Source organism: Micromonospora okii (assembly GCF_020884795.1).
Classification (GTDB): Bacteria; Actinomycetota; Actinomycetes; order Mycobacteriales; family Micromonosporaceae; genus Micromonospora; species Micromonospora okii.
This window is the reverse complement of record NZ_BBZF01000013.1, coordinates 131,851-172,541: the sequence shown is the minus strand read 5'-3', so window position 1 is coordinate 172,541 and position 40,691 is coordinate 131,851. Positions and strand designations below refer to the sequence as shown.

Annotated in this window: 40 protein-coding genes and 1 pseudogene; 28 read left to right on the top strand and 13 right to left on the bottom strand. The window is 73.8% G+C overall.

Translation table 11 applies throughout. The features are described 5' to 3' along the window. Both LPU43_RS03805 and LPU43_RS03800 read left to right on the top strand, forming a co-directional pair. Positions 1-2,491: ATP-binding protein (locus LPU43_RS03805; protein WP_229398807.1), on the top strand; the 2,491-nt coding region annotated here is incomplete at its 5' end. Then, entirely contained in the window at positions 2,488-3,039 is a 552-nt protein-coding gene (locus tag LPU43_RS03800; RefSeq protein WP_229398806.1) for a response regulator, read from the top strand. The genes LPU43_RS03805 and LPU43_RS03800, both read left to right, overlap by 4 nt. Before the next feature lie 4 nt (positions 3,040-3,043). On the opposite strand, the gene LPU43_RS03795 is transcribed toward LPU43_RS03800, so the two are convergent. Then, complete coding sequence (locus LPU43_RS03795) at positions 3,044-3,550, bottom strand: GbsR/MarR family transcriptional regulator (protein ID WP_229398805.1); 507 nt, start codon at positions 3,548-3,550, stop codon at positions 3,044-3,046. A gap of 96 nt (positions 3,551-3,646) precedes the next feature. On the opposite strand from LPU43_RS03795, the gene LPU43_RS03790 reads away from it, so the two are divergent. Together LPU43_RS03790 and LPU43_RS03785 are read left to right on the top strand one after the other, a co-directional pair. Beyond that, the gene (locus tag LPU43_RS03790; RefSeq protein WP_229398804.1) at positions 3,647-4,555 is read left to right on the top strand and encodes an ABC transporter ATP-binding protein; all 909 of its coding nucleotides are present in this window, start codon (positions 3,647-3,649) and stop codon (positions 4,553-4,555) included. After that, entirely contained in the window at positions 4,552-6,180 is a 1,629-nt protein-coding gene (locus tag LPU43_RS03785) for an ABC transporter permease (RefSeq protein ID WP_229398803.1), read from the top strand. The genes LPU43_RS03790 and LPU43_RS03785 overlap by 4 nt, the downstream gene beginning before the upstream one ends. Before the next feature lie 128 nt (positions 6,181-6,308). Here the strand turns inward: LPU43_RS03785 and LPU43_RS03780 are convergent, their stop codons facing one another. Then, positions 6,309-6,644: an STAS domain-containing protein gene (locus LPU43_RS03780; protein ID WP_229398802.1), complete on the bottom strand. Its 336-nt coding sequence runs from the start codon at positions 6,642-6,644 to the stop codon at positions 6,309-6,311. Between the two features lie 289 nt (positions 6,645-6,933). Here LPU43_RS03780 and hemL point away from each other — a divergent pair, with 289 nt between their 5' ends. From hemL to ccsB, 6 genes are read left to right on the top strand one after another with little or no spacing between them, the layout of a single operon-like run. Further along, the gene (gene hemL, locus LPU43_RS03775) at positions 6,934-8,298 is read left to right on the top strand and encodes a glutamate-1-semialdehyde 2,1-aminomutase (protein ID WP_229398801.1); all 1,365 of its coding nucleotides are present in this window, start codon (positions 6,934-6,936) and stop codon (positions 8,296-8,298) included. A 2-nt stretch (positions 8,299-8,300) separates the two neighbouring features. Then, positions 8,301-8,948, top strand: coding sequence for a histidine phosphatase family protein (locus LPU43_RS03770; RefSeq protein ID WP_229398800.1), 648 nt, complete (start codon positions 8,301-8,303; stop codon positions 8,946-8,948). After that, entirely contained in the window at positions 8,948-9,523 is a 576-nt protein-coding gene (locus LPU43_RS03765; RefSeq protein ID WP_229398799.1) for a TlpA family protein disulfide reductase, read from the top strand. The genes LPU43_RS03770 and LPU43_RS03765 overlap by 1 nt, the downstream gene beginning before the upstream one ends. Continuing rightward, positions 9,523-10,425, top strand: coding sequence for a cytochrome c biogenesis CcdA family protein (locus LPU43_RS03760; RefSeq protein ID WP_229398798.1), 903 nt, complete (start codon positions 9,523-9,525; stop codon positions 10,423-10,425). The genes LPU43_RS03765 and LPU43_RS03760 overlap by 1 nt, the downstream gene beginning before the upstream one ends. Beyond that, positions 10,425-12,149 carry a cytochrome c biogenesis protein ResB gene (gene resB / locus LPU43_RS03755; protein WP_229398797.1) on the top strand — a complete coding sequence of 575 codons (1,725 nt, stop codon included), beginning with the start codon at positions 10,425-10,427 and terminating at the stop codon, positions 12,147-12,149. The genes LPU43_RS03760 and resB overlap by 1 nt, the downstream gene beginning before the upstream one ends. Next, a complete protein-coding gene (gene ccsB / locus LPU43_RS03750) occupies positions 12,149-13,123 on the top strand; it encodes a c-type cytochrome biogenesis protein CcsB (protein ID WP_229398796.1) in 975 nt (324 codons plus the stop codon). Before resB ends, ccsB begins: the two co-directional genes overlap by 1 nt. A gap of 15 nt (positions 13,124-13,138) precedes the next feature. On the opposite strand, the gene LPU43_RS03745 is transcribed toward ccsB, so the two are convergent. Together LPU43_RS03745 and LPU43_RS03740 are read right to left on the bottom strand one after the other, a co-directional pair. After that, positions 13,139-13,342 carry a hypothetical protein gene (locus LPU43_RS03745; RefSeq protein WP_229398795.1) on the bottom strand — a complete coding sequence of 68 codons (204 nt, stop codon included), beginning with the start codon at positions 13,340-13,342 and terminating at the stop codon, positions 13,139-13,141. Between the two features lie 125 nt (positions 13,343-13,467). Next, the gene (locus LPU43_RS03740; protein WP_229398794.1) at positions 13,468-13,944 is read right to left on the bottom strand and encodes a MarR family winged helix-turn-helix transcriptional regulator; all 477 of its coding nucleotides are present in this window, start codon (positions 13,942-13,944) and stop codon (positions 13,468-13,470) included. Positions 13,945-14,032: 88 nt separating this feature from the next. Between LPU43_RS03740 and LPU43_RS03735 the strand changes: the two genes are divergently transcribed. The 3 genes from LPU43_RS03735 to mqnP all read left to right on the top strand — a co-directional run bounded on the left by LPU43_RS03735 (position 14,033) and on the right by mqnP (position 17,140). Then, positions 14,033-14,578 carry a carboxymuconolactone decarboxylase family protein gene (locus LPU43_RS03735; RefSeq protein ID WP_229398793.1) on the top strand — a complete coding sequence of 182 codons (546 nt, stop codon included), beginning with the start codon at positions 14,033-14,035 and terminating at the stop codon, positions 14,576-14,578. Between the two features lie 187 nt (positions 14,579-14,765). Next, a complete protein-coding gene (locus LPU43_RS03730) occupies positions 14,766-16,226 on the top strand; it encodes a menaquinone biosynthesis decarboxylase (protein ID WP_229398792.1) in 1,461 nt (486 codons plus the stop codon). Then, positions 16,223-17,140: a menaquinone biosynthesis prenyltransferase MqnP gene (gene mqnP / locus LPU43_RS03725; protein WP_229398791.1), complete on the top strand. Its 918-nt coding sequence runs from the start codon at positions 16,223-16,225 to the stop codon at positions 17,138-17,140. Before LPU43_RS03730 ends, mqnP begins: the two co-directional genes overlap by 4 nt. 71 nt (positions 17,141-17,211) lie before the next feature. On the opposite strand, the gene LPU43_RS03720 is transcribed toward mqnP, so the two are convergent. After that, positions 17,212-18,213, bottom strand: coding sequence for a terpene synthase family protein (locus tag LPU43_RS03720; protein ID WP_229398790.1), 1,002 nt, complete (start codon positions 18,211-18,213; stop codon positions 17,212-17,214). A 239-nt stretch (positions 18,214-18,452) separates the two neighbouring features. Here LPU43_RS03720 and LPU43_RS03715 point away from each other — a divergent pair, with 239 nt between their 5' ends. Then, the gene (locus tag LPU43_RS03715) at positions 18,453-19,082 is read left to right on the top strand and encodes a UbiX family flavin prenyltransferase (RefSeq protein ID WP_229398789.1); all 630 of its coding nucleotides are present in this window, start codon (positions 18,453-18,455) and stop codon (positions 19,080-19,082) included. Between the two features lie 95 nt (positions 19,083-19,177). On the opposite strand, the gene LPU43_RS03710 is transcribed toward LPU43_RS03715, so the two are convergent. Next, positions 19,178-19,444 carry a BldC family transcriptional regulator gene (locus LPU43_RS03710; RefSeq protein WP_229398788.1) on the bottom strand — a complete coding sequence of 89 codons (267 nt, stop codon included), beginning with the start codon at positions 19,442-19,444 and terminating at the stop codon, positions 19,178-19,180. Positions 19,445-19,712: 268 nt separating this feature from the next. Here LPU43_RS03710 and LPU43_RS03705 point away from each other — a divergent pair, with 268 nt between their 5' ends. Next, the gene (locus LPU43_RS03705; protein ID WP_229398787.1) at positions 19,713-20,168 is read left to right on the top strand and encodes an Lrp/AsnC family transcriptional regulator; all 456 of its coding nucleotides are present in this window, start codon (positions 19,713-19,715) and stop codon (positions 20,166-20,168) included. Positions 20,169-20,189: 21 nt separating this feature from the next. Continuing rightward, positions 20,190-21,281: an L-cysteine desulfhydrase Cds1 gene (cds1, locus tag LPU43_RS03700; RefSeq protein ID WP_229398786.1), complete on the top strand. Its 1,092-nt coding sequence runs from the start codon at positions 20,190-20,192 to the stop codon at positions 21,279-21,281. A 111-nt stretch (positions 21,282-21,392) separates the two neighbouring features. Here cds1 and LPU43_RS03695 read toward each other — a convergent pair whose 3' ends face one another. The 3 genes from LPU43_RS03695 to LPU43_RS28640 form a co-directional block, all read right to left on the bottom strand. Then, complete coding sequence (locus LPU43_RS03695) at positions 21,393-22,013, bottom strand: putative glycolipid-binding domain-containing protein (RefSeq protein WP_229398785.1); 621 nt, start codon at positions 22,011-22,013, stop codon at positions 21,393-21,395. Positions 22,014-22,111: 98 nt separating this feature from the next. Next, the gene (locus LPU43_RS03690) at positions 22,112-24,193 is read right to left on the bottom strand and encodes a DEAD/DEAH box helicase (RefSeq protein WP_229398784.1); all 2,082 of its coding nucleotides are present in this window, start codon (positions 24,191-24,193) and stop codon (positions 22,112-22,114) included. 218 nt (positions 24,194-24,411) lie between these two features. Then, the gene (locus LPU43_RS28640; protein ID WP_305073312.1) at positions 24,412-25,023 is read right to left on the bottom strand and encodes a hypothetical protein; all 612 of its coding nucleotides are present in this window, start codon (positions 25,021-25,023) and stop codon (positions 24,412-24,414) included. A gap of 238 nt (positions 25,024-25,261) precedes the next feature. Between LPU43_RS28640 and LPU43_RS03680 the strand changes: the two genes are divergently transcribed. Continuing rightward, complete coding sequence (locus LPU43_RS03680) at positions 25,262-25,699, top strand: hypothetical protein (protein WP_229399349.1); 438 nt, start codon at positions 25,262-25,264, stop codon at positions 25,697-25,699. Between the two features lie 422 nt (positions 25,700-26,121). Here LPU43_RS03680 and LPU43_RS03675 read toward each other — a convergent pair whose 3' ends face one another. Next, positions 26,122-27,639, bottom strand: coding sequence for a C40 family peptidase (locus LPU43_RS03675; RefSeq protein ID WP_229398783.1), 1,518 nt, complete (start codon positions 27,637-27,639; stop codon positions 26,122-26,124). A 241-nt stretch (positions 27,640-27,880) separates the two neighbouring features. Here LPU43_RS03675 and mqnE point away from each other — a divergent pair, with 241 nt between their 5' ends. From mqnE to LPU43_RS03660, 3 genes are read left to right on the top strand one after another with little or no spacing between them, the layout of a single operon-like run. Beyond that, positions 27,881-29,050: an aminofutalosine synthase MqnE gene (gene mqnE / locus LPU43_RS03670; RefSeq protein ID WP_229398782.1), complete on the top strand. Its 1,170-nt coding sequence runs from the start codon at positions 27,881-27,883 to the stop codon at positions 29,048-29,050. A 23-nt stretch (positions 29,051-29,073) separates the two neighbouring features. Continuing rightward, the gene (locus LPU43_RS03665) at positions 29,074-29,508 is read left to right on the top strand and encodes a hypothetical protein (RefSeq protein ID WP_229398781.1); all 435 of its coding nucleotides are present in this window, start codon (positions 29,074-29,076) and stop codon (positions 29,506-29,508) included. A gap of 39 nt (positions 29,509-29,547) precedes the next feature. After that, positions 29,548-29,808 carry a DUF4229 domain-containing protein gene (locus LPU43_RS03660; RefSeq protein ID WP_229398780.1) on the top strand — a complete coding sequence of 87 codons (261 nt, stop codon included), beginning with the start codon at positions 29,548-29,550 and terminating at the stop codon, positions 29,806-29,808. 113 nt (positions 29,809-29,921) lie between these two features. Here the strand turns inward: LPU43_RS03660 and LPU43_RS03655 are convergent, their stop codons facing one another. Further along, positions 29,922-31,280 carry a C39 family peptidase gene (locus LPU43_RS03655; protein ID WP_229398779.1) on the bottom strand — a complete coding sequence of 453 codons (1,359 nt, stop codon included), beginning with the start codon at positions 31,278-31,280 and terminating at the stop codon, positions 29,922-29,924. A 220-nt stretch (positions 31,281-31,500) separates the two neighbouring features. On the opposite strand from LPU43_RS03655, the pseudogene LPU43_RS03650 reads away from it, so the two are divergent. From LPU43_RS03650 to LPU43_RS03635, 4 genes and pseudogenes are all read left to right on the top strand, one after another. Continuing rightward, positions 31,501-32,817, top strand: a pseudogene (locus LPU43_RS03650) (M14 family metallopeptidase); the annotation flags it as partial. A gap of 392 nt (positions 32,818-33,209) precedes the next feature. Then, on the top strand, positions 33,210-34,145 hold the full coding sequence (locus tag LPU43_RS03645) for an ABC transporter substrate-binding protein (protein WP_229398778.1): 936 nt from the start codon (positions 33,210-33,212) through the stop codon (positions 34,143-34,145). A 43-nt stretch (positions 34,146-34,188) separates the two neighbouring features. After that, the gene (locus LPU43_RS03640; RefSeq protein ID WP_229398777.1) at positions 34,189-35,271 is read left to right on the top strand and encodes a FecCD family ABC transporter permease; all 1,083 of its coding nucleotides are present in this window, start codon (positions 34,189-34,191) and stop codon (positions 35,269-35,271) included. After that, the gene (locus LPU43_RS03635) at positions 35,268-36,146 is read left to right on the top strand and encodes an ABC transporter ATP-binding protein (RefSeq protein WP_229398776.1); all 879 of its coding nucleotides are present in this window, start codon (positions 35,268-35,270) and stop codon (positions 36,144-36,146) included. The genes LPU43_RS03640 and LPU43_RS03635 overlap by 4 nt, the downstream gene beginning before the upstream one ends. 120 nt (positions 36,147-36,266) lie before the next feature. Here the strand turns inward: LPU43_RS03635 and LPU43_RS03630 are convergent, their stop codons facing one another. Next, a complete protein-coding gene (locus tag LPU43_RS03630; RefSeq protein WP_229398775.1) occupies positions 36,267-37,031 on the bottom strand; it encodes a VOC family protein in 765 nt (254 codons plus the stop codon). Positions 37,032-37,299: 268 nt separating this feature from the next. Here LPU43_RS03630 and LPU43_RS03625 point away from each other — a divergent pair, with 268 nt between their 5' ends. From LPU43_RS03625 to LPU43_RS03610, 4 genes are read left to right on the top strand one after another with little or no spacing between them, the layout of a single operon-like run. Beyond that, entirely contained in the window at positions 37,300-37,689 is a 390-nt protein-coding gene (locus LPU43_RS03625) for a type VII secretion target (protein WP_229398774.1), read from the top strand. 9 nt (positions 37,690-37,698) lie between these two features. After that, positions 37,699-38,625, top strand: coding sequence for a WXG100 family type VII secretion target (locus tag LPU43_RS03620; RefSeq protein ID WP_229398773.1), 927 nt, complete (start codon positions 37,699-37,701; stop codon positions 38,623-38,625). A gap of 9 nt (positions 38,626-38,634) precedes the next feature. Continuing rightward, complete coding sequence (locus LPU43_RS03615) at positions 38,635-39,018, top strand: YbaB/EbfC family nucleoid-associated protein (RefSeq protein ID WP_229398772.1); 384 nt, start codon at positions 38,635-38,637, stop codon at positions 39,016-39,018. Positions 39,019-39,022: 4 nt separating this feature from the next. Further along, a complete protein-coding gene (locus LPU43_RS03610; protein WP_229398771.1) occupies positions 39,023-39,616 on the top strand; it encodes a hypothetical protein in 594 nt (197 codons plus the stop codon). A gap of 20 nt (positions 39,617-39,636) precedes the next feature. Here LPU43_RS03610 and LPU43_RS03605 read toward each other — a convergent pair. After that, the coding region (locus LPU43_RS03605) for a serine hydrolase domain-containing protein (RefSeq protein WP_229398770.1) at positions 39,637-40,691 on the bottom strand (1,055 nt) is incomplete at its 5' end.

Here is a 40,691-nt window from a genome sequence, read left to right as displayed (position 1 = left end):
CCGGGTGGCCCGCGAGGTGGGCACGGAGGGCAAGCTGGGTGGCCAGGCGCAGGTCAAGGGCGTCTCGGGTACGTGGCGGGACCTGACGGACAACGTGAACTCGATGGCGTCGAACCTGACCTCGCAGGTGCGCAACATCGCCTCGGTCACCACGGCGGTGGCGAAGGGCGACCTGAGCCAGAAGATCACCGTTGACGCGCAGGGCGAGATCCTGGAGCTGAAGTCGACGGTCAACACGATGGTCGACCAGCTCAGCTCGTTCGCCGACGAGGTGACCCGGGTGGCCCGCGAGGTGGGGACCGAGGGCAAGCTCGGCGGCCAGGCGCAGGTCAAGGGCGTCTCGGGCACCTGGCGGGACCTCACGGAGAACGTCAACCAGCTCGCCTCGACGCTCACCACCCAGCTCCGGGCCATCGCGCAGGTGTCGACCTCGGTGACCCGGGGCGACCTGACCCAGCGGATCGCCGTCGACGCGCAGGGCGAGGTCGCCGAGCTGAAGGACAACATCAACCAGATGATCGTCACCCTGCGGGAGACGACCAAGACGAACGCCGAGCAGGGCTGGCTGGACTCGAACCTCGCCCGGATCGGCGGCCTCCTTCAGGGCCAGCGGGACCTCGGCGAGGTCTGCCGGATGATCATGATGGAGGTGACCCCGCTGGTCGACGCGCAGATCGGCGCGTTCTTCCTGACGGACACCTCCGACGGCAGCATGCGGCTGCGGCTGACCGCCTCGTACGGCTACGTGGCGCGGGGCCACGAGGTGACCTTCGGGCCCGGCGAGGGGCTGGTCGGGCAGGCGGCCCTGTCCCGCCGCACGATCCGGGTGAGCGCCTCCCCGGACGGCCGGCTCACGGTCCGCTCCGGGCTGGCGGCCACCCCGCCGGCCGACCTGGTGGTGCTCCCCATCGTGTTCGAGGGCGAGCTGCTCGGCGTGATCGAGTTCGCCGGCGTGGCCGCGTTCTCCACACTGCACCTGACGTTCCTGGACCGGCTGGTGCTGACCATCGGCGTGGCGGTCAACACCATCCAGGCCAACCGGCGCACGGAGGAGCTGCTGGCCCAGTCCCAGCGGCTGGCCCACGAGCTCCAGGAGCAGTCGGCCGAGTTGCAGCGCACCAACGCCGAGCTGGAGGACAAGGCCCAGTTGCTCTCCGAGCAGAAGGCCAACATCGAGACCCAGAACCGGGAGATCGAGCTGGCCCGGCTCGGCCTGGAGGACAAGGCGCAGCAGCTCACCCGGGCCTCGGCGTACAAGTCGGAGTTCCTCGCCAACATGAGCCACGAGCTGCGTACGCCGCTGAACTCGCTGCTGCTGCTCGCCCGGCTGCTCGTGGAGAACTCGGAGCAGAACCTCACCCCGAAGCAGATCGAGTTCGCCCGGACCATCCACGGCTCCGGCTCGGACCTGCTGCGCCTCATCGACGACATCCTCGACCTGTCGAAGATCGAGGCGGGCCGGATGGACGTCGAGCCGACCGAGGTCCAGTTCACCGACATCCGGTGCTTCGTCGAGCAGGCGTTCGCCCCGCAGGCCGAGGAGAAGGGCCTCGGCTTCGAGGTGCAGGTGGCCGAGGAGCTGCCCCCGTCGCTGGTCACCGACGCCCAGCGGTTGCAGCAGATCCTGCGCAACCTGCTCTCCAACGCGATGAAGTTCACCGACGCCGGCGCGGTGACGCTGCGGATCGCCCCGGCCCCCGAGAACGCGGTGTACGACGTGCCGGCGCTGACCAACGCCCGCCAGGTGATCGCCTTCACGGTGGTCGACACCGGCATCGGCATCTCGGACGACAAGCTGTCGCTGATCTTCGAGGCGTTCCAGCAGGCCGACGGCACGACCAGTCGGCGCTACGGCGGCACGGGGCTGGGGCTGTCGATCAGCCGGGACCTGGCCCGCCTGCTCGGCGGCTCGATCACGGTCAGCTCCACGTCGGGGGAGGGCTCGACCTTCACCCTCCACGTACCGGACGTGCTGGCGCCCGACGCGGTGGTCGCCCCGGCGCCGCCGTCGCCGGCCCGCGCGGGCCTGCCGTCGTCGCTGCTGATGCCCCCGCCGGCGCTGCCGGAGCGGCCCGAGACGCCGGTTACCCGGCGGCTGGAGGGCGTCACCGTGCTGATCATCGACGACGACGTGCGGAACGTCTTCGCTCTGACCAGCGCGTTGGAGCTGCACGGGATGACCGTGCTGTACTCGGACAACGGGGCGGACGGGGTCCGCCTGCTGGCCGAGCATCCGGAGGTGGACATCGTGCTGATGGATGCGATGATGCCCGACCAGGACGGATACGAGACGACCCGGCAGATCCGCCGCAACCACCGTTTCGCCGACCTCCCGATCGTCTTCCTGACCGCGAAGGCGATGCCGGGCGACCGCGAGTCCGCGCTCGCGGCGGGAGGCAGCGACTACATCACCAAACCGGTCGACCTGGACGAGCTCATCGAGCTGATGGCCTCCTGGGTGAGCGGCACCCGAGGCGAGGAGATTTCGTGACCCAGACGGCCAAGGCGCTGCTGGTCGACGACCGGCGGGAGAATCTGATGGCCCTGGAGGCGATCCTCCAGGGGCTGCCGGTGCAGTCGGTCGCGGTGGAGAGCGGCGAGGCGGCGCTCAAGCAGCTGCTGGTGGACGACTTCGCGGTTATCCTGCTGGACGCGCAGATGCCCGACATGGACGGCTTCGAGACGGCCAGCCACATCAAGCGGCGGGAGCGCACCCGCCACGTGCCGATCATCTTCCTCACCGCCGCCGACAAGGACGCCCAGCTCGCCCTGCGGGGCTACGCGGTCGGCGCGGTCGACTACCTCACCAAGCCCTTCGACCCGTGGGTGCTGCGGGCCAAGGTGTCGGTCTTCGTCGAGCTGTGGGTGAAGACCCGGCAGCTCGCCGCCCAGTCCGACGTGGTGCGCGAGCGCGAGGCGCAGTGGCGGGGGCTCACCGACGCGGTCGACGAGGCCACCGCGCTGCTGCGCACCGACGCGCCGGACGCCCGGGACCGGGCCGTGGAGCTTCTCGAGCAGGCCCGCTGGGGCAACCTGTAGGCCCTCAGGCGGGCGGGGGGTCGCCGTGGCCGTGGGCGGCGCGGCGGACCCGCCAGCGCTCGCCGAGCGAGGCGATCTCCTCCTGCACGAAGACGAAGAAGTCGCGCATCTCGGCGATCCGCTCGCCGGCCGGGCTGCTCCGGCCGGCGAGGGCGTCGACCCCGCCGTCCGCGATGTCGATGAAGTTCTTGTAGAGGCCGCTCTTCGTGAGCGCCCCCTCGTACCAGGGGTTCTCCGGCAGCCGGTAGCGGTCCCGGCGGGAGCCCTTCACCGGCTCGCGGACCAGCACCCCGAGCTGGATGAGGTAGCGGACCGCGCCGGAGACGGCCGCCGCGCTGACCCCGAGCCGCTCGCCGATCTCGGCGGCGGTCAGTGGGTCGTCGGCGCTCATGACGGCGAACAGCACCCGGGCGGCCATCCGGGGGAAGCCGACCTCGGCGAAGGCCATGGCCATCCGCTCGACGAAGAGGTGGACCCTCTCCTCGTCGCGGCCGGGCGGGTCGGCGGTCATTCGGGATTCTCCTCGGCGTGCTCTCGTCGCGTATCCGATCCTGCCTCAGCCTCTAGAGTCTTCACAACTTTGTGAAGCAACTGTAGCTTCTGATGTATGGATACTGCGATAGAGGTGACCGGCCTCGTCAAGACCTTCGGTCGGACCCGGGCGCTCGACGGGCTGGAGCTGACCGTCCGCGCCGGTGAGGTGCACGGCTTCCTGGGCCCCAACGGCGCCGGCAAGTCCACCGCCATCCGGGTGCTGCTCGGCCTGCTCCGGGCGGACGCGGGGGCCGCCCGGCTGCTCGGCGGCGACCCCTGGCGCGACGCCGTGGCCCTGCACCGTCGCCTGGCCTACGTCCCCGGCGACGTGACGCTCTGGCCCAACCTGACCGGGGGCGAGGTGATCGACCTGCTCGGCCGGCTGCGCGGCGGCATCGACCAGCGGCGGCGCGACGAGCTGCTGACGGCGTTCGAGCTGGACCCGCGCAAGAAGGGCCGGGCGTACTCGAAGGGCAACCGGCAGAAGGTCGGCCTCGTGGCCGCCCTGGCCGCCGACGTCGAGCTGCTGATCCTCGACGAGCCCACCTCCGGGCTCGACCCGCTGATGGAGGGGGTCTTCCAGCACTGGGTCGGCCGGGCCCGCGCCGAGGGCCGCACGGTGCTGCTCTCCAGCCACATCCTCGGCGAGGTCGAGGCGCTCTGCGACCGGGTGACGATCATCCGCAACGGCCGCGCCGTGGAGACCGGCACCCTCGCCGAGCTGCGCCACCTCCAGCGCACCTCCGTCGACGCGGAGCTGGCCGGGCCGCCGCACGGGCTGGCCGAGCTGCCCGGCGTGCACAACCTGCGGATCGACGGCGACCGGGTCCGCTTCGACGTGGACACCCCGGTCCTCGACGCCGCGCTGGGCCGGCTCACCGAGATCGGCGTACGGAGCCTGGTCAGCCGCCCGCCGACGCTGGAGGAGCTGTTCCGGCGGCACTACGAGTCGGCGGCGGCCCCCGCCGGGGCGACCCGATGACCGGGCCGGCCGGCGGGCCGAACCGCCGGGGCGGGCCGCTCACCGGCACCCTGCACCTGGCCCGGCTCGTCCTGCGCCGCGACCGCGTCCTGCTGCCGATCTGGGTCCTGCTGATCGCCGTCCTGCCCGCCTTCTACGCCGCCACGTACGCCGAGCTGTACCCGACCGCCGCCCAGCGTGCCGAGTACGCCCTCACCACCGCCGGCAACCCGTCGATCGTGGCGCTGCTCGGCCCCCTTCACGGCGACAGCGTCGGCGCGCTCACCGCCCAGCGGGCCGGGCTGCTGCACCTGATCGTCGGCCTGATCAGCCTGCTCGTCGTCGTCCGGCACACCCGCACCGAGGAGGAGGCGGGCCGGCGGGAGCTGCTCGGCGCCACGGTCCTCGGCCGGTACGCCGGGCTCGCCGCCGCGCTGCTGGTCACGTGCGCCGCAGACCTGCTGCTCGGGCTGCTGGTGACCGGCGGGCTGGTCGCCGCCGACCAGCCGGCGGCGGGCTCCCTGGCCTTCGGGCTGTCGGTCGCCCTCGCCGGGATCGTCTTCGCCGCGGTCGGCGCGCTCGCCGCGCAGCTCACCGAGAGCGCGGCCGGCGCGCGGGGCCTCGGCCTCAGCATGCTCGGCGCGGCGTACCTGCTCCGGCTCGCCGGGGACGCCGGCGACCGGGAATGGCTCAGCCGGCTCTCCCCGCTGGGCTGGGCCCAGCGCACCCACCCGTACGCCGGGGAGCGCTGGTGGCCGCTGGCGCTGCTGGCCGGGCTGGCGGCGCTGGTCGGCGCGGCGGCATTCCGGCTCTCGGTGCGCCGGGACCTCGGGGCCGGCGTGCTGCCGCAGCGGCTCGGCCCGCCCACCGCCGGCCCCGCCCTCGCCGGGCCGTGGGGGCTGGCCTGGCGGCTGCACCGGGGGTCGCTGCTCGGCTGGACCGTGTGCGCGGCGGCACTCGGCGCGGTGCTGGGGGGCGCCGCCGACGCGGCCGGGAACGCGGTGCACGGCAACGAGACCCTCGCGCGGGTGATCGAGCGCCTCGGCGGCTCGTCGGCGCTCGCCGAGGCGTACCTGGGGGCGGCCCTGAGCATCGTCGCGCTCGCCGCCGCCGGCTGCGGCATCCAGGCCGCGCTGCGGATGCGGGCCGAGGAGACCGCCCAGCGGGCCGAGCCCGTGCTCGCCACCGGGGTCGGCCGGTCCCGCTGGCTGCTCAGCCACCTGGTCTTCGCCCTGCTCGGCCCGGCGGTCATGCTCGCCGTGACCGGCGCGGCGACCGGGCTCTCGTACGGCCTCAGCGTCTCCGACGTCGCCGGTCGGGCGCCGCGGCTGACCGGGGCGGCGCTGGCCCACGTGCCGGCGGTCTGGGTGCTGGTCGGCCTGACGGTGCTGCTGTTCGGCCTGCTGCCCCGGCTCAGCGTGGGCGGGGCCTGGGCCGCGCTCGCCGCCTGCCTGCTTCTCGGTCAGCTCGGCTCGGTGCTGGAGCTGAGCCAGTGGCTGCTGGACCTCTCCCCGTTCACCCACACCCCGCAGCTCCTGGGCGCGACGGTCGACCCCCTCCCGCTGCTGGCCCTGACGGCGACCTCCGCCGCCCTCCTGGCCCTGGGCCTGGCCACCTTCCGCCGCCGCGACCTCCCCACCCCCTGACCCTTCCTCCATCGACCCTTCACCCGTTGATCATGGGGTTGGCCCCGACAATTCGGACGCAGATCGCCGCCAACCCCATGATCAGCGGGGCGGGCCCGGGCGGGCCGGACTGGGTGGGGGCGGGGTGGTCAGTCGGTGGGGGCCGTGTTGCGGATCATCAGGGCCGAGCGGAGGCCCGTGATGTCCAGGACGCGGAGCAGGAAGTCGCCCACGTTCGTGAGGACGAGCAGGCTCTGCGCGTGGCTGGCCTTGCGGCTGAGCACGACCAGGGTGCCGAGCCCCTGCGAGTCGCAGAAGGTCACGCCGCCCAGGTCGAGGACGACCCGGGGCGGGGGATCGGCGAGCACCTCGTTGACGACGGTCGAGAGCTGGGCTGCCGTGAGCATGTCGATCTCACCGACGAGGCGAAGCACGGCTTCGTCCCCCGTACGGTGTAGCGTGATGGACAGTTCGGCACGATCCACTCGGCCAGCCTAGCGCGATCCGGGCACCCCGGCCCGCTGAGGCGGGTTTGGCCTGCTCCGCCCGCTGAGGCGGCTCCGCCCGCTGAGGCGCGGGTATGGGCTGCCCGGCCCGTCGAGGCGGTGTGGCGAACATGGGCACCGGCCCGCCGAGGCGGGCCTCGCCGCCCGACCGACCGCGAGCGCCCAGCCCGTCGAGGGGCGGGCGCGGGCGGCCCCGCGCGTGAGCCCGGTAACCCGGAACCGGGGTGGCTGCCGCCTCTCCGTCCGGCGCTGACACAATAGCAACATCGTGACCGCTGACTTTTCCGCCGGAACCGGCCGTTACCCGGCCGACGCGCCGGCCTCCGAGGCCCTGTTCGCCCGCGCCCGCGCCCTCGTGCCGGGCGGGGTGAACTCACCCGTGCGCGCGTTCCGTGCCGTCGGCGGCACCCCGCGCTTCATGGTCCGGGGGGAGGGGCCCTGGCTCTACGACGCGGACGACCGGCGCTACGTCGATCTCGTCTCCTCCTGGGGCCCGCTGATCCTCGGGCACGCCCACCCGGAGGTGGTTGAGGCCGTCCGGTCCGCCGCCGGCCGGGGCACCAGCTTCGGCGCGCCGACGCCGGGCGAGGTGGAGCTGGCCGCCGAGATCGTCGACCGTACGCCGGTCGAGCAGGTCCGGCTGGTCAACTCCGGCACCGAGGCCACCATGTCGGCGATCCGGCTGGCCCGGGGGTTCACCGGCCGCACCAAGATCATTAAGTTCTCCGGCTGCTACCACGGGCACTCCGACGGGCTGCTCGCCGCCGCCGGCTCCGGCGTGGCCACCCTGGGCCTGCCCGACTCGCCGGGCGTGACCGGCGCGGCGGCCGGCGACACGATCGTGCTGCCGTACAACGACGTCGCCGCCGTGGAGGCCGCGTTCGCCGCCGAGGGGCCGCACGTCGCCGCGATCATCACCGAGGCGGCGGCCGGCAACATGGGCGTGGTGGCCCCCCGCGACGGCTTCAACCAGCAGCTCGCCCGGATCGCCCACGCGCACGGGGCGCTGCTGATCGTCGACGAGGTGATGACCGGGTTCCGGGTCTCCCGCTCCGGGTGGCACGGCCTCGACCCCTCCGACGCCGACCTGTGGACGTACGGGAAGGTCATGGGGGGTGGGCTGCCGGCGGCGGCCTTCGGCGGGCGCGCGGAGATCATGGAGCGGCTCGCCCCGGCCGGCCCGGTCTACCAGGCCGGCACGCTCTCCGGTAACCCCCTGGCCTGCGCCGCCGGCCTGGCCACCCTGCGCCTGGCCGACGACGCGCTGTACCGCACGCTCGACGCCACGGCCGCCACCGTGGGCAAGCTGGCCGCCGACGCGCTGGCCGCCGCCGGGGTCCCGCACCGGCTGTCGTACGCGGGCAACATGTTCTCGGTCTTCTTCACCGACGCCGACGTGGCCGACTACGACAGCGCGCGGACCCAGGACGTGCCGGCGTTCAAGGCGTTCTTCCACTCGATGCTCGCCGACGGGGTCTACCTGCCGCCGAGCGCGTTCGAGGCGTGGTTCGTCTCGACGGCGATCGACGACGCCGCGTTGGAGCGGATCGCCGGTGCCCTGCCTGCGGCGGCGAGCGCGGCGGCAGAGGCGAGCGCGGCGACAGCGGCGACAGCGGCGGGCCACGGGGGGTAGCGGTGAGCAAGACGGTGGTCCACGTGCTCCGGCACGGCGAGGTGTACAACCCCACCCAGATCCTCTACGGCCGCCTGCCCGGCTTCCGCCTCTCCGAGCTGGGCGTGCAGATGGCCAAGGCGGCGGCCCAGGGGCTCGCCGAGCGGGACGTGGTGCACGTGGTGGCCAGCCCCCTCGAACGCGCCCAGCAGACCGCCGAGCCGATCGCCGCGCAGTTCGGCCTGCCCGTCGGCGTGGACGAGCGGCTCATCGAGAGCGCCAACTGGTTCGAGGGCAAGAAGGTCTCCCCGGGCGACGGGTCCTTCCGCGACCCGCGTAACTGGTGGGTGCTGCGCGACCCGGTCACCCCGTCCTGGGGCGAGGCGTACGTGGCCATCGCCGAGCGGATGTTCGCCGCCCTGAACGCGGCCCGGGTCGCCGCCGAGGGGCGCGAGGCCGTGCTCGTCTCCCACCAGCTCCCGATCTGGACGCTGCGCCGGTACGTCGAGCGCAAGCGGCTCTGGCACGACCCGCGCCGGCGGCAGTGCGGCCTGGCCAGCCTCACCTCGTTCCACTTCGACGGCGCGAAGGTGGTCGGGATCGGCTACAGCGAGCCGGCCGCCCACCTGATCGCCACCTCACCGACAGCTCGGACGGCCAAGGGGGCCTGATGCCAGCCCGTAGGTGGATCGCGGGGCTCCTCGCGGCCGTGGTGACCACGGCCGCACTGACCGGCTGCTCCTCCGACAGCCAGGAACAGGTCTGCGCGACCACCGACGGCGTCATCGAGTGCGCCCCGGACCAGCGCTCCGCCGCCCCCAAGGTCTCCGGCGAGCTGCTCACCGGGGGCAGCTACGACGTCGCGAACGATCGCGGCAAGGTGGTCGTGGTCAACTTCTGGGGCTCCTGGTGCCCGCCCTGCCGGGCGGAGGCCGACGACCTGGAGGCCACCTACCAGGCCACGAAGGGCTCCGGGGTCACCTTCCTCGGCATCAACGTGCAGGACAACCGGGACAAGGCCATCGCCTTCGAAGAGGGGCGGGTCACCTACCCCAGCCTCTTCGACCCGCCGAGCCGGCTCGCCCTCGCCTTCGACATCTCGCCCACCACGATCCCGGCCACCGTCATCCTCGACCGCGACGGCCGGGTCGCCGTGGTGATCCGGTCGGCGGTCACCCAGGACCGGCTGCGGCCGATCGTCGAGCGGATCGCCGCCGAGCGACCCGCCCCCAACGGTTCCCGCTGATGGGCGACACCTTCCACGACCTCGCCCAGGGCGGGCCACTGCTGCTGGCCGTGGGCGCGGCGGCGCTCGCCGGGCTGGTCAGCTTCCTCTCCCCGTGCATCCTCCCGCTGGTCCCGGGCTACCTCTCGTACGTCACCGGCCTCGCCGGCACCGACCTCGAAAGGAAGGGCCCCCCGTCAACGCCTGCGGTAGAGCAGGGGCCCCCTCCTGACGCCCCGACGTCCGGCGCGCCCGGCGACGGCGGCGTGGCCGTGCGGCAACGGGCGGGCGTGCGGGAGCGGGCGGCGGGGCGTACCCGGGAGGGCGCCCGGACCGCGGCGGCGGTCCGGGGGCGGGTGCTCGCCGGGACGCTGCTCTTCATCGCCGGTTTCACCGCCGTCTTCACCGCCACCGCGATCCTCTTCGCCAGCGTGGGCCGGGTCTTCATCCAGTACGAGCGGGAGCTGGAGATCGGCGCCGGGGCGCTGATCGTGGTGCTCGGGCTGGCCTACGTCGGGGTGATCCCCGGCCTGCAACGGGAGTTCCGCATCCAGCGGCTGCCCGCCGCCGGCCTGCTCGGGGCCCCCGTCTTCGGCGCGGTCTTCGCCCTGAGCTGGATGCCCTGCACCGGCCCCACCCTCGCGGCGGTGCTCGGCATGGCCACCCCCGGCGGGCAGCTCGACCGGGCGGTGGTGCTCGCCGTGGCGTACTGCCTCGGGTTGGGCGTACCGTTCGTCGTCTTCGGGCTGGCCTTCCACCGGATGCTCGGGGTGTTCCGCGCCGTGCGGCGCAACAGCCGCTGGGTGACCCGGGTGGGCGGCGTCCTGCTGGTCCTGATCGGCCTGGCGCTGGTCACCGGCGGATGGACCGACTTCGTGATCTGGTTGCAGACGACGTTCGGCGTGGGCGAGGTGAGCATCTGATGACTACCGTGACGGACCGACCAGGCCGGGCCGCTCCCGAGGCGCCCCGCCGGCGGCCGAACCGGCTGCTGGCGCTGCTGCGCAACTCGTGGCGGCAGCTCACCAGCATGCGCACGGCGCTGATCCTGCTCTTCCTGCTCGCCGTCGCGGCGATCCCCGGCTCGGTGCTCCCGCAGCGCGGGGTCAGCCCGGAGAAGGTCAACGAGTACTTCGTCGAGCACCCCGACCTGGCCCCGCGCCTGGACCGGATCGGCGCGTTCGAGGTGTTCGGCTCCGTCTGGTTCTCGGCCATCTACCTGCTGCTCTTCACCTCGCTGATCGGCTGCATCGTGCCCCGGCTGCGCGACCACGTCCGCGCGCTGCGCACGAAGCCGCCGGCCGCGCCGAAGCGCCTGGACCGGCTGCCCCAGCACGCCGTGCTGACCGGCGTCGCCGTCGCGGGCCCCGGGGCCACCGATACCGAGGCCGTCGCCGCCGAGCTGCGCCGGCGGCGGTGGCGGGTGGTGGTCCGCGGCAACGAGGTCTCCGCCGAGAAGGGGTACCTCAAGGAGACCGGCAACCTGGTCTTCCACATCTCGCTGATCGCCGTGCTGCTCGGGGTGGCCCTCGGCTCCTGGTACGGCTGGCAGGGCAACCGCCTCCTGGTGGCCGGCGCGGAGAACGCGTTCTGCAACACCCGCCAGCAGTACAGCGAGGCCCAGGTCGGCGCCCGGGTGGACAACGCCGACCTGCCGCCGTTCTGCCTGACCCTGAGCAGGTTCGACGCACGCTTCCTGGACTCGGGGCAGCCGGAGCTGTACCGCGCCACGGTCGACGTGGAGCAGGCCGGCCGGCCGGCCCGCACCGAGTCGTTCTCGGTCAACTCGCCGCTGCGCCTCGGCGACGCCAACGTCTACCTGCTCGGCCACGGGTACGCGCCGATCCTGCGCTACACCGACCGGTACGGCAAGACGCAGACCAGCAACTTCCCCTTCCTGACCAGTGGGGACGCCACCCTCACCAGCGAGGGGGTGGCCGCGTTCCCCGACGTGAACGTCGACCCGGCCACCGGTAAGCGCGACGCGAACCTCCAGGTCGCCTTCGAGGGGCTCTACCTGCCGACCGCGCCGCAGCAGCCCCCCTTCACCCGGTCGGAGTTCCCGACCGAGCGCAACCCGGCCGTGGTGCTGGTGGCGTACCGGGGGAACCTCGGCATGGACGCGGGCATCCCCGGCTCGGTGTACCAGCTCGACCAGCGCCAGGTCAGCAACGGCAAGCTCCAGCAGATCGGCGACAAGAAGCTGGCCGTGGGCGAGAAGTGGACGCTGGACGACGGCAGCGTGCTGGAGTTCGTGGGCACGAAGCCGTACATCACCCTTTCCGTGCGGCACGACCCCTCCTCGACCCTGATGCTGGTCAGCTCGGGGGCGCTGCTGATCGGCCTGATGGGCGCGCTGTTCGGCCGGCGTCGCCGGGTCTGGTTCCGGATCACGCCGGCCGGCGACCCCGCCGGTGGAACTCCGACGGCCGGTAGTAGTTTGGTGGAGGCCGGTGGGCTGCCGCGCACCGACTATCCGGGTTTCGCCGACGAGTTCGCACAGCTCGTCGCCGCGATCGGCGGCGGGGTGCCGGGTGACGCGGGGCCGGCCGACGGGGCTTCGGCCGCCGGGAAGCTGACCGGGCGGGCCGGCGAGGGCCGCGCGGAGGAGACCGGCCCGGCCGGGACGCGAGAAGGAGCCGAGTGATGTCCGCACTCTCCGACCAACTGGTGACGTTCGCGATCCTGGCGTACCTGGTCGCGATGATCTGCCACGCGGTCGAGTACGCCCTGGGCAACGCCCGGGCCGTCGTCCCGGCCGCGCCCGCCCGCGAGCTGGTCGGGGCGGGGGTCGGCGGCTCCGGCGGCCCGGTCGACGCGCCCGCCACCCCGGCCGCGCCGGCCCGGGTGAGCCGCTCCGGAGACCGGGCCCGGCTCGCGGGCCGCGTCGCGGTCGGCTTCACCGCCCTCGCCGCCGCCCTGCACCTCGCGGCCACGGTCACCCGCGGCGTCGCCGCCGACCGGATGCCCTGGGGCAACATGTACGAGTTCGTGCTGACGATCTCGCTCATCTGCACGGTGGCGTGGCTCGCCGTGCTCTGGAAGCGCCCCTCGCTGCGCCGCCTCGGGCTCTTCCTCACCCTGGTCATGGTGCTGCTGCTGGCGTTCGCCGAGCTGAAGCTGTACGTCGAGATCGTGCCGCTCATGCCGGCGCTCAAGTCGGCCTGGTTCATCGTGCACGTGTCGACGATCGGCTTCTCGTCCGCGATCTTCCTGCTCGGGGCGGTGCCGGCCATCGCGTTCCTCATCCGCAACGGGTACGAGCAGGGCAAGCGCAGCTTCCCGTACACCCTGGCGCAGCGGCTGCCGGGGGCGGCCAGCCTGGAGCGGCTGACCTTCGTGCTGCACGCCTTCTCGTTCCCGATCTTCACCTTCGCGGTGATCGCCGGCGCGATCTGGGCGGAGTCGGCGTGGGGTCGGCCCTGGGGCTGGGACCCGAAGGAAACCTGGGCGTTCATCTCCTGGGTGGTGTACGCGGGCTACCTGCACGCCCGCGCCACCCCGAGCGTGAAGCGGAACGTGGCGACCTGGATCGCCATCGTCGGCTGCCTCACCATGCTGATGAACCTGTTCGGCGTGAACTTCTTCTTCACCGGCCTGCACTCGTACGCCGGGATGTAGCGACCGGCGCGGCGGTCAGCGCCGGGCGACCTTCGTCGCGGTGAGGATCCGGTCCACCTGCCGGGTGACCTGGTAGGCCACCTCCGGCACGTCGGACAGCTCGATCCGGTCGGCGCGCATCGCCAACTGGGCGTGCAGTTCCAGGGCCACCGCGTCGCGGATGCGGGCGAGCAGGGGCGAGAGGCCGTCCGAGTCTCCGGAGACGTACGCGTCACTCATGCCTTCATCGTCCCTCCGGGGGCGGTTCTTCGGCTGCCCCTCTCCCGCCCGAGACGAATAACTACATTTTTTGGAACTGTGGTTATAGGACCGCCCGCCTGTACTCCGACTGAGCCGGGAGCGGGTCAGCCGCCGAACCAGCCCGGGACGTCGAGGCGGAAGATGTCCGTGGCGGCAACGGCAAGGAGGTCGTCCTCCATCGCCGTGACCCGCTCCGCGCCGAGCGTGGTCGCCCACCGGTTGCGCAGCGCGTCGAGGACGACCGCCGAGCGGGCCAGCCCGTCGCGGCCCCGTGCGGTCGCCCGGACCAGCTTGCGGCGGGCGTCGTGCGGGTCGTCGCCGCGTTCCAGGTAGCCGAGGGCGACCAGCCGGTCGACCGTCTTGCCGGCGGCCTGCTTGGAGACGCCGAGCCGCTGCCCCAGCTCGGTGGCGGTGGTGCCGTCGGGGCCGACGGCCTGGAGGACGAAGCCGTGCAGCGGGCGCAGCTCGGGGTGCCCCTGCCGGGCCAGCTCCGCGTGCAGGTCGTCGATGAGGGTGCGGAAGCCGGCCAGCAGCAGCAGGGGCAGCGCGAAGCCGGGCCGGGCGGGATCAGCGCTTGCCACGTTCGACAACCACCTTTACGATTTGGACAACCACGTTGACTATCTTACGTCACGGCGGTTCCCCTGTCCCCTCCGAGAGCAGGTCACCGTGTCCCAGCGCGTCTTCACCGCCCACACCCCCGACACCGCGCCCGCCGCCGCCCGCCCGACCATCGAGGGGGTACGGCGGAAGTTCGGCTACCTTCCGACGCCGGTCGCCCTGATGGCCGAGTCGCCCCACCTGCTGAAGGGCTTCCTCACCGTCAACGGGATCTTCGAGCAGAGCAGCCTCGACCCGCTGGAACGGGAGGTGGTCGTGCTGACCGTCGCCACCCGCAACGAGTGCCACGTCTGCGTGGCGATGCACACCGCCACGCTGACCGGGCAGGGCGTCGACCCGGCGCTCGTCGCCGCGCTGCGCACCGGCGCGCCGCTGCCCGAGGCGCGGCTGGAGGCGCTGCGGTCGTTCACCCTGGCCGTCCTCGATCACCGGGGTGCCGTGCCGGACGCCGACCTGCGCGCCTTCCTCGACGCCGGTTACGAGCCCCGACAGGCCCTCGACGTGGTCCTCGGTGTCGGCACGTACACCATCTCCACCTTCGCCAACCGCCTCACCGACGCCCCGCTCGACCCCCGGCTCGCCGCCGCCGCGTGACCCTGCCCCGCCCCACACAGCGAGTGATCAAGGAGTTTCCGTCACGGTCCCGGGTGATCCCTGACGCAAACTCCTTGATCACGGGGACGGACGGACGGGCGGGCGGGCGGCGGTCGCCGCCGAGCGGTGCGCAGGTGGTGGGGGCCGGGTGGGGCGGCACTCAGCTTGGTGGGGGAGACTGGCTGTCATGGCTCGTGGCTTCCCGTACACCGACCTGAAGGACTTCCTCGCGGCGCTGGAGCGCGCGGGGGAGCTGCGCCGGGTCAGCGTCCCGGTCGACCCCACGCTGGAGATCAGCGAGATCGTGACCCGCACCGTACGGGCCGGCGGGCCGGCGCTGCTGTTCGAGCGGCCCACCCGGGGCGAGATGCCGGTGGCGGTCAACCTCTTCGGCACCGAGAAGCGGATGGCGATGGCGCTCGGGGTGGAGCACCTCGACGAGATCGGCAACCGGATCGGCGAGCTGCTCAAGCCGGAGCTGCCGATGGGCTTCTCGGGCATGATGGGCGGCCTCGGCAAGGTGATGCAGCTCAAGTCGATGCCGCCGAAGAAGGTCAGGACGGCCCCCTGCCAGCAGGTGGTCTACCGGGGTGACGACGTCGACCTGAACCGGCTGCCCGGCCTCCAGGTGTGGCCCGGCGACGGCGGGATCTTCCACAACTTCGGGCTGACCCACACCAAGCACCCGGAGACCGGCAAGCGCAACCTGGGGCTCTACCGGCTCCAGCAGCACAGCCACAACACCCTCGGCATGCACTGGCAGATCCACAAGAACTCCACGGCCCACCACGCCGTCGCCGAGCGGCTCGGGCAGCGGCTCCCGGTCGCCATCGCCATCGGCGCCGATCCGGTGGTCGCCTACTCGGCCAGCGCGCCGCTCCCCGCCGACATCGACGAGTACCTCTTCGCCGGCTTCCTGAGCGGCGAGCGGGTCGAGATGGTCGACTGCCTGACCGTGCCGTTGCAGGTGCCGGCGCACGCCCAGGTGGTGCTGGAGGGCTACCTGGAGCCCGGCGAGCGGCTGCCGGAGGGCCCGTTCGGCGACCACACCGGCTTCTACACCCCGGTCGAGCCGTTCCCGGTGCTGCACGTCGAGGCCATGACCATGCAGCGCGACCCGGTCTACCACTCGATCGTCACGTCCCAGCCGCCGCAGGAGGACCACGGCCTCGGCAAGGCCACCGAGCGGATCTTCGCGCCGCTGCTGCGCTTCCTCATCCCGGACATCGTCGACTACGACCTGCCCGCCGCCGGGGTCTTCCACAACTGCGCGATCGTGTCGATCCGCAAGCGCTACCCCAAGCACGCCCAGAAGGTGATGAACGCGATCTGGGGCGCGCACATGATGTCGCTGACCAAGCTCATCGTGATCGTCGACGAGGACTGCGACGTGCACGACTACAACGAGGTCGCCTTCCGGGCCTTCGGCAACGTCGACTACGCCCGGGACCTGCTGCTCACCGAGGGGCCCGTGGACCACCTCGACCACGCCTCGTACCAGCAGTTCTGGGGCGGCAAGGCCGGCGTCGACGCCACCCGCAAGCTGCCCGAGGAGGGCTACGGCCGGGGCTGGCCGGAGGAGATGACCATGTCGCCCGAGGTCGTCTCCCTGGTCGACAAGCGCTGGAAGGAGTACGGCATCCGATGACCACCGCCGCCGTCACCGAGCCCGTCGAACGCCCCGGGCGGGTCAAGTCCTTCCTCAAGCTGGTCGCGATCGAGCACTCCGTCTTCGCGCTGCCGTTCGCGTACCTGTCGGCGCTGACCGCGATGCAGGTCGACGGCGGGCGGGTGCGCTGGGTGGACCTGCTGCTGATCACCGTGGCGATGGTCGGGGCGCGGACGTTCGCCATGGCCGCCAACCGCATCCTCGACCGGCGGGTCGACGCCCGGAACCCGCGTACCGCGAACCGGGAACTGGTCACCGGGGCCGTGAGCGTGCGCACGGCCTGGACCGGCGCGGCCGTCGCCCTGGCGGTGTTCCTCGCCGCCGCCGCCCTGCTCAACCCGCTCTGCCTGGTGCTCGCGCCGCTCGCCGTGGTGCCGCTGGTCGTCTACCCGTACGGCAAGCGGTTCACCAACTGGCCGCACGCGATCCTGGCCGTGGCCCAGGCGGTCGGCCCGGTCGGCGCGTGGCTGGCGGTCACCGGCACCTTCGCCGGCTCCTGGCCGGCGTGGCTGCTCGGCGCGGCCGTCGGCCTGTGGATCGGCGGCTTCGACCTGATCTACGCCTGCCAGGACGCCGACGTCGACCGGAGGATCGGCGTGCACAGCGTGCCCGCCCGGTACGGGCTGCGGTTCGCCCTGCACGCCTCCACCGTCGCGCACGTGGTGACCTTCGCGGCGTTCATCTGGTTCGGGGCGCTGGTCGGGTTCGGCTGGCTGTGGTGGATCGGGCTGGCGCTCACCGCCGTCGCGTTCGGCTACCAGCACGTCGTGGTCAGCCCGACCGACCTGAGCAAGGTCAACCGGGCGTTCTTCACCGCGAACGGGTTCGTCGGCATCGCGCTGTTCGTCTTCGCCCTGCTCGACCTGGTGATCCGGCTCGGCCTGCGTCCCTGAGCCGGTCGGGCGGCGCTGAACCGGTCGGCCGGCGCTGGTCCGGTCGGGCGCGCTGCGCCCGGGGCCGGTTGTTAGGAGGGGGCCCCTGCTCTACCGGAAGCGTTGACAAGGGCACCTTCCTTACCGCCGTAGCGGGCGCTCTCCAGCGTCCACTCGATGGTGCCGCCGACGGCGGCGGCGATGCCGTCGAGGTGGTCGGCTACCGCCTCGTCCAGCGCCGGGCCGAACGACGGCACGCTCGCGCGCAGCTCCACGAAGCGGCGCAGCGCCGCCCGCCACCGCTGCGCGGCCAGGTCGACGGCGGCGGCCACCGGCACGCCCCGCTCGGCGGCCAGGGCCAGCACCAGGTTGTGCCCGCCGGAGGTGACCCGGTCCCGCTCCAGCGAGGCGATGTCGTTGTACCAGGAGAGCAGGTCGTTGCCGAGGTCGGCGATCTCGTGCAGCAGCGGGTGGTGGTACACCGCGTCCGGCAGCGGCCGGCCGGTGACGAACTCGATCAGCACGTACGACACGTACGCCGCCGAGGTGGCCCGGCGCAGCTCGACGTACCGGCGCACGCCCGGCGGGCGGCCCGCCGTCTTGCCGGCCGCCTCCTGCCGGACCCCGTCGAGGTGGTGCCCCACCGCGTCGGCGAACCGCTCCCGCCAGCGGCCCGGCATCCGGCGGCGCGGCTCCCGCCAGGCGCGCGCCAGCAGCCGGCGCAGCGGGCCCGTGAGCCCCGGTTGGTGCCCCTGGGGGCCCTCGCCCAGCAGCCGCAGCGTCCCGTCGCGCAGCGCCCGGATCTGGTCGGGGGTCAGCCGGTCGGGCCCGTCGCAGGCGTCGTCGACCAGGAAGAACCAGGTGAACAGCTCGGCGACGACGCGCAGGTCGGGCTCGGTGGCCCCGGGGTAGAGCCGGCCCGCGTACCGGGCGAAGCCGGCGCGGGACAGCCGCTCCAGGGCCGGGCCGTCCAGCGGCGGGCCGAGGCCGGGCAGCCGGTCGTCCAGCCACCGCTGCACCCGGTCGGCGTACGGCGACAGCCGAGGCGGAATGGGGCAGTCGGAGCGGAGCGACCAGAGGACGTCGCCGGTCATCACCGATTTCCTCCCGTCGGCGTCGGATGCCCACCGCAGCATCGCAGGTCCGCCCAGCCCCGGGTACGGCGGCCCGGCCGGCGTGCCGGACCGGCCCGGCCGGGTTCTCGGCTGGTCGGGCCGGGGTGGCGGACCGGCCCGGGCGGGTCGGTGACCGGTCGGGCCGGCGGACGGACCGGCCCGGCCGGCTCCAGGGGCCGGCCGGCGGCCCTCCAGGACGACCAGGCAGGCTGGACGGTATGCGCGAACCATGGGTGGTGGGGGTCTCGGGGGCGTCCGGCACGCCGTACGCGGCGGCGGTGGTCCGGGCGCTGCTCGACGCCGGGGAGCCGGTGGACCTGGTGGTGTCCCGGGCCGCCCGGCTGACCATCCTCGACGAGACCGGGCTGGCCTTCCGCGACGCGCACTGGGCCGAGGACCTCGCGGCCTGGATCGGGCGCGACCTGGGCGGCGACGACCTGCGGTACTGGCCCGCCGGTGACCTCGCCGCCGGCCCCAGCAGCGGCTCCTACCGGGTACGTGGGATGGCGGTGGTGCCGGCCAGTACGGCGGCCTGCGCCGGCATCGCCATCGGGCTGTCGAAGGATCTTCTCCAGCGGGCCGCCGAGGTCAACCTCAAGGAGCGGCGGCCGGTGGTGGTGGTGCCCCGCGAGACGCCGGTGACCCGCAGCCACCTGGAGCACCTGATCGCCCTGCACGACGCCGGGGCGGTCGTGCTGCCGGCGAGCCCCGGCTTCTACGGCGCCGGGGCGGCGGCCTCCGCGCAGCAGCTCGTCGACTTCGTGGCCGGAAAGGTGCTCGACGCGCTGGGCGTGCCGCACACCCTGTTCCGCCGCTGGTCGGGCGAACTGGGCACCGGCCGCTCCTGACCGCCCCGGCCGCTCCTGACCGCGCCCCGGTCGCTCCCGGCCGCCCCGAGAGGCGGGCCGGCGCTGGTACGTCCCGGCGCTGGTACGTCCCGGCGCTAGTACATCCCGGCGCCGGCCGGGCCGGGGCCGGTCGACGCGGCGGGGCCGACGTCACGGGCCTTCCCCATGTCGTCCGCCTCCTCCAACATGCCCTCCCCCTCCAGCAGGGCCCGCACCTCGGATTCCCGAAACCGGCGATGCCCGCCTGGAGTCCGGATGCTGCCGATCCGGCCGGCTGCCGCCCATCTCGTCACAGTCTTCGGGTCAACCCGAAACAGCGCGGCGACCTCACCCGGTGTCAGCAGGCGATCTCCAGTGTCCACAGCCCCCTCCTCGCGTCGACGAAGCCCCCGGCTGAACACACTGCCCCCGGCCGGTGCGAGCCCAGAGCCGTCATGAGGGACGTATGGCAATTACAGCACCAGCGACCTGGCCTGTCCGCCAAACGCGAAAAACGCACTGAGTGGGAAGTTAGTAAATGCTGTCGGCGCCGAACTCCCTTGACCGAGGGTCCGTGGACACTCACCTGCTGTCATGTGCAACGTGTGCCGGACGCCGGACGTTACGCGCCAACCACTAGGGTCACAGTCCGTGGACGCTATCGACCTCAGCCTCGTCGAGCTGCTGCAAGGCAACGCCCGACTGTCGTACGCCGAGCTGGCCCGCCAGGTCGGCCTCTCCGCTCCCGCCGTGCACGAACGGGTCGGCAAGCTGGAATCGAGCGGGGTGATCCGGGCCTACCGGGCGGAGGTGGAGCCCGAGTCCATCGGGCTCGGGGTGACCGCCGTGATCGGCCTCGTCGAGGACTCCGGCGCGGACACCGACGACGTGCTGGAGGCGGTCCGGCGGATGCCCGAGATCGACTCCTGCTACTTCATGGCCGGGGTCGAGTCGTTCCTGCTCAAGGCGCGGGTCGGCACGATCGCCGAGCTGGAGCAGCTCATCGTCCGGCTGAACCGCACCCCGGGCGTCGCCTCCACCCGGACCGGGGTCGCCCTGTCCACCAAGTGGGAGAACCGCCCGCAGCCGCTCGGGCCGGCCTCCTGACCCGCTTGCTACGTTGCCGGCATGACTCATCTCGACCGGGGCGACGAGGCCAGCCGGACGTGGGTGACCGAGGCGATCGCCGCGGTCGAGGCCGACGCCAACCGCTCCGCCGACACCCACCTGCTGCCGTTCCCGCTGCCCCGCGAATGGGGGATCGACCTCTACCTCAAGGACGAGTCGGTGCACCCCACCGGCTCGCTCAAGCACCGCCTCGCCCGCTCCCTCTTCCTGTACGGGCTCTGCAACGGCTGGATCGGCCCGAGGACGACCGTCATCGAGGCGTCCTCCGGCTCTACGGCGGTCTCCGAGGCGTACTTCGCCAGGATGCTGGGCCTGCCGTTCATCGCGGTGATGCCGGCGTCCACCTCGCCCGAGAAGATCGCCCAGATCGAGTTCCAGGGCGGGCGCTGCCACCTGGTCGACGACCCGGCCCGGGTGGTGATCGAGGCCCGCTGGCTCGCCGAGGACGGCGACGGCCACTTCATGGACCAGTTCACCTACGCCGAGCGGGCCACCGACTGGCGGGGCAACAACAACATCGCCGAGTCGATCTACGCGCAGCTCGCGCTGGAGCGGCACCCCGTACCGGACTGGATCGTCGTCGGCGCGGGGACCGGCGGCACCAGCGCCACCATCGGCCGGTACCTCCGGTACCGCCGGCTGCCCACCAAGCTCTGCGTGGTCGACCCGGAGAACTCGGCGTTCTACCCGGCCTGGCAGGCCGGTGACTGGTCGGTGCGCACCGGCCGGGGCTCCCGCATCGAGGGGATCGGCCGGCCGGGCGTCGAGGCGTCGTTCCTGCCCGCCGTGGTGGACCGGATGGTGCAGGTGCCCGACGCCGCCTCCCTGGCCGCCATGCGGGCCGGCTCCGCCCTGCTCGGCCGGCAGGTCGGCGGCTCCACCGGCACCAACCTGTGGGGCGTGTTCGGCCTGGTCGCCGGGATGCTCGCGCAGGGGCGTACCGGCTCGGTCGTCACTCTCATCTGCGACCCCGGCGACCGCTACGCCGACACGTACTACTCCGACGAGTGGGTCGCCGAGCAGGGTCTCGACCTGGCCCCGCACCTGGCGGCGATCGACCGCTTCCTCACCACGGGCACCTGGCCGGGCTGAAAGGAGGGGCACCTTGTTAACGCCTACGGTAGAGAAGGGCACCCCTTTCACGCCTCCCGGCGCGGGCGCGGCTCAGCACGGGCGCGCGGCTCAGCGGCACGGGCGCGCGGCTCAGCGCGGGGCGACGCGTTCCACCAGGCCGGGGTAGCGGAGCACCCAGCCGTCGCCGTCCACGTCCAGCTCGGCGGCGAACGTCCCGCTCGCGAAGCCGACGCGCCCCGGCCCGAGCGCCGTGTAGACCTGCTCGGCGGGCACCACCGTCAGGCTCGGCACCAGCACCCACGCCACGGTGATCCGGTGCGCCGTCCCCGCCGCCGCCGAGGCGAGCCCCAGCCGCCGTACCGGAAGGGTGTTGAACAGCGGCGAACCGCCCAGGTCCACGTCCACCGCGTCGGCCAGCCGGCCCGGGTCGTCGGTGCCCGGCAGGCCCGCCGGCGGCCGCCCGGCCGCCCGCAGCGCGGCGTCCAGGTCGCCCTCCTCCGAGGTCGTCACCCGCCACCGGTCACCGGCCGGCTCCAGCCGCACGCTGCGCTGCCAGCCCGCGCCCTCCGCGTCGACCTCCAGCCGGCTGACCGCCCAGTCCGGCCCCGTCGTCAGCCGGTAGCGGCAGGTGTAGGGGATCGGGTCGACGGCGAGCGCGACCCCCCGCGCGGTGAGGCCGCCCGCGTCGTCGCACACGGCGTGCTCGGCGCCGGTGGTGTCCGTCCGGTTCCAGAACAGCGAAATCGGCATGGACCGCACGTTACGCCACCCGCCCGGCAGGGGCAGGACATGCGGAAACGCCGCCGCGGAGCGTGGGCTCCGTGGCGGCGTTCCGGTCGTCGTCAGACTCAGTGGCTACGCACCGGCGGGCGCCCGCCGAAGCCGCGCCGGTCGTCGCGCGGCCGGTCGTCCCGCCCGCGCACCTCGGGGCGGAAGCCGCCCCGCCGGTCGCCGGTACGCGGCTCCCCGCCGCGCTCACCACGCTCCGGGAAACGGCGCTCGCCCCGAACGTCCCGGTCGCCGTAGCGCCGCTCGCCCCGCTCCTCGAACCGACGGGGACCGGCCGGGCGGTCGTCGAACCGCCGCACGTCGCGGTCGCCGTGGCGGCGTTCGCCCCGCGCGTCGCGGTCGCCGAACTGCCGGTCGCCCCGATCGTCGAAGCGCCGGTCGCCCCGGTCGCCGAACTGCCGGTCACCCCGGTCGTCGAAGCGGCGTTCGCCCCGCGCGTCCCGGTCCTCGAAGCGACGGGGGCCGGTCGGGCGGTCGTCGAACCGCCGCGCGTCGCGGTCGCCGTGGCGGCGTTCGCCCCGCGCGTCGCGGTCGCCGAACTGCCGGTCGCCCCGGTCGCCGAACTGCCGGTCGCCCCGTGCGTCGCGGTCGGCGTAGCGGCGCTCGCCCTGCGGCCGGTCGGCGAACCGGCGGTCGCCCTGGGGCCGGTCCCCGTAGCGGCGCTCGCCCCGGTCGTCGAAGCGGCGCTCACCCGCCGGGCGGTCGCCGAAGCGGCGCTCCCCGCCGAAGCGCGGCTCCCGGTCGCCGTACCGGCGCTCGCCCCGGCCGTCGCGGTCGCCGAAGCGGCGCGGGCCGGACGCGCGGTCGCCGTGCCGGCGGGCGGCCGGGGGCTCGTCGCGCACCGGTACGCCGCTGGGCTCGCGCGCGCCGGTCAGCTCGGCCAGCGCCGGGTCGCCGGCCCGGACCCGGTTCTCCGTCGGCGCGACGCCGGCCTTCTCCAGCATGGCCAGCGTGGTGCGGCGCTGCTTGGGCAGCACCAGGGTGGCGACCGCGCCGGACTCGCCGGCCCGCGCGGTACGCCCCGCGCGGTGCAGGTAGTCCTTCGGCTCCTTCGGCGGGTCCACGTGCAGCACGAGGGAGACGCCGTCGACGTGGATGCCCCGGGCCGCCACGTCGGTGGCGACCAGCACGTTCATTCGGCCCTCGCGGAACTCGGCGAGCGTGCGGGTCCGCATGTGCTGCGTCTTGCCCCCGTGCAGCCCGCCGGCCCGTACGCCGACGGCGGCGAGCTGCTCGACCAGCCGGTCCACGCCGAGCTGGGTGCGGGCGAAGAGCATGGTCCGGCCGGAGCGGGCCGCGATCGACGCCGCCACGGCGAACTTGTCGTGCGGCGGGATCAGCAGGATGTGGTGGTCCATCGTGGACACAGCGGCGGTGGGCGGCGCGGTGGAGTGGGTCACCGGGTCGGTCATGAACCGCTTGACCAGCGAGTCCACGTCGCCGTCCAGGGTGGCCGAGAACAGCAGCCGCTGGGCGTGGGCGGGCGTCTTCGCCAGCAGCTCGGTGACGTCGGGCAGGAAGCCCATGTCGGCCATCTGGTCGGCTTCGTCGAGCACGGTCACCTCGACGTCGTCGAGGAGGCAGGCCCCCCGGTTGATCAGGTCGCCCAGCCTCCCGGGGGTGGCCACGACGATCTCCACGCCCCGGCGGAGCGCGTCGATCTGCCGGTCGTACGGCACGCCGCCGACGGCGGTCTTGAGGAAGATGCCGACGGCCTTGCCCAGCGGCACCAGCGCGTCGTTGACCTGCATCGCCAGCTCCCGGGTGGGGACCAGGACGAGGGCGCGCGGGTGCAGCGGCCGGGCCCGGTTGCGCTCGGCGAGCCGGGCGATCAGCGGCAGGCCGAAGGCGAGGGTCTTGCCGGAGCCGGTCTGACCACGGCCGAGGACGTCCCGGCCGGCGAGGGCGTCCGGGACGGTGGCCCGCTGGATCGGGAACGGGGTGGTGATGCCGAGCCGGTCCAGCGCCCGGACCAGCGACTGGGGCAGCCCGAGCGCGGCGAAGTCGACGTCGGCGTCGTCATCGAGGGCGTCGGTGCTGTCGGCGTCGGCGTCCACGGGGGCGTCGACCGGAGCCGCCTCGGTGGGGGTGTCGGCCGGGGCGGGGATGTCGACCGGGGCGTCGAGGACGGACGGGAACATGCCGGGTTCAGCAAAGGTGGTCAAGAAATGCCTTTCGAGCGGGGCGCATCTTCGCGATGGCCTGCCGCAGCTCAATGCCGCCGAATCGCCCGCAAGATCGCCCATGGGCGCGCCTCAGCGCGCCGGGTCGGTGTGATTACGACAAGTGTACGGCGGGACGCCAAACCCGCCACCGCGCCGCGAGGCGGTAGTGGGCGGACTCACCATCCCTCGATGCCTCAGATGTCGATGAGGCCGCCGACCAGCCCGTCCACCGTGTCGCCCGCCAGCAGCACGACCAGCACGCTGATCGCGACGAGCAGCCCGAGCGACGCCGCCAGGACGATCACCACCTTGGTGGTGCTGGACCGGTGCGTCGGGCTGTCCGCCCAGCCCTGGGCGAGGATGTGCCCGGTCAGCGAGCCGGAGTTGTCCAGCGGGTTGCCGGCCGGCAGCGCGACCGTGGCGAAGCCCGGCCCCTCGGTGCCGTACGCGATGCTGGCCAGGTCGGCCGTCCCCGGGTCCCGACGGGCGGCGGTGGCCCGCGTCGTCGGGCGGCCCGGGGGCCCGGCGGTGGCCCGCCCTCCGGTGGCCCGGTCGGTGGGCGCGCCGCTCGTGGGCGTGACCTGCCAGGCGGTGGTCGGGGCGGTGCCGTAGAGGCCGGGAGCCGGCCGGTCGGCGGCGGGCGCACCCGACGCCGGTGCGCCGGAGACGGGCGCGGCACCGCCCCACCCCATCGGGTCGGTGGGCGGCGGCCAGCTCGGCAGGGCGGGCGCCGGCACGACCACGGGCGACCCGGCCGGGGCGGTCGTCGAGGTCAGCGGGGGCGGCGGGAACGGCGGCGCCGGCATCGGGCCGGGCGGCGGGGGCGGCGGTGGCACCGGGGGGCCGGGCGGCGGGGCGGGCGGGCCCGGCGCGGGTGGCACGGGACCGGGCGGCACGGGACCGGGGCCGGGCGGCCCGGGGACCGGGCCCGGCGGGTACGGCCCCGGGGCCGGCGGCGTCGGCTCCGGCGGGGTGGGACCGGGCAGGGGCGACGGGGGTGCCGGCGGGTTCGGCCCCGGCACGGGCGGTGCCGGTGTCGGTGGGGTGGGCCCGGGCACGGGCGACGGGGGTGCCGGCGGGTTCGGCCCCGGCACGGGCGACGGAGGTGCCGGCGGGTTCGGACCCGGCACCGGCGACGGGGGCGCGGGCGGGTTCGGACCCGGCGCGGGCGGAACGGGCGCGGGAGGGGGCTCCGGGGCGGGTGGCGCCGGCGGCTCGGCCGGCTCCGGGGGCCGCGCCGGCTCGGGCGGCTCCGGGTTCGCCGGGGCCGAGCGGTACACCTTCGTGCCGCCGGTCTGGGCCCACGGGGCGCCGGCTCCCCCGAGGGCACCGGCGGCCTCGCTGGCGGAGACCCGGTTCAGCCCCGGCACCGACGCGCTGGCCCGGGCGTGGGTGGACGCGGTGCCCCCGCCGCGCGGGCCGGGCACCGAAGCGCCGCCGAGGCTCGTCGGCGCGGATACCGCGCCGCTTCCGGCGTCCTGACCGTCCCGGTCGTTCCCGGGCCCCGCATCCCCGCCGTCGGCGGTCGGGTTCGGGGCGGACGCGGGGCCGATTTTGGCCCCCGCGCGGTACGTGGTCCCGCCGCCCCCGGCCGCCCGCGCCGCGCCCGTCTCGGGCGGGACGCTGGCGGTGGCCACGCCCACCCGGGCCCGTGCCGCGACGGCGGGCACGGTCGCCCGCCCGCTCGGCCCGGCCGGGGGCGCGTCAGCCGGGCCCTCCGCCGTGCGGCCGGCGGTGCCGGACGGGTTTCCGGGGTCGGCCGTCCCCGCCGGGACCTCTTGCTCGCCCATGGTCGCCCTCCGTGCCCGCGCTCGCCTCCGCGCCCGTGACGTCGGACCGGAAGTGTCTGGGTGTCACGGTGCCATATTCCCGCCCGGCAGCACAGCCGGAGTGAGTGGACGCGCTCAGCCGGCCGTGCTGGCCGATGCCTTCGGCGAGGCGCTGTCGATCGGCGTCGGGCTGCTGGCCTGACTGGTCGGGGCCGGCGTCGGCGACGGGGCGTCCGTCGGCGTCGGCGTCGGGCTCGGCGACGGGGTCGTCGGCGTCGGCTTCGGGGTCGGGGTCGTCGGGGTGGGCTTCGGCGTCGGCTTGGTGGGCTTCGGCGTGGGCTTGGTGGGCTTGGTGGGCTTCGGGGTCGGCTTGGGGGTCGGTTTCGGGGCCGTCGGGGGCTTCGACGGGGCGGGCGCCGGGGCCGGGACCCCCGGGGCGGGCACCGCGCCGACCACTCGGGTGGCGGCGTAGAGCCGGGACCATCCGACCGGGGAGATCTTCACCGTCTGGCCCGTGGTCGGGGCCTGGACCATCTTCCCGTTGCCGATGTACATGGCGACGTGGTGGATGGTCGTCCAACTGCTGCCGGAGGCGAAGAAGAGCAGGTCGCCGGGGAGCAGGGCCGAGCGGCTCACCGCCCGGCCACGGGTCGCGTAGTACTGGTCGCGGGACACCCGGGGCAGGTCGTAGTAGCCCGCCGACCGGTAGGCGGCCCACATCAGGCCGGAGCAGTCGAAGGCGTCCGGCCCCTCCTCCGACCAGACGTACGGGTCGCCGAGCTGGGCCAGGGCGTAGCGCACGGCGGCGACCGCGGTCGGGCTGGCGGCGAGGCCGTTGGCGCTCTGCCCGTCCACGTAGGAGGCGCCGGTCCGCTGGTCGAGCGCCTCCTGCTGGCGCTCCAGCTCGATGATCTGGTCGGCGTTGTCCCTGCGCAGCTTGAGCAGCTTCGACTCCTGCTCGCGCAGCGACTTCTCCACCGCGGTGTACTGCTCCCGCACGCCGCGTACCCGGGTGTCGGCGGCGGCCCACGCCTGCTGGGCGACCTGCTCGGCGGCGCGGGCCCGGATCACCTCGCCGGCGGCGGCGGTGGTCGCCCCGTCGGCCTGCTCGCCCCGGATGCTCCGCTGGAGCACGTTGAGGCCGTGCAGGTCCTCGGCGAACGCGGCCGGCGGCAGGGCGGCGGCGGCCTTGAGCGCGCCGGCCGCGGCGGCGTCCGCGCCCTGCTCGGCGAGGGTCAGGGCCGCACGGGCGGCCTTCAGGTCCCGGTCGGCGGTGGCGAGCTGGGTCTCCGCGTCGGTGCGGGTCTGTTGCAGCGCGAGCAGTTGGTTGCCGAGGAGCCCGACCTGGGCCTCGGCGGCGGCGATCGCGGCGGCGAGCGGACCGTTGCCCAGCGGCGACCCGGGCACGCCGGGGGCCCCCGGGAGCACGGGGCCGTTGGCCGCGCCGGGGAGCAGGACCCCGCCGGCGGCGACCGGGCGGGCCCCGCTGTCGGGGACGACGTTGGGCAGCGGCGGTTCCGCGTACGCGGGGGTGGCGAGGGCGGCCGTCGCGACCGCGCTGAGCAGCGCGGACCAGAGCATCGGCCGGAGCACCGGGGAGAAGAGGGGGGCCCTTCGTCGTTGCCGTCGTGGCCTTCGCGTGGTCCGCACCATTCCGCTCCCCGTCCGGCTTCGCTGGCCAGCGCCCAGAGAGGCGCGGCGACGACGGCGCGCCCGTCGTGTGGCGCGCCCCACCCTGTCTTACCGTACCGACGCAACGATGTCGATGGCTGCGGAGGTAACGAGCGGCTGAGAGTTCGGTGAGGTACGTCGCTGGGCTCGACCGGGCCGACGTCGTGTCGGCGACCCGACGTACGCTCGACGGGACCGTAGGTGGGAAGGGACGTGGCTTTCGATGGACGCCGGACTCAAGCGTGAGCTCGAAGCGAAGGTGTACGCGGGCGAGCGGCTGACCCGTGAGGACGGGATCGCCCTCTACGACAGCGACGACCTGACCTGGCTGGGCCGGCTGGCCCACCACCGGCGCACCGAGCTCAACGGCGACCGGGTGATGTTCAACGTCAACCGGCACCTCAACCTGACCAACGTCTGCAGTGCGAGCTGCGCGTACTGCTCGTTCCAGCGCAAGCCGGGCGAGAAGGACGCGTACACGATGCGCATCGACGAGGCCGTCCGCAAGGCCAAGGAGATGGAGGACGAGCAGCTCACCGAGCTGCACATCGTCAACGGCCTGCACCCGACGCTGCCCTGGCGCTACTACCCGAAGGTGCTGCGCGAGCTGAAGGCGGCGCTGCCGAACGTCAACCTGAAGGCGTTCACCGCGACCGAGGTGCAGTGGTTCGAGAAGATCAGCGGGCTGAGCGCCGACGAGATCCTCGACGAGCTGATGGACGCCGGCCTGGAGTCGCTGACCGGCGGCGGCGCCGAGATCTTCGACTGGGAGGTCCGCCAGCACATCGTCGACCACGCCTGCCACTGGGAGGACTGGTCGCGCATCCACGCGCTGGCCCACTCGAAGGGCATGAAGACCCCGGCGACGATGCTCTACGGGCACATCGAGGAGCCCCGGCACCGGGTCGACCACGTGCTGCGGCTGCGCGAGTTGCAGGACTCCACCGGCGGTTTCCAGGTCTTCATCCCGCTGCGCTACCAGCACGACTTCGTGGACTCGGCGGATGGCAAGATCCGCAACCGGATCCAGGCCCGCACCACGATGGCCTCCCCGGCCGAGTCGCTGAAGACCTTCGCCGTCTCCCGGCTGCTGTTCGACAACATCCCGCACGTGAAGAACTTCTGGGTGATGCACGGCCTGTCGGTGGCCCAGCTCTCGCTGAACTTCGGCGTCGACGACCTGGACGGCTCGGTCGTGGAATACAAGATCACCCACGACGCCGACTCGTACGGCACCCCGAACACCATGCACCGGGACGACCTGCTGCACCTGATCTGGGACGCCGGCTTCCGCCCGGTGGAGCGCAACACCCGCTACGAGGTCGTGCGCGAGTACGACGCCGCCCCGTCGCTCGCCGAGCGCCGGTCCGAGCCGCAGCAGGTGTGGGCCTGACCGGCCCGTACCCTCGTGACGTTATGAGCGGACAGAGTCAGCAGGCCCAGGGCGGGTTCCCCCGGCGGGACGACGAGGGGCGGGTCGTCGCTCTCGGCGACCTGCTCGGCGTGGCCCTCGGCGGCCTGGTGATCGGCCTGCTCGCCCTGCTGCTGCTGGACTGGGGCTTCGCCACCGCCGGCGCGGGCGACTTCGGCCGGGCCAACGGCTGGCTGGCGGTCATCCTGCCCGCCTGGCTGTACTGGGAGGACTTCCGGGCCTGGGGGTTCGGCGCGGCCCGCGTGGTGGCCGCGCTGGCGGCGGTGGCGCTCGCCGTGGTCGGCGGCCTGCTGGCGGCCGGCCTGGCCGACGGGCTGCCGCCGATGGTCTCCGGCGGGTTCGCGGCGGCGGCGTTCACCGTCGTCTACGCGGTGGTGTGGTTTCCCGGCGTCCACTGGCTGGCCCGCCGGACGGGCTGAACCTCCCGCCCGGGGCCGGGCGGAGAACGGAGTGCGAAGGTGAGCGCGGCGGTCAAGTACACGCTGGGCCGGATCGGGCTGTTCGTGGTGATCTTCGCGGCGCTCCTGCCGGTCAGCATGAACATCTTCCTGAAGCTGATGCTGGCGTTGGCGTTCTCCGCCGCGCTGTCGTTCTTCCTGCTGAAGGGCTGGCGGGACGAGATGGCCGGGGAGATGGCCGAGGCGACCGAGCGGCGCCGGGCGGAGAAGGAGCGGCTGCGCTCGGCCCTGGCAGGCGAGGACGAGCAGCCGAAGCCCTGAGCGGCCCGGCACCGGGCGCGGGCTCCGGGACTCCGAGCGTCAGCCTGCGGCGCGGGCCCGTCGGGTGACCGGGGAGCCGGCGTCGTCGGCGGCTCCCCGGTCGGCTCCGGTGACTACCAGTTGGTCGAGCCCGGCACCGTCGGCCACGGCCGGTTGGCGGGCTTGACCAGGTACGCGACCCCGCCCGAGCCGGAGGCCACCTTGCCGTCGGCCCGGTGGCGCTTGGTGCGCAGCCAGATCTGCTCGAACTGCTCGCGCTTGTAGACGTTGCGCACCTCGGCGTTCGACGACGACGCCGGGTCGTTGACGATCACGTCACCGTCGGCGGTGAAGCCGACGACCACGAAGAGGTGGCCGGAGGTGCCGTAGTTCGACCCGTCCAGCTCCTCCGCGAGGAAGGACTGCGAGGTGATCACGGGGATGCCCGCCTTGATGAACCGTTCGACCTCGTCGAGCGAGTGCAGCCGGGTCACCCGCGCGTCGATGTCGGGGAAGCTCGCCGCGTAGGCGGTGTTGAAGGGCCAGTTGCCCGCGCCCTCGTACTCGTAGTCCCAGGTCATCCGGGCGGCGTGGGCGACCTGCGGGTCGGTGTAGCCGGGGGTGACCCAGGCCAGGTCCTGCGCCGACGGGCCCCGGCCGTAGTACTCCAGCACCATCGTGGTCGACGTCGGGCTGCACCAGACCTGCCCGCCGCCGCCCCACTCGGGGTAGTTGCCCCGGTGGATCATCTGGGAGCGGGCCGGGACGGGCAGCTCCTTGCCCCAGGCGATCCCGCCCCGGCTCGGGGTCACGGTGAACCGGTCCGGCACGTTCGAGCTCATCGCGCCGAGCATCCGCACCCGGGGCGAGGCCGCCTGGCCGGGCTTGCGGTAGAGGTTGAGCCGGAGCTGGTACGACCGCAGCAGCACCCCGGCGTCGGCGTCGTCGATGGAGAACGTGTCGGTCCAGACGCTGGAGAAGGGGTCGCCCTGGCCGTCCAGGGTGGCCCGCTTGATGTCGGCGTCACCGGAGGCCCAGCGCCCCATGACGTACCAGGGGGTCCGGCCGCCGGTGTTGTACGTGCCCTGGAGCTCGACCTGGAGCCAGGTGCCCGCCGGGGTGTCGGCGTTCCACGAGGTGATCAGCTCGGTGGCGTCGAAGCCGATCCGGGTGGCCGGCGACGTCCAGGTGGCGTACTCCCAGGTGGCGGTGGTGCCGCTGTGCTCGTCGGTGAACTCGGTGGTGCCGGCGGGCCGGTCGATGGTGATTCCGGTGCGGTTGCCGGGGACGGCCCGGGTGCCCCGGTGCTCGCCGGAGCGCCAGTCGGGGTGGCGGGACCATTCCTGGAAGGTGATCTGCTCGTCGTGGGCCCCGGCGGGACGACCGGGCGCGCCGGCGGGGCGGGTGTCGGCGTGGGCCGGGACGGCCGTGCCGACGAGGGCGAGCGTGGAGACGCCGACGAGGGCGACCGCGCGCAGGGCTCTGCTGACCATGGGTTCTCCGCGAGGTGAGGCGGGTCAGGACGTGCTTTGCCGGTCACTATCCCGCCCGGCGGGAAGTTTCGCCATAGGTAGAGGTATGGAAAATCCTTGCCGATGTGAGGATCCGGTCGGGATGGATGAGGCAGTGAAGAATATTGATATGACCATGTGACCGGTGGTGAAGTGTGCAGCACCACGAAACGGGATCTCCCCGTACCCGAGGAGGTTGGGCATGCCCATCCGCACTTCCGTCCGCCTACGTCGCGCGCTGCTGCTCGCCACCGCCGCCGGCCTGGGCCTCACCGTCGCCAGCGGGCCGGTCTCCGCACGCCCGGCGCCGGAGAGCGCCACCCCGGAGCCGGCCGCCGCCGAGTACCGGGTGACCGGCCCGCGCACCCTGGCCGACCGCAACGCGGTGGCCCGCACCGGCGCGGCCATCGACTCCGTCGAGCACGGCGTCCTGTACGTCTCGGCCACCGACGCCGAGGCCACCGCGATCCGCCGGCTCGGCTTCCGGCTGGAGAAGGAGGTCGCGCCGGCGCCCGGCGGGGAGATCGGCACCATGGGCTTCCCGGCCGCCGACTCGAACTACCACGACTATGCCGAGCTGACCGCCGTGGTCAACAAGGTGGTCGCCGACCACCCGACGATCGCGCGCAAGGTCAGCATCGGCCGGTCGTACGAGGGCCGCGACCTGATGGCGGTGAAGATCTCCGACAACGTCGCCACCGACGAGGCCGAGCCGGAGATCCTGTTCAACTCGCAGCAGCACGCCCGCGAGCACCTGACCGTCGAGATGGCGATCTACCTGCTCAACCTCTTCACCGACAGCTACGGCAGCGACTCCCGGGTCACCAACGTCGTCAACACCCGGGAGATCTGGATCGTCCCCACCGTCAACCCCGACGGCAGCGAGTACGACATCGCCACCGGGTCGTACCGGTCCTGGCGGAAGAACCGGCAGCCCAACAGCGGCACGACGGCGGTCGGCACCGACCTGAACCGGAACTGGGGCTACAACTGGGGCTGCTGCGGCGGCTCGTCCGGCACCCCGTCCTCGCTGACCTACCGTGGCCCGTCCGCCTTCTCCGCCCCCGAGACCAGGGCGCTGCGCGACTTCGTCAACAGCCGGGTGGTCGGCGGGGTGCAGCAGATCAAGGCGAACATCGACTTCCACACGTACTCGCAGCTCGTGCTCTGGCCGTTCGGCTACACGACGGCGAACACCACCACCGGGATGACCGCCGACCAGTACAACACCTTCGCCACGCTCGGGCAGCGGATGGCGGCCACCAACGGGTACACCCCCGAGCAGTCCAGCGACCTCTACATCACCGACGGCGACAGCCTCGACTGGCTCTGGGCGACGCACAAGATCTGGGCGTACACCTTCGAGATGTACCCCGGCTCGTCCGGCACCGGCGGCGGCTTCTACCCGCCCGACGAGGTGATCCCCACCCAGACCGCGCGGAACAAGGACGCGGTCCTGCTGCTCTCCGAGTACGCCGACTGCCCGTACCGGGTGATCGACAAGCAGACCCAGTACTGCTCCTGACCGTCCCACGCCGGTGGGGCCCTCGGCCCCACCGGCGTGACCGGCCGGCGACGCAGAGCGAGACGACCTGCACCGGCGGGGTGCCGCAGCCCGTGCGCTACGGTGGCACCGACCACCCCGCAGCGAAGCCGGTGCGAATCCGGCGCTGTCCCGCAACTGTGATGCCCCACCCGTGGCGTCCGCCCCTCCGGCGGGCGCGGGAGCCGGCCCACCGTCGGCCACCTTCCCGGCGTCGGCCCCTCGGCCGGCGCCGACGTGTGTGGTGAGCCAGGTCGCCTGCGGCGGGTCGCGACCCGCGCTCTCGAGGAGGGGCGCCTCGCGGACGGGCACCCGGCACACGGCACCTGTCGGCGAAGCACCAGACTCCTCGGCCGACAGGAGGACATGTGTTCCGACGTACCCCCCGGCTGTTCGCCGCGACCCTCGCGGTGGCCGCGCTGGCGCTCGGCGCCTGCGCCCAGAGCGAACCCGACGACGACGCCCCCGCCACCGGCGCTCCGGCCGCCGCCTTCCCCGCCACGGTCGGGAAGCTCACGCTGGAGAAGCGCCCCGAGAAGATCGTCTCGCTCGCGCCGACCGCGACCGAGATGCTCTTCGCCATCGGCGCCGGCGGTCAGGTCACCGCCGCCGACGACCAGTCGAACTTCCCGCCGGAGGCGCCCCGCAGCGACCTGTCCGCCTTCTCGCCGAACGCCGAGTCGATCGCCGGCAAGAGCCCCGACCTCGTGGTGCTCTCCGACGACCGCAACAAGATCGTCGACCAGCTCACCACGCTGAAGATCCCGGTGCTGCTCACCCCGGCGGCGGTGACGCTGGACGACACCTACCGGCAGCTCACCGACCTCGGCACGCTGACCGGCCACGCCACCGAGGCCGCCGACGTGGTCCGGCGGATGAAGGACGACATCACCAAGCTGACCGCCGACCTGCCCAAGCGGTCGGAGAAGCTGACGTACTTCCACGAGCTGGGCCCCGAGCTGTACACCGCGACCAGCAAGACGTTCATCGGCTCGATCTACGCCCTCGCCGGGCTGGAGAACATCGCCGACGCGTCGGACGCCGACGGCCGCAACGGCGGCTACCCGCAGCTCTCCCAGGAGAGCATCGTCAAGGCGAACCCGGACCTCGTCTTCCTGGCCGACACCAAGTGCTGCAAGCAGACCGCCGAGACCGTCAAGGCGCGCCCAGGCTGGGCGGGCGTCACCGCCGTCAGGAACAACCAGGTCGTCGCCCTCGACGACGACGTCGCCTCGCGCTGGGGCCCCCGCGTGGTCGACCTGCTCCGGGCCGTCGTCGACGCCGTCGCCAAGGTGCCGGCGTGACGCTGCCGCCCGCGCCGAGGGGTGTTGGGAAGGGCCCCTTCACATGCAGAAAGCGATAACAAGGGGCCCCTCCTTCGCGGGTCGGCCGGCCGGGCTGCGACCCGGCTGGCTGGCCGCGGGGGTGCTCGCGGTGCTCGTCGCGCTGGTCGCCGGGGTCTCCCTCGGCCCGGTCAGCCTGCCGCCCGGCAGCGTCGCCGCCGAGCTGCTCAACCTGCTGCCCGGGGTACGCCTCGACAGCGGGCTCACCGAACGTGAGATCGCCATCGTCACCGAGCTGCGGCTGCCCCGGGTCGTGCTCGGGCTGCTCGTCGGCGGGTTGCTCGCCCTGGCCGGCGGCTGCTACCAGGGCGTGTTCCGCAACCCGCTGGCCGACCCGTACCTGCTCGGGGTGGCGGCCGGGGCCGGGCTGGCCGTCACCGCGGTGATGGCCCTCGGCGCGGGGGCGGGCGGCGCGCTGACCGGGCTGCCGGTCACCGTCCCGCTGGCCGCGTTCGTCGGCTCGCTCGGCGCGGTCGCCATGACGTACGTGATCGGGGCGGCCGGCGGGCCGGGGCGCTCGACGGCCGCGCTGATCCTCGCCGGGGTGGCGGTGTCCGCGTTCCTCTCCGCCGGCCAGACGTACCTGCTCCAGCGCAACTCCGACACCATCCAGCAGGTCTACTCCTGGCTGCTCGGCCGGCTGGCCACCGCCGGTTGGCACGACGTGCGGATGGTCCTGCCGTACTTCCTGCTCACCGCCGTCGTGGTGCTGGCGCACCGGCGCGAACTGGACGTGCTCTCCGTCGGTGACGACGAGGCCACCGGCCTCGGCCTGCACCCGCAGCGCTCCCGCTACCTGCTCATCGCCGCCGCGTCCCTCGGCACCGCCGCCGCCGTCTCCGCGTCCGGGCTGATCGGCTTCGTCGGGATCATCGTCCCGCACACCGTGCGGTTGTTGGCCGGGGCCAGCTACCGGGTGATCCTGCCGCTGTCCCTGCTCTTCGGCGGCGCGTTCCTGGCCCTCACCGACGTGGTCGCCCGGACCGCCGCCGCCCCCACCGAGATCCCCATCGGCGTGGTCACCGCGCTGCTCGGCGGCCCGTTCTTCGTCCTGGTCCTGCGCAACTCCCGCCGGACGCTGACATGAGCGCCCGCTCGTCCGCCGAGGGCTCTCCACTGCCGTCCTCCGCTGAGGGCTCTCCACTGCCGTCATCCGCTGAGGCGCCGCCGCCATCCGCCGGCGGGTCGCCGCCCGCCGTCGAGGTCCGGGGCCTGCACGTCCGCCTGGACGGTGCGCCGATCCTGGCCGGCGTCGACCTGAGCGTCGCCCCGGGCGAGTGGGTCACCGTGATCGGCCCGAACGGCGCGGGCAAGTCGACCCTGCTGCGCGCCGTCGGTGGCCTGCTGCCCGCGCCGGGCGCCATCTCCCTGTTCGGTACGCCGAGCGAGGCGCTGCGCCGCCGCGACCGGGCCCGGGTGGTGGCCACGGTCGCCCAGTCCCCGGTCGTCCCGGCCGGCATGGCGGTCTTCGACTACGTGCTGCTCGGCCGGACCCCGTACATCCCGGCGCTCGGGCGGGAGTCCGCCGCCGACCTGGCCGCCGTGCGGGAGGTGCTGGACCGGCTTGACCTCGACGGCTTCGCACACCGGGAGCTGGCCACCCTCTCCGGCGGGGAGCGGCAGCGCGTCTTCCTGGCCCGCGCGCTCGCCCAGGGGGCCACCCTGCTGCTGCTCGACGAGCCGACCAGCGCCCTGGACATCGGCCACCAGCAGGAGGTGCTGGAACTCGTCGACCAGCTCCGCCGCGAGCACGGCCTCACCGTCCTCGCCACCATGCACGACCTCTCGGTGGCCGGCGAGTACGCCGACCGGATGGTGCTGCTCGCCGCCGGCCGGGTCGCCGCCGCCGGCCCGCCCCGCGAGGTGCTCACCGAGGAGCTGCTGGCCCGGCACTACCGCGCCTCGGTCCGCGTCCTCCCCGGCGAGCGGGGCCCCCTGGTGGTCCCGGTCCGCCGGCCGTGAAAGGAAGGGCACCTTGTTAACGCTTTCGGTATAGGAAGGGTCCCCTCCTAACCACGCCCCCCGCCGGCGCGCCCGCCTGGGGGCGGCCCGCCCGGAGGCGGTCCCGGGCGGGCGGTGGCGTCAGCGGGTGAGGGCGACGACGGAGAAGAGGGCGCCCTGGGGGTCGCGGAGCGCCGCGACCCGGCCCCGCCCGGTGTCGTGGGGCGGGACCAGCACCGTGCCGCCCAGCTCGGCCGCGCGGGCCGAGGCGGCGTCGGCGTCCGCGACGGCGAAGTAGACCGTCCAGTACGCCGGCAGGTCGGCCGGGAAGTCCTCGGCCAGCGGCGGCATCATCCCGCCGACGATCCGCTCGCCGAGCCGCCACCCCGTGTACGTCACCGGGTCGGCGGACTCCTCCTCCGGGTGCCAGCCGAAGACCAGCTCGTAGAAGACCTTCGCCCCCTCCGGGTCCGGGGTGACCAGCTCGTTCCAGCACATCGCCCCCGGGACGTCGAAGAGCTCCGCCCCGGGGTTCGCCATCGGCTGCCACACGCTGAACACCGCGCCGGCCGGGTCGGCGAAGACCGCCATCCGCCCCTGGTCGAAGACGTCGAACGGCGAGACGAGCACCTGCCCGCCGGCCGCCTCCACGCGCGTGGTGACCAGGTCGGCGTCGTCGGTCGCCACGTACGTCGACCAGATCGGCACCTGGCCCTCCGTGGCCGGGGGCCCGGCCCCCGCCACCGACCGGTCACCGCAGCGGAAGGTCGTGTAGCCGGCGGCCTCCGGCTGCGGGGCGACCCGGTCGGTCCAGCCGAACAGCCCCGGGTAGAAGCGTCGGGCGTCCGCCAGATCCGGGGTGGCCAGGTCGGCCCAGCACGGCGTGCCCGGCGGGACGCTGCTCACGCTGACCCCTTTCGGCAGGTGGCGGCCCCGGCGGGACGCCCTGTCGGCATCGTGGCACCGCCGCCCCGGCCCGGGGCCGGAATCGGACGAACTTCCCCAGAGCCGGGGAGGACGGGAATTCGGGAGCCGGGAAGAACGAACGGAATTCGGGAGCCGGGGAGAAGGAGAATCGGGAGCCGCGAAGGACGGGGAATCCGGCGGGTGCGTCGATCACCTAGAGTCGGTGCGCGTACGGCTGATCTGTCACTCAGGACACGGGGGAGGGCCGGTGACGAGCCCGAACGGGAATCTCGACGTCCAGCCGGAGGCGCTGAGCGCGTTCGCCGCGGCGTCCCGGGACCGGGCCGACCGGTTCCGGCAGCTCCGGCAGGCGTTCGGCGACGGGCACGTGCCCCGGCACGCGTTCGGCGTGATGCCGGCGTCGTTCAGCCTGGCCGCCGCGTACGCCGAGCAGTTCGAGGCGTGCCTGGCGGGGCTCGCCGACGGGGCCGAGGTGATGGCCGACATCGCCGAGGGGCTCGAGGACACGGCCGGCGCGTACACCGGCTCGGACGTCGCCAACCGCGACCTGTTCGTGCCGGGCGGCCCGCCCGCGCCCGGCCCCGTGCCCATGCCGTTGCCGTCGCCGTCGCCCGGCCCCGCCCCGACCGCCGGCTGAGGGGGAGCGATGAGCACCGAGGCGCTGCACCGCAACAAGACGTACTTCGAGCAGATCGTGTCGGGCACGCCCGACCCGTTCAAGCCGCTGTCCAACGCCGTGCTCTGGCCGTTCGAGCAGCTCCTGGAGCTGGTCGCCGGCGAGCCGGACGACCTGATGCGTGCCGCCCAGCTCTGCCTGAGCACCGGCGCGGCGGTCCGGGAGATCGCCGGCGACCAGGTCGCCGACCGGGCCCGGCTGCGCGGCGCCTGGTCCGGGGACGCGGCGGAGAGCTTCCACGCCTCGATGGAGTCGGTGGAGGAGGCGATCGAGGAGCTGGCGCGGGGCCTGGACGGCGCCAAGGACGTGCTGGTCGACGCGGCCAACGCGGCGGTGGACGCGTTCAACCTGCTCGTCGAGCTGATCCTGGAGTTCCTGATCTGGTTCCTCACCGAGGTGATCATCGCGGCGGTCGCGGCGGCGCTCAGCGCGGGCGTCTCGCTGGCCGCCACCGTGGTGCGGGTGCTCGCCCGGCTCGCCACCACCGTCGGCCGGATGTGCAAGATCGTCGCCCGGTTCGCGGAGGTGCTCACCAAGCTGGTGACGAAGCTGGAGAAGGTGGCCGAGCTGCTGACCCGCTACCGCCGGGCGGTGATGGAGCTGCGGAAGGCGAAGAAGGCGTACAAGGCGTGGAACAAGTCGGGGTGGACGGCCGAGGCGCGGGCGTTCCAGCTCCAGCGGTTCGCCACGCTGTTCCCCGGCAAGTTCGTCATCAACCAGGCGTCGCCGGTCAACATCAACGGGCTCGGCGGGGCGCTGCTGGACACCGGGGTCGGGCTGCACGACGTCTCCGACGGGCAGAAGGACCGCAACTACCTGCACGACGGCACGTACCGTGAGGACCTCGGCCCGTACACCAGCGGTGTGCAGAACGTCTTCGACTCGATCGTCAACTGAGAGGACGACATGACCTTCCCCGGCCTGGACCGGATCGAGGCGCTGGCCCGCAACCTCGACGACTGGCAGCGGGAGCTGGCCTCCCGGATGACCGAGCTGGAGCAGAGCAGCGCCGAGGGGGTGAGCGACTCGGGGCTGGTGCGGGTCACGGCGGGCGCGGACGGCAAGATCCTGGCGTCCGAGCTGGACGCCAGGGCGATGCGCCTCGACTCGTACACCCTGGCGGAGGAGTTCACCGCCGCCGCGAACCGCGCGCAGGAGGCCGCCGCGGCCCGGGTCCGCGACCTGGTCGGCGAGGTCGTGGGCGGCCCCACCACCGGCCGGGGCCGGGCCGCCGGGCACGACCGCCGGGGCGACACCGACGGGTACGCCGACCGGTACGACCGGTACTGACGCCGTGCCCGACGACCCGTACACCGGCGGGGTGTCCCGGCTGCTCGCCCCCGACGAGCGGCTGCTCGCCGTCGCCAAGGCCGACGTGGCGGCCGGGGCCACCGCGCCGGAGCCGCCCGCCGAGTCGACCCCGCCCGGCGGTCCGGGCGGCGGCCCGGGCGTCGTCGGGGTGCTGCTCAACGTGCTCTCGCCGCTGGTGGTCTTCTCCGCCGGCGACCGGCTGGTCGACCGCGTCCTGTACGGCGTGGCCGGGCGCGGCGAGCCCGGCTCGGCGGCCTCCCGGCTGGCCCTCGCCGACCGGCGCGCCGCCGCGCCGCCGGGTCTGCGGGAGCGCGTGCTGGCGGCGACCGACCGGCGGCTGCTGCTCTGCCTCACCGGCCCGGTCTCGCTCTGGCCCGGGGCCGACGACCGGCCCGCCGAGCTGGAGGTGGCCTGGTCGGTGCCCCGGTCGGCCGTCGCGGCGGCCCGGGTCGGCCGGCACCGGCTGAACCCGAAGCGGCTGCGGATCGACTTCACCGACGGCTCCTGGGCCGCCTTCACCGTCCCGATCGCCCAGTCGGGCGACCCGCTGCGTGCGCTCGCCGCCGCCCTCGGCTGAGGACGGCGGCGAGCGGCGGCTCAGCGCGGCAGGGGCCGGAGCAGCGCCGTGGACCCGGGCGGCGGTACGACGGCGGGCAGCCGGACCGGCGCGGCCGCGCGCACGGCGGTCGCTCCGGTGAGCGCCGTGGCCAGGAACGCCCCGCTCGCCTCCCCGATCGGGTGGGGCTCCCCGGGCAGCGAGTAGTGGGTGACGTTCATGCCCAGCGTCACCTGCCGGAGGCCGTCGGCGGAGTGCAACGAGATGGCGCTGTGCCCGAAGACGAGCCCGTCGTGCCCCCAGAACCGGCCGCCGGGCAGGTCCAGCCAGTAGAGGCCGAGGCCGTAGCCGGCGGCGTCGGGGGCCTCCGGGATCATCGGCACGGTGGTCCGCATCCGGGCCAGCTCGGCGGGGCGCAGCAGCCGGCCGCCCAGCAGGGCGCGGAAGAACCGGTTCAGGTCGGCCGCCGTCGAGACCAGCGCGCCGGCCGTCCACGCCCACGACATGTTCGCCACGCTGAAGTCGCGCAGCTCGCCCTCGTACCACGGCACGTACGCCTCGCTGTGCGGCCCGGCGATCCGGGTCCGCCGTCCGGGGAAGTACGTGTCGCGGAGCCCGAGCGGCCGGATGATCCGCCGGTGGACCTCGTCGGTGGCGTTCCGGCGGGTCACCCGCTCGATGATCAGGCCGGCGAGGACGTAGTTGGTGTTCGAGTAGGAGTGCCGCTCGCCGGGGTCGCCGGTGGGCGGCGCGTCGACCCCCAGCCGGGCGAGCTGCTCCGGGGCGAACGTCGTGTACCGGTGCCGCTCGACGTCCTCCGGCGTGACGAAGAGGATGCTGTCGTAGTCGCCGATGCCGCTGGTGTGGTTGAGCAGCATCTCGACGGTCACCCCGGCGACCGCGTACCCCGGCAGGTACCGGCCGATCGGGGCGTCCAGCGACACCCGCCCCTCGCCGACCAGTTGCAGCATCGTGGCGGCGACGAACGTCTTGGTGATGCTGCCGACGCGGTGCTGGAAGCCGGGGCGCACCGGCCGCCCGGTGTCGAGGTCGGCCACCCCGCTCGCGCCCCGCCAGCGGTCCCGGTCGTCGCGCA

What these genes read in the sequence shown, in the direction of transcription:
- LPU43_RS03785 (WP_229398803.1), top strand. Translation starts at nt 4,552, where the DNA reads ATGACCGGGCCGGCCGGCGGGCCGAACCGCCGGGGCGGGCCGCTCACC.
- LPU43_RS03655 (WP_229398779.1), bottom strand. Translation starts at nt 31,280, where the DNA reads ATGGTCAGCAGAGCCCTGCGCGCGGTCGCCCTCGTCGGCGTCTCCACG.
- LPU43_RS28640 (WP_305073312.1), bottom strand. Translation starts at nt 25,023, where the DNA reads ATGCCGGCGCCGCCGTTCCCGCCGCCCCCGCTGACCTCGACGACCGCC.
- LPU43_RS03615 (WP_229398772.1), top strand. Translation starts at nt 38,635, where the DNA reads ATGACCTTCCCCGGCCTGGACCGGATCGAGGCGCTGGCCCGCAACCTC.
- LPU43_RS03730 (WP_229398792.1), top strand. Translation starts at nt 14,766, where the DNA reads ATGGCTCGTGGCTTCCCGTACACCGACCTGAAGGACTTCCTCGCGGCG.
- mqnE (WP_229398782.1), top strand. Translation starts at nt 27,881, where the DNA reads ATGGACGCCGGACTCAAGCGTGAGCTCGAAGCGAAGGTGTACGCGGGC.
- LPU43_RS03675 (WP_229398783.1), bottom strand. Translation starts at nt 27,639, where the DNA reads ATGGTGCGGACCACGCGAAGGCCACGACGGCAACGACGAAGGGCCCCC.
- LPU43_RS03690 (WP_229398784.1), bottom strand. Translation starts at nt 24,193, where the DNA reads ATGTTCCCGTCCGTCCTCGACGCCCCGGTCGACATCCCCGCCCCGGCC.
- LPU43_RS03695 (WP_229398785.1), bottom strand. Translation starts at nt 22,013, where the DNA reads ATGCCGATTTCGCTGTTCTGGAACCGGACGGACACCACCGGCGCCGAG.
- LPU43_RS03745 (WP_229398795.1), bottom strand. Translation starts at nt 13,342, where the DNA reads ATGAGTGACGCGTACGTCTCCGGAGACTCGGACGGCCTCTCGCCCCTG.
- resB (WP_229398797.1), top strand. Translation starts at nt 10,425, where the DNA reads ATGACTACCGTGACGGACCGACCAGGCCGGGCCGCTCCCGAGGCGCCC.
- LPU43_RS03640 (WP_229398777.1), top strand. Translation starts at nt 34,189, where the DNA reads ATGCAGAAAGCGATAACAAGGGGCCCCTCCTTCGCGGGTCGGCCGGCC.
- mqnP (WP_229398791.1), top strand. Translation starts at nt 16,223, where the DNA reads ATGACCACCGCCGCCGTCACCGAGCCCGTCGAACGCCCCGGGCGGGTC.
- LPU43_RS03665 (WP_229398781.1), top strand. Translation starts at nt 29,074, where the DNA reads ATGAGCGGACAGAGTCAGCAGGCCCAGGGCGGGTTCCCCCGGCGGGAC.
- LPU43_RS03720 (WP_229398790.1), bottom strand. Translation starts at nt 18,213, where the DNA reads ATGACCGGCGACGTCCTCTGGTCGCTCCGCTCCGACTGCCCCATTCCG.
- cds1 (WP_229398786.1), top strand. Translation starts at nt 20,190, where the DNA reads ATGACTCATCTCGACCGGGGCGACGAGGCCAGCCGGACGTGGGTGACC.
- LPU43_RS03760 (WP_229398798.1), top strand. Translation starts at nt 9,523, where the DNA reads ATGGGCGACACCTTCCACGACCTCGCCCAGGGCGGGCCACTGCTGCTG.
- LPU43_RS03620 (WP_229398773.1), top strand. Translation starts at nt 37,699, where the DNA reads ATGAGCACCGAGGCGCTGCACCGCAACAAGACGTACTTCGAGCAGATC.
- LPU43_RS03765 (WP_229398799.1), top strand. Translation starts at nt 8,948, where the DNA reads ATGCCAGCCCGTAGGTGGATCGCGGGGCTCCTCGCGGCCGTGGTGACC.
- LPU43_RS03790 (WP_229398804.1), top strand. Translation starts at nt 3,647, where the DNA reads ATGGATACTGCGATAGAGGTGACCGGCCTCGTCAAGACCTTCGGTCGG.
- LPU43_RS03635 (WP_229398776.1), top strand. Translation starts at nt 35,268, where the DNA reads ATGAGCGCCCGCTCGTCCGCCGAGGGCTCTCCACTGCCGTCCTCCGCT.
- LPU43_RS03715 (WP_229398789.1), top strand. Translation starts at nt 18,453, where the DNA reads ATGCGCGAACCATGGGTGGTGGGGGTCTCGGGGGCGTCCGGCACGCCG.
- LPU43_RS03795 (WP_229398805.1), bottom strand. Translation starts at nt 3,550, where the DNA reads ATGACCGCCGACCCGCCCGGCCGCGACGAGGAGAGGGTCCACCTCTTC.
- ccsB (WP_229398796.1), top strand. Translation starts at nt 12,149, where the DNA reads ATGTCCGCACTCTCCGACCAACTGGTGACGTTCGCGATCCTGGCGTAC.